Origin of the sequence: Serpentinimonas raichei (assembly GCF_000828895.1) — a bacterium.
Taxonomy (GTDB): domain Bacteria; phylum Pseudomonadota; class Gammaproteobacteria; order Burkholderiales; family Burkholderiaceae_C; genus Serpentinimonas; species Serpentinimonas raichei.
Window position 1 is genome coordinate 167382 of record NZ_AP014568.1, and the last position, 57122, is coordinate 224503.

A 57122-nucleotide genomic window follows, 5' to 3' on the forward strand; every position below is an offset into this window, starting at 1 on the left:
CCACGCTCTGGCTGGCGCTGCCGGTGCTGCTGCTGCTGGGCATCACCTTCAGTTGCCTGGCGCTGATCTTCAACGCGCTGGCGCATGGCTACGACTTTTTCACCTACTATTTCACGCTCTTTCTCACGCCCATGATGTTTTTGAGCGGGGTGTTTTTCCCGCGCGAGCAACTGCCTGCCCTGGTGTACGCCGTCTCCGAGCTGCTGCCGCTCACGCACGGGGTGGCGCTGGTGCGGCCCTTGTTCCTCAACCAGTGGCCCGCCGACGCCGCGCTGCACCTGGCGGTGCTGGCCGGCTACGCCGTGGTCGCGTTCTGGATCGCGCTGGCGCTCACGCGCAAGCGCTTTGCGCGCTAAAAAGCCGCTTGAGCAAGCCCCCATGCTGATCGCCCAGTTCTCCGACCTGCACCTGCGCGCCACGCCGCCTGCGGGGGCACGGGTGGACACCACCGCCCTGCTGCGCGCCTGCGTGCAAGACCTGTGCGCGCGCGACCCCGCCCCCGACCTGCTGCTGCTCACGGGCGACTTGAGCGACAGCGGCAGCGCCGCCGACTACGCCTTGCTGCGCCAACTGGTGCTGCCGCTGCAGGCGCTGGGCCTGCCGATCTTGCCGCTGCCCGGCAACCACGACCGGCGCGCCGCGCTGCGCCACGCCTGTGCCGACTGGCTGCAAGCCTGCCAAGGTCTGCACCCCACCTTTGTGCAGTATGTGTGGGAGTGCCCGACGCTGCGCCTGCTGGCGCTCGACACCGTGGCCGAGGGCTGCGCGCACGGCGAGCTGTGCCCCGAGCGGCTGCGCTGGCTGGAACAGGCGCTGGCAGCCAGCAACCAGCCCACCCTGCTGCTGCTGCACCACCCACCCTATGCCACCGGCTTGGCCGAGATGGACGGCATGGCGCTGCGCCAAGGTGCGGCCGAACTCGAAGCGCTGCTGTGGCAGCACCCGCAGGTGCAGGCCCTGCTGTGCGGGCATTTGCACCGGCACACGGTCACGCGGGTGGCGCACGCGCTGGCGCTCAGCGCCCCCTCGACCGCGCACCAGATCGCGCTCGATTTGCGCACCGAGCAACCGGCACGCTACCGGCTGGAGCCGCCCGGCTATTTGCTGCACCGCTGGCACGGCGGCCGCTTGCTCACGCACAGCGTGGTGGTGGGCGATTTTGGCGCGCCACAGGATTTCGACCGCCTGTAAGGCAGTGCTGGTTTACTGCAGCGGCGGCTCGGCTGCCCGACCCTCGTCCTCCAGCCCCGGGTCTTCCAGCAGGCGCGAGCGCTGGCTCCAGCGCAAGGTCAGGCTGGCCAGGCACAGCGCCGACAGCGCCGCCAGCGAGACCGACAGCGGCACCCCCACCCAATGGGCCAGCTTGCCCCACGCCGCAGCGCCCAAGGCGGCCCCGCCCATGAGCGCCATTTGATAGACCGAGATGGCGCGCGCGCGCACCCAATCGGGCATGGCCAACTGGGCCGCCACGTTGAGCGTGTTGGCCACCGCAATCCACGCCATGCCGGCCACGAACATCGCCAGCAGCGCCGCCCACAGCCAAGGCGCCCATGTGACGACCAGCATCGTCAGCGCCTGCAACACCATGCCGGCCCAGACCATGAAGGCGCGGCTGTGCCCTTGGCGCAAACGCGGCAACCACAACGCCGACAGGATGGCACCGCTGCCCATGGCGGCCAGCAGCCAAGTAAAGGTGCTGGCGCTGGCGCCCTCGTAGCGCAGCGCCAGCAGCGGCAGCAGCCCGATCAGCGCGGCCGAGTGGAAAAAAAACAGCCCCACCTGCAGATAAGCCAGCCGCAAGCGGGCCGATTGGGCGACAAAGCGCACCCCCACCAACAGGGCGCTCCAAAAGGGCTCGCGCCGCAGCGGCTCCTCGCGCGGCGGGCTGCGCCAGCGCCAGATCAGGGCGACGCACCCCAGCGCCAACACCGCGTTGAGCACAAACACCCACTCGCTGCCCAGACTGGCGATGATCAATCCGGCCACCAGCGGCCCGACGATGCGCGAGACGTTCATCGACACCCCGTTGAGCGCCAGTGCAGCCGGCAACTGCGCGCGCGGCACCAGCTGCGGCATCAGCGCGGCATAGACCGGCCAGCGCAGCGCCAGCCCGATGCCGTTGGCAAACACCAGCGCCAGCAACAGCGCCGGGGTCAGGGCATCGAGCTTGACCACCAGCACCAGCGTCAGCGCCACCAGCGCCGCCCAGACTTGGGTGAGCAACAACAGCCGGCGCCGCTCCAAGGCATCGGCCAGCACCCCGCTGGGCAGCCCGAGCAGCAGCACCGGCAGCGTAGCGGCGGTCTGCACCAGCGCCACCCAAGCCGGCGAGGTGGTCAGCGTGGTCATGAGCCAGGCGGCGGCCACGTCGTTCATCCACAGGCTGATGTTGGCCGTCAGCCAAGTGATCCACAGCAAGGCAAAGGGGCGCTGCTGCAACGGGGCCAAGGCGGCCAAGCCTAAGGGGGGAGGTGCGCTGGGCGCAGTCGAATCGGGCATCGGGGGCATTGTCGCCGCACTGGCCTCGACCTGCCCAGAGCGGCGGCAATTTTCGCCTGGCAAGGCACCGTGCCACCGGCCAGCGATGCGCTACAGTTGAGGCCAAGCAATCAATGGAGCGCATCGCATGAAATGGCTGATCCCGGTGGATGGTTCGGAGTTGTCGATCGAGGCGGTGGCGTACGCCCTGCGCATGGCGCAGGCCGGGCTGGCGTGCGAGTTGGTGCTGGTCAATGTGCAAGAGCCGGCCACCTTTTACGAGCTGGTCACGCTGCACGACGCCGAGGCGATCGAGCGCCTGGCCCAGGCCGCTGGCCAAGATATGTTGGCTGCTGCGCTGGAGCGGGTGCAAGCAGCCGGGCTGCCCTGCAGCACCCACGTGCGCATGGGTGAGCCGGTGGCCCTGCTGCTCGAGGTGCTGGAAGAAGAGGGCTGCGAGGGCGTGATCATGGGCAGCCACGGCCGTGGCCTGATCGGGCGCACGCTGCTGGGCTCGGTGTCGCAGCAGATGTTGCAGCACGCGCCGGTGCCGGTGACCTTTGTCAAGCCCGCCCCAGCACCCGAAGCCGACTGACTACCGCCCCGCCCGCACGGGCACCCACCCTCACTGGAGACTTGCATGAGCGCGTTCCTTGATCTGAAAGCCGCCGACGGTTTCGTCTGCCCTGCTTACCTGGCCCAGCCCGAGGGCACCCCGCGCGGCGCCGTGGTGGTGCTGCAAGAGATTTTTGGCGTCAATTCGCACATCCGCGCGGTGGCCGACGGTTACGCGGCGGCCGGCTACGTGGCCTTGGCGCCCTCGACCTTTCACCGGGTGCAAGCCGGGGTGGATCTGGGCTATACCGACGCCGACATGCAGGCCGGCTTTGCCATCACGCTGCAAGTCGATGCCCTGCCGGCGCCGGGCGTGATGGCCGACATCCAAGCCGCCATCGACACCTTGGGTCTGGCGGCCGGGGTCAAGGTCGGGATCGTGGGCTATTGCTGGGGTGGGCTGCTGACGTGGCGCAGCGCCTGCCAGCTCCAGGGCCTATCGGCGGCGGTGCCCTACTACGGCGGCGGCATGACGGTAGGGGCCGACGCCGAGTTGCAGCCCCAATGCCCGGTGCTGGCCCATTTTGCCGAGCAAGACCACTGGATCCCGCTCGACACCGTGCGGGCCTTCCAGCAGCGGCATCCGCAGGTGCAGGTGCACACCTACGCGGCGCACCACGGCTTCAACTGCGACCAGCGCGGCGCGCACCATGGCCCGTCGGCCGAGTTGGCGCGCGAGCGCACGCTGGCCTTCTTGGCCCAGCATCTGGGCTGAACCCAAAAGGCAAGGGTAAACGCCTAAGCCTGGCCGCCCGTGGGGCGGCTTTTTTTGGCGACAATCTGTGGCAATCGGCAGCAAGCAGCGATCCTGTGAGCGGCCGCAGCGCACCCGCTGCCGCAGCGGGTGAACGGAAACTGGCGGCCTACCCGGCCCGCCTTGGCGACAGGAGACCACACCATGAACGCACCCTTGCCCGAAGCGGTTCGGCGCGCCCTTGCCAGCGTCAGTCTGGACGACAAATACACGCTCGACCACGGGCGCGCTTTCATGAGCGGGGTGCAGGCGCTGGTGCGCCTGCCCATGCTGCAGCGCCAGCGCGACTTGCGCCTGGGCCGCAACACCGCCGGCTTCATCAGCGGCTACCGCGGCTCGCCCTTGGGCGGCTACGACCAGGCGCTCTGGAAGGCCAAGGCGCACCTGGCGGCGCAGCAGATCGTGTTTCAGCCCGGCGTGAACGAGGAGCTGGCCGCCACCGCCATATGGGGCACGCAGCAGCTCGGCTTTGCGCCGCCGGGCAGCCAGCGCTTTGATGGCGTGTTTGGGCTCTGGTACGGCAAGGGGCCGGGTGTGGATCGCAGCGCCGACGTGTTCAAGCACGCCAACCTGGCTGGCACCACGCCCTGGGGCGGCGTGATCGCGGTCGCGGGCGACGACCACGTGGCCAAAAGCTCGACCGCCGCGCACCAGAGCGACCACATCTTCAAAGCCTGCGGGCTGCCGGTGTTCTTCCCGGCCAGCGTGCAGGAAATCCTCGATTTCGGGCTGCACGCCTGGGCCCTGAGCCGCTTTTCCGGCGTCTGGGCCGGCATGAAAACCATCCAGGAGATCGTGGAATCGAGCGCCGTGGCCGAGATCGACGCGGATCGGGTGCGCATCGTGGCACCCGAGTTCGAGCTGCCCCCCGGCGGCGTGCACATCCGCTGGCCCGACGCGGCGCTGGAGCAGGAAGCGCGCCTGATGGACACCAAGTGGTACGCCGCACTCGCCTACGTGCGCGCCAACCGCCTCAATCACAACGCGATCGAGAGCGCGCACGACCGCTACGGCCTCATTGCCAGCGGCAAGGCCTACAACGACACCCGCCAGGCGCTCAGCGACCTCGGGCTGGACGACGCCACCTGCCGCCACATCGGGCTGCGGCTGCACAAGGTGGGCGTGGTCTGGCCGCTGGAGGCGCAGACCACGCGCGAGTTCGCCACCGGACTGCGCGAGATTCTGGTGGTGGAAGAAAAGCGCCAGGTGATCGAATACCAGCTCAAGGAGGAGCTCTACAACTGGCGCGCCGACGTGCGCCCCGATGTGCTGGGCAAGTTCGACGAAGTCGGTGCCGACCACAGCGGCGGCGAGTGGTCGATGCCGAATCCGAGCGCGAACCAGTTGTTGCGCGCCAACGCCGACCTGACACCGGCGCTGATCGCGCAGGCGCTGGCGCAGCGGCTGGCGCGCCACGGCCTGTTGCCCGAGGGCAGCGAGGTGGCGGCGCGGGTGCAGTCGCACCTCGACCGTTTGCAGGGCCAAGCGCTCGCCTTGCAGGTGCTGCGCGCCGACACGCCGCTGGCCGAGCGCCAGCCCTGGTTTTGCTCGGGTTGCCCGCACAACACCAGCACCCGGGTGCCCGAAGGTTCGCGCGCCTTGGCCGGCATCGGCTGCCACTTCATGACGATCTGGATGGACCGCGCCACCGTGGGCTTTACCCAAATGGGCGGCGAAGGGGTGCCCTGGGTCGGGCAGCAGCCCTTTAGCCATGAAACGCACGTGTTTGCCAATCTGGGCGATGGCACCTACTTTCACAGCGGCCTGCTGGCGATCCGCCAGTGCATCGCTTCGGGGGTCAACATCACCTTCAAGCTGCTCTACAACGACGCCGTGGCCATGACCGGCGGCCAGCCGCTGGGCGAGCGCGCCGAAGGGCACCACGTGCTGCAAATCGCGCACAGCCTGCGCGCCGAAGGGGTGTCGCGCCTGACCGTGGTCACCGACGAGCCCGAAAAATACCGGGGCGCGCTGCACCAGACCGTGGGCGGCAGCACGCTGCGCCTGCCGGATGGGGTGTCGGTGGAGCACCGCGACCAGCTCGACCGCATCCAGCGCGAGTTTAGGCTGCTGCCGGGCACCACCGTGATTTTGTACGACCAGACCTGCGCCACCGAAAAGCGGCGCCGGCGCAAGCGCGGCACGCTGGTCGACCCGGCGCGGCGCGTGCTCATCAACCCCGCCGTGTGCGAGGGCTGCGGCGACTGTGGGGTGCAGAGCAACTGCCTGAGCGTAGAGCCGCTGCAGACCGAGTTCGGGCGCAAGCGCCAGATCAACCAGAGCAGTTGCAACAAAGATTTTTCCTGCCTCAAGGGTTTTTGCCCGAGCTTCGTCACCGTCGAAGGCGGGCGGCCGCGCAAGGCCAGCCTAGGCAGCGCCTTGCCCGCGCCCGAGTCGCTGGGCGACTTGCCCGAACCGAGCTTGCCCGGCTGCACCGACAGCCCCGGCGGCGTCTATGGCATCGTGGTGGCTGGCGTGGGTGGCACCGGGGTCATCACCATCGGCCAGCTGCTGGGGGTGGCGGCGCACCTAGAAGGCAAGGGCGTGGTGACGCAAGACGCCGCCGGGCTGGCGCAAAAGGGCGGCGCCACCTGGAGCCACGTACTGCTGGCTGAGCAGCAGGAGCGCATCTGCACCACCCGCGTCGGCACCGCAGCGGCCGATTTGATCTTGGGCTGCGACGCCATCGTGGCCGCCGGCAAGGAAAGCCTAGCCCGCCTGAGCCCGGGGCGCACGCGGGTGGCGCTCAATGGCCACGTGAGCCCGACAGCGGCCTTCGTGCACCAACCCGACTGGCACAACCCGGCGGCGCAGTGCCAGGCCACGCTGGAGCGCGTACTGGGCGGCACGGCGGTGGCGGCCTGCGACGCCGACGCGCTGGCCACGCGCTTGCTGGGCGATGCGCTCTACATCAACCCGCTGCTCTTGGGCTTTGCCTGGCAAAAGGGCTGGCTGCCGCTGCGGCGCGAGTCGCTGCGGCGGGCGATCGAGCTCAACGCGGTGGCGGTGGCAAAAAACCAGGCCGCGTTCGAGTGGGGCCGCTGGGCCGCGCACGATGGCGCCCGGCTGCAGGCGCTGCTGGCCCCGGCGCAAACCATCGCGCTGCAGCCGCGCACGGGCCTGGAGGCCCTGCTGCAGCGGCGCAGCGCCTTTTTGAGCGCCTACCAGAACCAGGCCTATGCGCAGCGCTACAGCGCCTTCGTGCGCCGGGTGCAGCAGGCCGAGGCCGCCGCGCTGGGGCCGAAGCAGAGCGCGCTGGCCGAGGCGGTGGCGCACAACCTGTTCAAGCTCATGGCCTACAAGGACGAGTACGAGGTGGCGCGGCTGCACAGCGAGCCCGAATTTTTGCGCCAGATCGGGGCCCAGTTTGAAGGCGATTTTGCGCTGCGCTTTCACCTCGCACCCCCGCTGTGGGCGCGCCACGACGAGCGCGGCGTGCCGATCAAGCAGTCTTTTGGCCCGTGGATGCTGACGGCCTTCAAATGGCTGGCCCGTCTCAAGGGCCTGCGCGGCAGCGCGCTGGATCCCTTTGGCCGCAGCGCCGAGCGGCGCAGCGAGCGCGCCCTGATAGTCGAGTACCAGGATTTGATCGAAGAACTGCTGCCGGGCCTGCACCCCGAACGCAAGGCGCTGGCGTTGCAACTGGCGGCGCTGCCCGAGGGCATCAAGGGCTTTGGCCATGTCAAGGCGCGCCATTTGCAGGCGGTGCGGCTGCGCTGGAGCGAGCTGCTGGGGCAGTGGCGGGCCGCAGCCCAGCCCGCAGCTCAAGCCGGCGCGCAAAACTCGACTGCAGACCGGGGCTGAGCCTAGCGCCCCCCTTACACTCGGTGCATTGATTCAACGGGGTGCCGTATGTGGCTAGGGGTGGGCTTTGCCTTGCTGGCAGGGATGTTGTGGGGCTTGGTGTTTCTGGTGCCGCTGCTGCTGCCCGAATACCCGGCCGCCTTGCTGGCGATGGCGCGCTACCTCGCCTTTGGGCTGCTGTGCCTGCCGCTGGCCTGGCTCGACTGGGGGGCCTTGCGCCGCCTCACCCGCTCCGACTGGCTCACCGCGCTCAAGCTGGCGGCGGTGGGCAACCTGGCCTACTACACCTTGCTGGCCAGTTCCATCCAAGGCACCGGCGGGCCACTGACCACGCTCATCATCGGCACCCTGCCGGTGCTGATCGCCATTGCCGCCAACCAGCGCAACGCCGAACGCGACGGCCTGCTGCCGTGGCGGCGCCTGATGCTGCCGCTGGGCATCATGCTGCTGGGCATCGGGCTGGTGAACCAGGCCGAGATGACGCGCTTGCTGCAGCAACCCGATGCCTCGCTCACCGCCTACGCGCTGGGCGCCCTGCTGGCGCTGGGGGCGTTGGCCTGCTGGACCTGGTACCCGCTGCGCAACGCCGACTGGCTGCGCCAGCACCCAGACCGCAACCCGCGCGTCTGGGCCACGGCGCAGGGGCTGGCTACCTTGCCCATGGCGCTGTGCGGCTTTGCGCTGGTGTGGGCCTGGATGGCGCTCAGCGGCAGCACCTTCCCCATGCCTTTCGGCCCAGACCCGCTGTTTTTCCTCTCGCTCATGCTGGCGCTGGGGCTGTTCGCCTCTTGGTGCGGCATCCTGTGCTGGAATCAGGCCAGCAAGCGCCTGCCCACGGCGCTGGCCGGGCAACTGATCGTGTTCGAGACCGTGGCCGCGCTGATCTACATTTTCTGGTGGCGCGGCGAGTGGCCACAGGGCCTGACCATCGCTGGCATGGCCTTGCTGCTGCTGGGGGTGTGGCTGGCGCTGCGCATCCGGCCGGTGGCGGCACCGCGCCCAGCGCAAGTTTGAGCCTAGGGTTTAGAATGCGCGATTGACATGGGGCCCCAAGTGGCCCGCCCCCTCCAACGACCCTCTCACAGGAAAACTGCCGTGTTCATTTCCCCCGCCTACGCCCAGGCCGCCGCCGGCGACACCACCAGCACCTTGGTCAGCCTGCTGCCGCTGGTGCTGATGTTCGTGGTGCTGTACTTCATCATGATCCGGCCCCAAATGAAGCGCACCAAAGAGCACAAGCTGATGGTTGCCGCCTTGGCCAAGGGCGATGAGGTCGTCACCGCTGGCGGCATGCTGGGCCGCATCACCAAGCTGGGCGACGATTTCGTCACCCTGGAACTGACCAGTGGCGTCGAAATCCAAGTGCAGCGCAGCGCCGTGATGCAACTGATGCCCAAGGGCACCTTCCAGTAAGCGACATCGTCGTGGTCTTTTCTCGATAGGCCGGGTCCTCACGCCCGGCCGTTTGGCTTTAATGGAGCCGCCCGCTCATGAACCGATATCCGCTGTGGAAGTACGCCACCATCTTGGTGGCGCTGCTCATCGCCATCCTGTACTCTCTGCCCAACCTGTATGGTGAAGCGCCGGGGGTGCAGGTCTCTTCCGGCCAGCATGCGGTGCGCATCGACGCCGGCACCCTGACGCGCATCGAGCAAGCGCTGGCGGAGCGCGAGATCACGCCCACCTCGGTGGTGCTGGAACAGCAGAACATCCAAGCCCTGTTTGACAGCGCCGAAAACCAGCTCCAAGGGCGCGATGCCATCGACCGCGCCCTCAACCCCGACCCCGCCGACCCCGGACACGTGGTGGCGCTCAACCTGGTGCCGCGCACCCCGGTCTGGCTGCAAAGCATCAACGCCATGCCTATGTACCTCGGGCTCGATTTGCGCGGCGGTGTGCACTTCCTGATGCAGGTCGATATGCCCGGGGCGCTCGACCAGCGCGCCGAGGGCAAGGCGCGCGACATCCGCACCACCTTGCGCGAGCAAAACATCCGCCACGCTGGCATCACGCGCGAGGGCCAGGCGGTGGCGGTGCGTTTTCGTGACGAGGCCACGCTGGAAGCGGCGTTGACGCTGCTGCGCCCGCAGTACACCGACCTGAGCTTCGAGCGCCAACTGGTGGGCGAGCAGCTCAAGCTCATCGGCAGCCTGAGCCCGGAGGCGCAGCGCCGCATCCAAGAGCAGGCGATCAAGCAAAACATCCTCACGCTGCGCAACCGCATCAACGAACTCGGGGTGGCCGAGCCAGTGATCCAGCAACAAGGGGCCGACCGTATCGTGGTGCAACTGCCTGGCGTGCTCGACACCGCGCGCGCCAAAGACATTCTGGGCCGCACCGCCACGCTGCAAGTGCGCATGGTCGATGAAAGCCCGGCTGGGCGCGCCGCCGAGCGCGGCGAAGGGCCGGTGCCGCTGGGCTCCGAGCGCCACCTGGACCGCGAAGGGCGCACCGTGATCACCCTGCGCGAGGTGGTGCTCACGGGTGAAAACCTCACCGACGCCCAGGCTGGCTTCGACGGTCAGACGCAGGAGCCGGCGGTGCACCTGTCGCTGGACGCGGCCGGATCGCGCATTTTCCGCGATGTCACGCGCCAAAACGTGGGCAACCGAATGGCGATTTTGCTGTTCGAGCGCGGCCGCGGCGAGGTGGTGACGGCACCCGTGATCCGCACCGAGATTGGCGGCGGCCGGGTGCAGATTTCGGGCCAGATGAACACCACCGAGGCGCACAACATCGCGCTGCTGCTGCGCGCCGGCGCGCTGGCGGCCCCGATGGAGATCGTCGAAGAACGCACCGTCGGCCCGGGCCTAGGGGCCGAGAACATTCGCATGGGCTTTGAGAGCGTGCTCTATGGCTTCCTGGTGGTGTTGGTCTTCATGGTCGTCTACTACCGCCTGTTCGGGGTGTTTTCAAGCATCGCCCTGACCTTCAACCTGGTGTTGCTGGTCTCGGTGCTGTCGATGCTGCAAGCCACGCTCACGCTGCCCGGCATGGCCGCCATGGCGCTCGCGCTGGGGATGGCGATCGACTCCAACGTGCTCATCAACGAGCGCATCCGCGAGGAGTTGCGCCGCGGGGCCTCACCGCAGGTGGCCATCAACAGCGGCTACGACAGCGCCTGGGGCACCATCCTCGACTCCAACGTCACCTCGCTGCTGGCCGGGCTGGCGCTGCTGGCCTTTGGCTCCGGGCCGGTGCGCGGTTTCGCGGTGGTGCACTGCATTGGCATCTTGACCAGCATGTTCTCGGCCGTGTTTTTCTCGCGCGGGCTGGCCAATGCCTGGTACGGGCGGCAGAAAAAACTCAAATCCATCTCGATCGGTGTGATCTGGCAGCCGCCTGCGGCCGATGCAGCCAAGCCCGGCTCACCATCCGCCAATTGATTAGCAAGGGGTTGTAGCCATGGAATTTTTCCGCGTCAAAAAAGACATCCCGTTCATGCGCCATGCGGTGCTGCTGAACGCGATTTCACTCACTCTGTTTGCGCTGGCGGTGTTCTTCCTCGTCACGCGCGGGCTCAACCTATCGGTCGAGTTCACCGGCGGCACGGTGGTCGAGGTGACCTACCAGCAACCAGCCGACCTGGAGCAGGTGCGCAGCACCTTGGCCGGCATCGGCTACACCGAGGTGACGGTGCAATACTTCGGTACCACGCGCGACGTGCTGATGCGCCTGCCGCCGCTGCCCGGCGTGGGCTCGGGCGAGCAAAGCCAAGCGGTGCTGGAGGCGCTGCGCGCGCACGACCCGACGGTGGAGCTGCGCCGCACCGAATTCGTCGGGCCGCAGGTGGGGCAGGAGCTGGTCACCGACGGCATATTGGCGCTGCTGTTCGTGATCATCGGCATCACGGTGTACTTGGCTTTTCGCTTTGAATGGAAGTTCTCGATCGCCGCCATCGTCGCCAACTTGCACGATGTGGTCATCATCTTGGGCTTTTTTGCTTTCTTCCAGTGGGAGTTCTCGCTCGCCGTGCTGGCCGCCACGCTGGCGGTGCTGGGCTACTCGGTGAACGAATCGGTGGTGATTTTTGACCGCATCCGCGAGACCTTCAAGCGCCAGCGCAAGATGAGCACGCAGGAGGTGATCGACCACGCCATCACCTCGACCATGAGCCGCACCATCATCACGCACGGCACCACCGAGGCGATGGTGATCTCGATGCTGCTGTTTGGTGGCCCGGTGTTGCACTACTTCGCGCTGGCGTTGACCATCGGCATTCTGTTTGGCATCTACTCCTCGATCTTCGTCGCCACCGGGGTGGCGATGGCGCTGGGGATCAAGCGCGAGGATCTGATCAAGGCCACGCCGCAGATGGTGGAAAACCCGGACGACCCCAACGCTGGGGCGCAGATTTGAGGCCCTTTCAGCCCAGCGCCTGGCGCTGAAACAGGCCGCCGGGCAAGCGCCGCACGCTGCCGCACAGTTCGAGCTCCAGCAACTGCGCTTGCAGTTCGGCCGTGGGCAGGCCACAGCGCGCCTGCAGGGCATCGAGCCCGACCGGGTCGTGGCCCAGCGCTTGCAGCAGCGTGCCCTCAGCCTCGACGGGTGGCCGCCCCTGAACCCCCTGCCCCATGCGGGCACGGGCCGCTGGCTGCGCCGCAGCGCCGCGTTCGCCCAGCGCCAACTCACCCTGCACCGGCTGCGCTGCGCCGTGTTGCAGGCGCAGCTCGTCGAGCACGTCTTGCACCGACTCCACCAGCTTGGCCCCTTGGCGGATCAGGGCGTGGCAGCCGCGCGACTGCGCCGAGTGGATCGAGCCCGGAATGGCAAACACCTCGCGCCCGTATTGCGCCGCCAAATCGGCCGTGATGAGCGAGCCCGACTCCAGCGCCGCCTCCACCACCAGCGTGCCCAGGCTCAGGCCGGCGATGATTCGGTTGCGCTGCGGAAAATGCGGCGCCAGCGGCGGCGTACCGAGCGGGTATTCGCTCACCAATGCGCCGTGGCTGGCGATGCGTTGCGCCAGCTCATGGTGCTGCCTTGGGTAGACCCGATCCAGCCCGGTGCCGACCACCGCCACCGTGGGCGCACCCGCCTCCAGCGCACCCCGGTGCGCTGCGCCATCCACCCCCAGCGCCAGCCCAGACACGATGCAAAACCCTTGCTCACCCAGCGCCTTGGCAAAGGCATGGGCGTTTTCAGCCCCTTGCGGGCTGGGGTTGCGGCTGCCGACCATGGCCAGCGTGCGGGTCTGCGCCAGCGCGCTCAACTGGCCCTGCACATAAAGCAGCACCGGCGGATCGGGGGTTTGCAGCAGCGCAGCCGGGTAATGGGGGTGCCCCAAGGGCAGCCAATGCCGGTCCGGCGCAGCGGCCAACCAAGCCCCAGCGTGTTCCAACAGGCGGCCTCCTTGCACCGGAGCGCTGCGCAAGGCGGCCGCCAGCCGCTCGCCCACCAGCGCCTGCAGGGCCTGCGCGTCGGAGGCAAACACGGCTTGGGGTGATCCCAAAGCCGCCAGCAGCTTGCGCGCCGTGGCCGCACCCACTCCCGCGGTGTTGGTCAGGCGCAGCCAAGCGGCCAGCTCAGCCACATCGGCATCGATGCCAAGGCTCCTAGGGGGTGGCAAAGTGGTCGCCATTGCGCACCGCATCGGCCACATTCAAGACCAGCGCATACGAGACCCGATCAAAGGTGCGAAACACCATCATCAAGCCGTTGCGCTCAGCCGGCAGTTGCATCGTGGCGCGCGCGCTGTCGGTGCGGTCGGTGAGCACCGCAGCGCTGCGGTGCAGTGCCAGCACGTGGCCCGCTTCCAGCCCATCGCGGCTGCCCCGGTTGAGCACCACCACCTGGTACTGACCGGCCATGCGCTGCGCATGGCCGTGGGTGCGCACGATGCGACCCGCCAGCTGCATCTGCGGAGCGCGCGGCACGTAACTGGCCGGCTGGGGCGGCGCCGGCGTGGCCAGCAGCCGATCACCGATGCGAATTTCTTCGATCGCCGCGCTGATGTCGACGCTGGCGGGTTCTACCCGCTGCTCGGTCGTGCCATCCGCCCGCGTGTGCGAGCGCAGGGTTTCGCTGCCCACCAGCAGCGCGCTGCCGATCAGCTTGGCTTCGTAGCCCAGCTTTTCGCCGCTGCTGGGGTCGATCAAGGGCTCGGCGTTGCGGTAAATGCGCTGCGACTGGCTGTGCTCGGCGCTCAAGAGCGGGCGGCCTTCGAGTGCGTCGAGCGGACCGGACTGGCCCCGGGCATAGACCCGATCGCCCCGGCTGAACAAGGTGCGCCCCTCGGGGGCGGCCACGATGCGCGGCGCGCGGGCGTGGGTGTCTGCACTCAACACCTGCGAATCGGTCAGGAAGGGGGCGATCATGTGCGCGGGGATGGCGGGCAAGGCGGCATCGGCCAAGGTCTCGGAGCGTATGCGCGGCGACAAGCGCACCGTGGGCGGCGCCCCACCTGCTTCGAGCGCCAGAAAGGCGCGATCGCCCACGCGCGTCAACACCAGCACCTGACCCGGAAAAATCAGGTGCGGGTTGCGGATTTGTTCTAGGTTCATGCCCCACAGCTCGGGCCAGCGCCAAGGCTGGCGCAGAAAGATGGCCGAAATATCCCACAGCGTGTCGCCCCGGCGCACTGTGTGGCGCTCGGGCGCATTGGGGGCCAGCGCCGACAGCGGCACCCCGGCTTGGGCCACTTGCTGCGCGGTCTCGCGTTGCGCCGGGCTGATGGGCAGATTGGGAAAGGTTTGCGCGCCTGCCCATGCGCCCGTCAGCAGCAAGGTGAGCGCGGGCACGAGATGGCGCAAGCCGACGCGCTCGGCGACACGACGACCCGTCGGGTCGATGGCGCAGTGACAAGCGGCGGGTGCAGGAGTGGTTTGCATGTCTGAAGCCCCGTTGGCACACCCGCAGGCCACGCATGCTGGGCACGGTTGCTTTTGGGTGGAAATAATGGCAAAAAAAGCGCTTTGGGCCTGCTGTGCAGTCAAGCCCCAGCTCCAGCAATGATAATAGCCGCATGTCACGTGCAGCGACAGCCAAAGGTGACGAAAATATCTAAAATTCGTTGCTTAGTCTGTCGGCCTCGTTTTGATTTGACCATGAACCCTGCCGAACCTTTACCTATCCTCAAATACCCCGACCCGCGCCTGCTGCGCGTGGCGCGCCCGGTGGCGGCCGTGGATGCGCGCGTGCGGGCCCTGACCGAGCGCATGTTCGCCACCATGTACGGGGCCAAAGGCATCGGTCTGGCTGCCACCCAAGTGGATGTGCACGAGCGCGTCATCGTCATTGACGTGAGCGAGGAGCGCAACCAGCCGCTGGTGCTGATCAACCCCGTGCTCGAATGGGCCAGCCCCGAAACGCGCAAAGGCGATGAGGGTTGCCTGTCGGTGCCGGGCGTTTACGACGGCGTGGAGCGCGCGCTGGCGGTGCGCGTGCGCGCCCTCGATGCCCAAGGGCACAGCCGCCTGATCGAGGCCGAGGGGCTGCTGGCGGTGTGCATCCAGCACGAGATGGATCACCTGATGGGCAAGGTGTTTGTCGAATACCTCTCGCTGCTCAAGCGCAACCGCATCAAGTCCAAGCTGCTCAAGGCCGCGCGCGAGGACGAGCGTGACAGCGATGGCGAACGCAGCACGGAACGCCCCGGGCAGCGCTCGGCGCAGCCATTCTGAGCAGCGGCGGGCCCATGCGGATCGTGTTTGCCGGTACGCCGGAGTTTGCGGCGCTGGCGCTGCGTGCCCTGCTCGCTGCCGGGCACGAGGTGGCGCTGGTGCTCACGCAACCCGACCGCCCGGCCGGGCGCGGCCTGAAATTGCAACCCTCGGCAGTCAAACAGGTGGCGCTGGCGCATGGCCTGCCTTTGGCGCAGCCGCGCAGCCTGCGCCTCGATGGCAAATACCCCGACGACGCCGCGCAAGCGCGCGCGGCGCTGCAACAGGCCGGTGCCGAGGTGGCGGTGGTGGCCGCCTACGGCCTGCTGCTGCCGCCCTGGGTGCTGGCGCTGCCGCGCCTAGGCTGCCTGAACATTCACGCCTCGCTGCTGCCGCGCTGGCGCGGCGCCGCCCCGATCCAGCGCGCCCTCGAAGCCGGTGACTTGGAGAGCGGCATCACCCTCATGCAGATGGACGCCGGGCTCGACACCGGCCCCATGCTGCTGCGCCAAGCGCTGCCGATCGCGGCCCACGAAACCGCCGCCAGCCTGCACGATAAGCTGGCCGAGCTGGGCGCGCAGCTGATCGTGCAGGCGCTGCAGCAGGCCCAAGCGGGCGGTTCGGGCACCCTGCGGCCGCAGCCCCAACCCGAGCAGGGCGTGACCTACGCCGCCAAGATCGACAAAGTCGAGGCGCTGATCGACTGGCGCGCCAGCGCCATGCAAATCGAGCGCCGGGTGCGCGCCTTCGACCCGGTACCGGGGGCCTACACGCTGCAGCAGGGCGAACCGCTCAAGGTCTGGGCGGCGCGGGTGTTGCCGCAGCCGCCTGCGCAGCCGCAGCCGGCCCAGCCGCCCGGCACCGTGCTGGCCGCCGACGCCCACGGGGTGCAGGTGCAGACCGGCGACGGCGTGCTGCTGCTGACCGAACTGCAACGCCCCGGCGGCAAGCGCCTGCCCGCCGCCGCGCTCTTGGCCGGCCATGCGCTGCCGGTGGGCACGGTGCTGGGCAGCCCCGCTCACGGTAGCATCAACTGATGTTCTGGCGCGCCGACCTGCGCCGCTGGCCCGAGTTCACCGAGGGCATGCGCGAGCAAACCAGCGTCACCGCCGGGGTGGCGGCCTGGGGGCTGATGACCGGGGTGGCGATGGTCACGGCCGGCCTGAGCCAGCTCGAAGCGGTGCTGATGACGCTGCTGGTCTATGCCGGCAGCGCGCAACTGGCGGCGGTGCCCTTGATGAGCGCCGGCGCGCCGCTGTGGGTGGTGCTGGCGGCGGCGTTTTGCGTCAACCTGCGCTTTGTGGTGTTTTCGGCGCACCTGCGGCCCTACGTGATGCACCTGCCGCTGCGCCAGCGCCTGCTCACCGGCTACCTCACGGGCGACTTGAGCTACGTCTTTTTTGCCCGCCGCTACCATCAGGTGGGCCACAGCCTAGAAGAAAAACAGCGCCAGCAAGCCTATCTGGCCGGGCACTGCTGCGTCAACTACGCCAGTTGGATGGGCTCCAGCCTGCTCGGGGTGCTGCTGGCGCACACCATTCCGATCGAGTGGGGGCTGGGTTTTGCCGGCATTCTGGCGCTGATCGGGGTCGGGTGTTCGCTCGCCACCTCCAAGCTGCGCGTGGTTTCGGCCGGGGTGGCCGGAGCGGCGGCGGTGGCGGCCTGGGCGCTGCCGCTCAAGCTCAACATCGTGGTAGCCATTGCGGCGGCGGTGGCTTTTTGCCTGATCCTCGAAGCGCACGGCCCGCGCGGGCCGCGTGGGCCGGGCGGCTTGGGGCCCACACCGGAGCCGCCCCGTGTTTGAAATCGACTGGCGCACCCTGCTGGCCATCGTCGCGCTGGCGCTGGTGACGGTGCTCACGCGCGGCTTTTTCTTCCTCAGCGAGCGCGACTGGAAGCTGCCACATTGGGCCGAGCGCGGCCTGCAATACGCCCCCATCGCCGCCTTGGCCGCCGTGGTGGCCCCCGAGGTGGTGATGACTCAAGGCCAGTTGATCGACACCTGGAAGGATGCGCGCCTGTTTGCCGCTGCTGCCGGGGTGGCTTGGTTTTTCTGGCGCGGCGGCGTGCTGGGCACCATCGTCTGCGGCATGGCGGTGTTTTTGCCGCTGCGCTTGGGGCTGGGCTGGTAAGGCCGGCTAGGCTGCGGCGCGATTCACTCGGGCAGCCCTTGGCTGCGGCAAGCCAACAGGCGCGTCAGCGTGTGCTCCAGGGCCAGGCGCTGCAGCGGCTTGCTCAAAAACCCGTCCATGCCGGCCGCCAGCGCCTGTTCCTCCGCCCCATTCATGACGTCGGCCGAGACGGCGATGATGGGCACCAGTCCGCGCGCACCGGGCAACTGGCGGATGGCTTGCGTGCAGGCGAAACCGTCCATCTCGGGCATGTGGATGTCCATCAGCACCCAATCAAAATCGTGCCGCTGGGCCAGTTCGAGCGCTTGCCGCCCGTTTTCGGCAAAGGTGGGCTGCAAGCCCATGCGCTCCAGCAACAGGGCCACAAACTTGCGATTGACCGGGTGGTCTTCCGCCACCAACACGCGCCGGCCCCGGCCCGTGGCGGGCGTGCCGACACCGACTTCGGCTGGAGCTGGAACTGGAGCGGCAGCGCTGGCCTGCGCCGCCTCGCAAACCGGGGCCACCCAGTGAAAGCAAAACACCGAGCCCTGCCCGGGCGTGCTGTCGAGCGCGATGTCGCCCCCGAGCAGGCGCGCCAGCGTGCGCGAAATCTCCAGCCCCAAGCCATTGCCGCCTTGGGGCCGGGTGCTGCTGCGATCGACTTGGGCAAAGCGCTGAAAAATTTGCTCTTTCAGCGCGGGGTCGATGCCGATGCCGGTGTCGCGCACCACCAGACGCCAATGCGCCAGCGCGCCTTGGCGTTGGCACTCCAGCGCAAGCGCCACCGTTCCACTGGGGGTGAACTTGATCGCGTTGCTCAGCAAATTGAGCACCACCTGGCGCACCCGCGTCGGGTCGGTCAGCACCCACGGCGGCAAGTCGGGCCCCAAGCTCAGGGGCAGGTGCAGATGCTTGCCCTCCCCCATGGCCCGCAGCGAGCGGTGGCACTGCTGCACCAGCGCAGCCACATCGACCGGCTCGGGTTGCAGCTCGATCTGTCCGGCGTCCAGTGCCGACAAATCCAGCAAATCGTTCAAAATCGACAGCAAATGCGCGGACGACTGCTGCGCGGTGTGCAGCTGGTCGCGCTGCGCCGGCGGCAGCGGGCCATCGAGCAGCAAATCGAGCATGCCCAACACCCCATTCAGCGGCGTGCGCAATTCGTGGCTCATATTGGCCAAAAACAGGCTCTTGGCGCGGTCGGCCTGCTCGGCAGCGGCCTTGGCCAATTGCAATTCGGCGTTGAGGCGCTGGAGCTGCGCGCGCTCGCGCTGCTGGCGCCCATGCCGCACCCACAAACCCGCGGCAGCCAGCAACAGCAGCAGCACCTGAAACGTCATGAGTAGGTTGAGCCAGCGCTGCTGCTGCCGCACTTGCGCCAGCTTGTCTTGCATCAGGTGCGTCATGAGGCTGTCGGCCGCCAGGCTCAGGGCCTGCACCTCGGGCCCCAACACCTGCATTTTTAGCAGCACATGGTGCAGCTCGGCTTGGTGGCGCACGGGGTCGGCGAGCAAGGGGTCGGCGTAGTCCAAAAAGGCCTTGATCTGGGGCGCAATGGCGTCGAACTCGGGGCGCTGGCGCATCACCTCGACCGTCGCCCCGCCGTGCAGCAGCCCGACTCGACTGGCAAAAATCTCGTGCCGCAGCTGCAACTGCGACCAGTCGGCCTGTTCGGGCTGCGCCAGACTCAGATGGATCTGGTTGCGCAGCCGCAAAAACTCGCGTTCGAGTTGAAACGTGAGGGCGGTGATGGAGTCTGCCTGCAGGCGCGCGGTGTCTTCCACCGCCTGGGTTTGGCGCACAAAAAGCGCCATCATGACGGTCAGGCCGACCGCCATGACGAACGTGGTCAGGGCCAGCCAAAAAACGAAACGGCTGCCACCAACGGGCCTGTCCAAACCGGCCGCAACGCTCATTCGATCACTTCGATCGACCGCAATTGCCAGATCGAGCGCTCGTAAAAACGCGCATGTTGCAACTGCGGATCGGAATCGAAGGGGTAGATCACAAACAAGGGGCCGCGCGTGCGCACCGGCATCGGCTGCTCGTTCATGCGCGTGGCGATGATGACGTCAAAGTCGCGCGCATCTTGCAGCGGGAGGGTGATGCGGTAGTCGTTGAGGGCGGTGGCATGCAGCCGCTGGCCGCGCGCCTGCACCAGCGCCAGCACGTCGCGCAGCAACGGGCCGCTAAAGCGCACCACGCCCGGCTCCCACGGGGTGCGGGTGGCAAAGCGGTGCTGCGGCAGGGCTTCGAGCATGGCCATGTCGAACACCGCTGCCCCGCCTTGGTTGCTCACCCCAATCTGCCCGCTGATGGTCAGCACCACCCGATCGCGCGGTCGCTCCAAGGCCTGCACTTGGGCCGAAAAAACGGCAAGCAAGCCCAAACCCACACAAAATCGAAAGCAAAGCGTGATAAAAACTTTCATGGCGTATGCGGAAAATTGAGGATGGAAGTTATTTTAGTCAAGCTTCTTGCTTTTGCCATCGGTTGCAGCCCCTAGGGAGGCTAGGAAGGCGCCGGCGGCTTGGTGGCGCTGGCTGCCGCTTGGGCGCGCTGGGCAAACTCGGCCCGCAGCGCACGCAGCTTGGCGCGCGGGTCTTCGCGCACGCTGGCCGCGTCGAGCTGCATCTCGGCAATGAAGCGGCTGGGCTGCGCCGGCACCGTTTCGCGCCCCTTTTTGCGCCGCTTGAGCCAGCTCACCACCAGGGTGTGCTGGGCGCGCGTGATGCCCACGTACATCAGACGCCGTTCTTCCTCTAGGCGCAGCGCCAGCGCGGCGGCGTCGTCGTCTTCGGGGCGCATCGGCAGCAGCCCTTCGTTGACGCCCACCAACTGCACGTGCGGCCACTCCAGCCCCTTGGCGGCGTGCAGGGTCGAGAGCGTGACCACGTCCTGCTCCTGCTGGCGCTCTTGCAAGGTGGTGATGAGGGCCACGGTCTGCGCCACGTCGAGCAGGGTTTGCTGCGCGCGCTGCTTGGCACCCTTGGTGGCGCTGGCGGCGTTGGCCGTGGCCGCGTCCTCTGACACCGGGGTGGCGCAGCGCTGCGCCATCCAGTCGCAAAAATCGAGCACGTTGCTCCAGCGCGCGCTGCCTTGCTGCGGGCTGTCGGCGTGGTCGAGCAGGTGCTGCTGGTAGCCGATGCCTTGCAGCCAGTCGGCCAGCAGGGCCGCCGCCGCCTCTTGGCCGTGGCAGTGGCGGGCGCGGTATTGCAAATCCGACAGGCAGCGCCCGAATTCGTGCAGCGTGGCGATGGCGCGCGCGCCCACCGCCGCGCCCAGCGAGTGCGCAAACAGGGCTTCGTAGAGGCTGAGCTTGTATTGGCTGGCAAAGGCGCCGAGCTGTTGCAGCGTTTGGTGCCCGATGCCGCGCTTGGGGGCGGTGGCGGCGCGCAGAAAGGCCGGGTCGTCGTCCGGGTTGGCCAGCAGGCGCAGCCAGGCGCACAGGTCCTTGATTTCGGCGCGCTCAAAAAACCCGGTGCCGCCCGACACCTGATACGGAATCTGCGCCTTGCGCAAGGCGGTTTCGATCGGGCGCGACTGGTGGTTGGCGCGGTACAGCACGGCAAAGTCTTTGTAAGCCTTGTGTGCGCTGTCGGATGCCGGGCCGCGCAGGCTCTGGATGCGCGCCACCACGCGCTCGGCCTCGTGCTCCTCGTGGTCGCAGGCTTGCACCCGCACCGGCTCGCCCTCGCCCAGTTCGCTCCAGAGCCGCTTGGGGTAGAGCTTGGGGTTGGGGGCGATGACGTGGTTGGCGGCGCGCAAAATGGCGCCGGTGGAGCGGTAGTTCTGCTCCAGCTTGATCACTTGCAGCGCCGGAAAATCCTGCGGCAAGCGCTTGAGGTTGTCCAGCGTGGCGCCGCGCCAGCCGTAGATCGATTGGTCGTCGTCGCCCACGGCGGTGAAGTGTGCGCGCGCGCCCACCAGCAGCTTGAGCAGCTCGTACTGGGTGGCGTTGGTGTCTTGGTATTCGTCGATCAGCACGTGGCCGAGCTGCGCCTGCCAGCGCGCGCGCACCTCGGGCTGGCGTTGCAGCAGCAGCAGCGGCAGGCCGATCAAGTCATCGAAATCCACGCTCTGGTAGGCCGCCAGCCGCTCCTGGTACTTGGCCATGACGAGGGCGATCTGGCGCTGCGCTTCGTCCTTGGCTTGGGCCAACGCCTGCGCGGCATCGAGACCGGCGTTTTTCCAGCCGCTGATGGTCCACTGCCAGTGGCGCGCCGTGACCGAATCGGTGCTGGCGCCGCAGTCTTTGAGCAGCGAGGCCACGTCGTCGCTGTCGAGGATCGAGAACTGGGGCTTGAGGCCCAGCGCCGCGCCGTCCTGGCGCAGCAGCCGCACCCCGAGGGCGTGAAAGGTGCAGATCAGCACCTGCTGCGCGGCACGGCCAGCCAGCGCGCGGGCGCGTTCGCGCATTTCGGCGGCGGCTTTGTTGGTGAAGGTGATGGCGGCGATGCGCTCCGGGGCCAGCCCGTGCTGGATCAGGCGCGCGATCTTGTGCGTGATCACGCGCGTCTTGCCCGAGCCGGCCCCGGCCAGCACCAGGCACGGGCCGCCGAGGTGCGCGACGGCCTGGAGCTGGGCGGGGTTGAGGCCGGAGGACATGGGGTGGGTGGGGAATGCGGGGGTGTGCAGGCGGGGTAGAGCGGCGATCATATGCGGCCCCAGCATCAGCATCAGCATCAGCGCATCAAGCTGCTCTGCCCAACCCTTGATCCGTTCGCCCTGAGCTTATCGAAGGGCCGCCAAGCACCAAGCACCACGACTTGCAGCGACAATCAGCCGCGTGTTTGACATCCTGCTCGTCACCTTTCCCTTTTTTGCCCTGGTGCTGGCCGGTTACGCCGCCACGCGCCGGGGCTGGCTGGCCCTGAGCGCGATTCCGGGGCTCAATGCCTTCGTGCTCTACTTTGCCCTGCCGGCGCTGCTGTTTCGCTTTGGCTCCACCACGCCGATCGCGCAACTGCTGGACGCGGCGGTGTTTGGCATCTATCTGCTGGTGGCGCTGCTGCTGGTGGCGCTGGTGGTGTGGCTGTCGCGCCGGCGCGGCCTGAGCTGGAACGACGCCGCCTTTGGCGCGCTGGTGGTGGCCTTCCCCAACACCGGCTTCATGGGCGTGCCCTTGCTGGCGGCGCTGCTGGGGCCGCACAGCGTGGGCACGGTGATGGTGCTGATCGTGGTCGATATGGTGCTCACCAGCTCGCTGTGCATTGCCTTGTCGCGCCTGAGCGGGCAGGCCGGCGGGGCGCTGGCGGCGGCCGGGCAGGCGCTGCGCGGGGTGCTGGCCAACCCCATGCCGTGGGCGATCGTGCTCGGCGCGCTGGCCTCGGCCTACGGCTTGCAGCTGCCCGGGCCGTTGCAGCAAACGGTGTGGCTGCTGGCGGATGCGGCCACCCCGGTGGCGCTTTTTACCCTGGGCGCGGTGCTGGCGCGGGCCTATCTGCAAACTGCGGCGCTTGATCAGGCTCAGGCGCAGCCGACGCGGGTGCAGGCACTGGCCGAGCCGCTGCAACTGGCGCTGCTCAAGCTGCTGCTGCACCCGCTGCTGGTGTGGCTGGTGGGCACGGGGGCGATTGCGCTGGGCGTAGCGCTCGATCCCTTTGCCCTGACGGTGATGGTGCTGGTCGCCGCGCTGCCCAGCGCCAGCAACGTGGTGCTGCTGGCCGAGCGCTTCGGGGCCGACAGCGGGCGCATCGCGCGCATCATCCTGCTCTCGACCGCGCTCTCATTCCTCAGCTTTGCGGCGGCGGTGGCGTGGCTGGGGCCTTGAATGCGGATCTTGGATTTTGGGTTTTTTAGCCTGATTGCGTGATAATCTTGAACACGTATTCATTCGGAGCCTGTGCTGTGACCACTTCGATTCGACTAACCCCCGAAACCGAGCAAAGGCTCGATTACTTAGCCTCCCACACTGGGCGCAGCAAGGCTATGTGCCTGCGCCAGATCATTGAGCAGGGGCTCGATGAAATGGAGGATTACTACCTCGCCGCCGAAGTGCTGGAGCGGGTGCGCAAAGGCCAGGAGCCGGTGCACAGTGCCGCCGACTTAAGAAAAGACCTTGGTCTGGACACTTGAATACGCCGACAGCGCCAAGTCGGCTTTGCGCAAGCTCGACCCCCAAACGGCGCGGCGCATACTCGACTTCATGGACGAGCGCATAGTGGGCCAGCAAAACCCACGCCGCAGCGGCAAAGCCTTGAGCGGCCCGCTGGGGGCGTTCTGGTGTTATCGGGTGGGCGCTTGTCGGGTGATTTGCGACATCAAGACTCCAACCTGCGGGTGCTGGTGCTTCAGGTAGGCCACCGGCGCGAGGTCTATCGCTAAGGCGCGCACCGCACCGTGGCGCCGCTACAGGCTGACCGGGTCCACGTCGATGGCCCAGCGCAGCAGGCCGCGCCCGGCGGGCTGGCGGCGCAGCGCGTGCAGCAGCGGCTGCCAGGCATTCAGGAAGGCTTGCAGCGCCGGGCGTGAGGGGCTCTCCAGCAGCATCTGGGCGCGCTCGACCCCGGCCACGCGCTGCACCGTGAGCGGCAGCGGCGGGTAGAGCGTGAGCTGCGCCAAGCCCGGCAGACCAGCGGCTTGCGCGGCGGCATGGGCCGCTTGCAGCCACGCCTGCGCCGTGGCCTGGCTGCGGGCTTCGGCGCGCAGCAGCGCCTGGAAACTAAAGGGCGGCATTTGCGCGCTGGCGCGCTCGCGCAGTTGCTGCGCCGCAAAGGCCGGGTAGTCGTGGCGCGCCAGCGCCGCAAACAACGGATGCTGCGGGTACCAGGTTTGCACCCACAGTTCCACTGCGGCCTGCTGCGCGGCCACGAAAGCGGCGTCGCGCCCGGCGCGCCCGGCGGCTTGCAGCAGCAGCGCAAACAGGCGCTCGGGGGCGCGGTAGTCGCTAGAGAACAAGCCGCTGTCCACATTCAGGCCCGCCACCAGCGTGATGCGCCTAAAGTCGTGCCCCTTGGCCACCATCTGGGTGCCCACCAGCACATCCACCTCGCCCTCGTGCATTTGGCTCAGGCGCTGGTGCAGGCTGCCCTTGGCGCGTGTGCTGTCGGCGTCCAGCCGCGCCACCCGCACCGGGCCGCCATCGGGGCGGCGCGCCTCGGCCAGCAGCTCGCCCAGGTGTTCCTCCACTTGCTCGGTGCCGCGCCCGACCGGGGCGATGTCGAGGTTGCCGCATTCGGGGCAGGCGCGCGGCACCCGGCTGGCGTGGCCGCAGTGGTGGCAGCGCAGGCTGCGGTCGATCTTGTGAAACACGGCGTGTGCGCTGCAGTGCGGGCAGTCGCTTTTCCAGCCGCAGGCGTGGCAGGCCAGCACCGGGGCATAGCCGCGCCGGTTCAGCAGCACCAGGCTTTGCTCGCCGCGCGCGGCGCGCTCGGCCAGCGCCGCCAGCAGCGGTGGGGCAATCAGGCACTGTTTGGGCTGCTGGTTCAGGTCCAGCAGGCGCAACCGGGGCAGCACCGCCCCGGCGATGCGCCCCGGCATGTGCAGCCGCTGGTAGCGCCCTTGCTCGGCGGCGTGCCAGCTCTCCAGCGCCGGCGTGGCCGAGCCCAAGATGACCTGACAGCGCGCCGTGCGCGATTCGAGCTGCGCCCGGTACACCGCCAGATCGCGCGCCGAATAACGGGCGCCGTCTTGGCTTTTGTAGCTGGGGTCGTGCTCTTCATCGACCACGATCAGGCGCAAGCGCGGCAGGCTGGCAAAGATGGCCATGCGCGTGCCCAGCACGATGCGCGCCTGCCCGCTGTGCGCCGCCAGCCAGTGGCGCAGCCGCTGCGCCGGGGTCAGGCCGCTGTGCAAGGAGGCCACCGTGTGCGCGCCAAAGCGCTCACAAAAGCGCGCCTCCAGTTGCGGCGTCAGGTTGATCTCGGGCACCAGCACCAGCGCCTGCGCCTGCGGGTCGCGCTGCAGCAGCGTTTGCGCGGCGCGCAAATAGACCTCGGTCTTGCCGCTGCCGGTGGCTCCAAACAGCAGCACTGGTTGCGTGCCTTGCTCCAATGCGGCCAACACGGCGGCCTGCTCTGGGCTCAGGTCGGGCATGGGAGCGGCCCAAGACGGTGCCTCACCCTCCCCTGCGCCTGCGAAGGCCACACCCTCCAGCTTTTTCAAGCGCCGCTGCAAGGCGGAGGCGTCGAGCTCGCGCAACTGGGGCGGCAGCGCCGCCAGCGCCACTTCGCCCAGCGCGCGCTGGTAGTAACGGGCAGCAAACTCGAGCAGCGCGCGCCAGTTGGCCGACAAGGGCGGCAAGGCGGCAAAGGCTTCCAGCACAGGCCGCAGGGAGCCAGCCACCAAACCATCGGGGGGCTGCAAGCGCACCCGCCAAACAATCCCCAGCAGCTCGCGCGTCCCCAAGGGCACGCGCACCAAAGCCCCCTCCTGCAGCAGCTCAGGGCTCCAGTAGCTCAGGCTGTCGCCCAGCCCGCTGTGGGCTGGGGTGGCCAGCACCACCTCGACCCAACAAGCTGCAATTGGCGGCGAAAGTTCAGTCATGGCGTTGAAAACGAGGCCAAGTCTCTGATTCCCTTGAGGTTGCCACAGTTGCTCAGCGCTTCTGTGGATAACTTTGTGGATAGCCCTTGAATCGGGCCACCAAGAGCTTGAAAATCAAAGCCTTGACTGCGCTGCCCAGAAAACAGGCAGCCGGTCAAGGCCTAATCAGATCAATGGGTTGCACCATAAGACCGAGGCGTCTAAGGTTGTCCCGGGGGTTTGGGCCGGTTTCTGCGACGCCCCCAAAATTTGTGCATAAGGCACGCCACCGGCTTGTTTCAGGCTCCCTTTTTGTGTTAGCTCAAGCCCCTCTGGCAAGCGCTCCACTCAAGCGCGCAGGCGCATCTGGCGCGAGTGTCCATGCACCGCCTCAACCAGCGCCTGCACGCTCTCGGGCGGGGTGTGCTGGCTGATGCCGTGCCCGAGGTTGAAAATGTGGGTCGGGCCGGGGCGGCTGGTGTCGGTGTGCGGGGCGCCAAACTGCTCCAGCACCCGCACCGCCTCCGCCGCCACCTGCTCGGGCGTGGCAAAGAGCGCATTTGGGTCTAGGTTGCCTTGCAGCGCCTTACCCGGGCCACCCGCCACACCGCCCACCGCCGCGCGCGCCTTGCCCAAGTTGACGGTCCAGTCCAGCCCCAGCACCTCGCAGTCCAGCGCCGCCATTTCGGCCAGCCACAGCCCGCCGCCCTTGGTGAACACCAGGCGCGGGATGCGCTGCCCGGCGTGCTCACGCGGCAGTTGCGCCAGCACGCGCGCGGTGTAGGCCAGGCTAAAGCGCTGGAACGCGCCGTCGGCCAGCACCCCGCCCCAGCTGTCGAAAATCATCACCGCCTGCGCCCCGGCCTCGATCTGCGCGCGCAGGTACAGCGCCACCGCGTCGGCGTTGAGCTCCAGAATGCGCTGCATCAAGTCTGGGCGCCGGTAGAGCATGGATTTGACCAGCCGGTAGTCGTCGCTGCCGCCGCCCTCCACCATGTAGCAGGCCAGCGTCCAGGGGCTGCCGGAAAAGCCGATCAGCGGCACCCGGCCGGCCAGTGCGCGCCGGATCGAGGTCACGGCGTCGAACACATAGCGCAGCCGCTCCATGTCGGGCAGCGCCAGCGCCGCCACGTCGGCCTCGGTGCGCAGCGGGCGCTCGAATTTGGGCCCCTCGCCTTGGGCAAAGCTCAGGCCCAAGCCCATGGCGTCGGGCACGGTGAGGATGTCGGAAAACAAGATCGCCGCATCCAGCGCGTAGCGCTCCAGCGGCTGTAACGTGACTTCGGTGGCGTAATCCGGGTTGGTGGCCAAGCCCATGAAGCTGCCCGCGCGCGCCCTAGAAGCGCGGTACTCGGGCAGGTAGCGCCCGGCTTGGCGCATGAGCCAGATTGGGGTGTAGTCGGTGGCCTGGCGCAGGCAGGCGCGCAGGAAGGTGTCGTTTTGCAAGGGGGCGTAGGCGGTGTTCATGGGGTCGATTGTCGCGCAGCGCGCGGGGTGCCGAGCCAGTGTGTCCCACCGCCAAAACCAGCGTGGCGCTCGGCCCTAGGCGAAAACACCCTCACCATCGACCACTTGCAGCAGCGCCACCAGGGGCAGGCCACCTTTGGCCACTTCGTCGGGCGGCTGCGGCGCGGGCAATTTGAGCCGGTGCTGGCGCAAAACGCAGATTACGGCATCTGGCACGAGCTTGGGCCCCAGCCTTGATCCAGGTCAATGCCTCAGCAGCCTTGTCGCCTCGGCCAATCAAGCCGTGGTCAGCACAGCATCCGCGGTCTGCCCCCGGCTTCTCCGGTTTCTCCGGTTTCTCACCGGTCTCTCAGCCAGCGTTGCCCAAGGGGCGTCCTCCGGTAGCGCTGCTTGCTGCTGCGTGGTGTTTCGGGTCGGGTCATTTCCACCAGACCAGAATCGAGCGCCGGCAATAGGTAAGCTTGCCGAAAATGCTTTTCGTCCTTCAGTCCCAGGGCTTGCTGCAATCCTGTTCGTGACAACGCTTCCTGCAAGGCCAACACGACCCGCCCAACTTCGGGGGTGACTTCGGGGGTGACTTCGGGGGTGACTTCGGGGGTAACTTCGGGAGGTATCGTACGGACCAGGGGATGAACGGGCAATCGGATCACGAACGAAAGTCGATCCTCATCCGATTCAAACAGCGGCGCGGGCGAGCCATTTGCAGCCATCACCTTGAGGATTTTCGGGATGCCTGTCGAGCGGCCCTCGGTCAGATCAAGCTCCTTCAAGAATTCACCGATGCGCCGGTTGCGGTAGCGGCGGCTGACCGCACGCCCCGCCTGAAAGTCCTCGAGCCGGATCGACCGATCCGGTCCGGGGAAGCTCAAGATGACCAGTTCTTCGTTGCTTATGCGCACCTCGATGGGTTCGCGCTCTTCGTAGGATCGGTGATAGACCGCATTGACCAAGGCCTCCTTGAGGGCGGCATAAGGGAAGTTCCAGACGCGCGTGGCTTCGGCCCGGTCCGGGTGCTTGATAATCGTCTCGCGCAGGTAGTTGCGCTGGATATAGCTCAAGGCCTCGCGGGTCATCCGGGCCAGCGGACCCTTGAAAATCTTGGGTATACGGATTTAATGGTTGATGGGGCACCTTCACCCCATCAATCTGATACCACCCTCAGATGGTTGATAGATCGACTCCGTAGTTGAGTTCCTCTGCGAAGTCCGGCAGTCCGTAACCGATGGTTTTCTTGTAGAAAGGAGAGACCTTCGCAGTCGGTGCCTTCTTCTTGTGCTTCGTGGTGTAGAGCATTCGTGCCCGCATCACCTCGAAGGAGTAACCGCGCCCTTCACGGTTCTTGTCCTTGGCCAGTCGGTTGATGGACTCCGTGTAAGCGTTGGTGACGGGCATGTCCGTCTCGAAGTAGGTCATGGTCTCTTCGCGCCAGTTTCCCACTGCCCTGACCAGATCGCTCCAGACTTCCTTTTGGCCCTTCGGGATGGTGGCTATCCACTCGTCCAGGGCGGCTTCTGCCTGGAGCCGTGTGGTGGCGTCCCAGATGCCGTAGAAGCGCTCCTTGTGCTCGTAGGCGGCCAGCAGTTGCGGGAACGCGCCTGTCCAGGTCTCCATGATGAGGCGCTCCCGGTCTGAGACTTCGTGAGCGCGTTTCAGCAGGATTTTCCGGTCTCCCTTGAGTCCGGCTCTGGGACGGTTTCAGCTCCTTTCTGAGGCCCTTGCGCACTCTCTCTAGGGCATCGTTGGCCATGCGCACCACATGGAACTTATCGACCACGATACGGGCCTGGGGCAGCACAGCCTTGACCGCTGCCCGGTAGGGGTTCCACATGTCCATGCTGACGATCTCGACCTTCTGCCGGTCTTTCAGCTTCATTAGGTAGTTGGTCACCACGTCCTGGCGGCGGGTGGCCAGCAGGTCGAGCAGGGTTCGCTCCTCAATGTTGGTCAGAATGCAGCGGTAGCGCTTGTTCAGGTATAGCTCGTCAATGCCCAGGATGCGGGGCGTCTCGAAGCGGTGCCAGCGCCCCAGCAACTCGGCGCGGGCGTTGAAGATGTCGCGCACCGTCTTCTCGTCCAGGCCGGTCTGTGCCGCCACAAAGGTGTAGGGGTGGTTGAAGGATTCCTTCTCCACGTACTCATGCAGCCGCAGTGTCATACGGAATCCGTCCACCATCTCCGGTAGCTGGGGCCTGAATGTTGTCTTGCAGGCCCGGCAGGTGTATCGGCGGCGGACCACCCAGAGAGTGACCCGCTTGCCGTGGATGGGCAGATCACGATAGGGAACGTCACGCTTGCCGAACCGTACGAACTCACCCTGCACGCCGCATTCCTCGCAGGCGATGGGATCGGGCACGTCCACCTGGAAGTGCATTTCGTCGTCGGTTGATTTGCAGCCCAGTACTTGGTATTGCGGCAGGTGAAGGATGTTGTCGGGAAGTTCGGTCATGGTGTTGTATAGGCGTAGGTGTCAGTCAGATCCATCCGGCTCGGCATTGGTGTTTGCTTTTTTACCCAACAAGCTGCTGGAAACGAAAAGTAAGGCACCGAGGACAATTGCAATATCAGCCAGGTTGAAGGCCGGCCAATGCCAGTCTCGCCAATAGAAATCAAAGGAATCCACAACATAGCCGCGAAAGACCCGGTCAATCAGGTTGCCCATGGCGCCACCGAGGATAAGACTGTAAGCGATGGCTTCTCCTTTATGACGATTTTCAAGGATCAGCTTGATCAGAAAAATCGAGACCACTACCGCGATTCCGATAAAAAAGTAGCGCTGCCAGCCTCCACCATTCGCAAAAAGACTGAATGCGGCACCGGTATTCCATACGTGTACCCAGTTAAAGAATGAGGTCACTGAAATAGACTCGCCATATGCCATTGATTGTTGCACCAGCCATTTTACGGCCTGATCAGACGCTGCCAGCAGGCCCGATATGGACAATAGGGCATACGGCGAGAGCTTTTTGCCAATAATGAGCATTATTTAACCCTTCAACGCCAAAATGCGTCTAGCACCGTTAAGTACAATGACCCCCACGATGGTGCCGATAATCAGATCCGGATAATTGGACCCGGTCCACGCGACCAGAGCGCCGGCGGTGATGACCCCCAGGTTGATCACCACGTCGTTGGCCGAGAATATCCAGCTTGCCTTCATGTGCGCCCCGCCCTCCCGATGTTTGGATATGAGCAGCAGACAGGCGGTATTGGCAATCAATGAGACGAAGGCGATGGCTATCATCACCAGCCATTCAGGCTCACTACCGAAAACAAAGCGTCGCACCACCTCGACGAGTACGCCGATAGCCAAAATCAGTTGCAGTACCCCTGCCAGATGCGCGGCACGTACCTGCATTTTCGCACTGCGCCCTACGGCATAGAGAGCCAGGCCATAGACGGCTGCATCGGCAAACATATCCAGGGAATCAGCGATCAGGCCGGTAGACTGGGCGATCAGACCGGCAGTCATTCCCACCACGAACATGATCGCATTGATACCGAGCAACACGCGCAGAGTGCCTGACTCCTGCGTAGCAGAGACTGCCGAGCTCTCAGCGGCCTTGATCGTCTCTGGGTCGGCAATGACGGTTTCCTGAAGAGAGGCGCCTAGCCCCAAGGTCGCCAGTTTCGCGGTAATGGGCTCAGCCTCGCCGTCATGCACGACCTTCAACCGGCGGTTCGACAAGTCGAAGGACAGTGCCCGAATCTCCTCAAAGCCGTTCAGGGCTAGGCGAATCATTCGTTCTTCTGATGGACAGTCCATCTTCGGCACGGCATAAACACTGACCCATCTCCCTGGCGCCTCGGAGGAGGCCTGTATATCGGTATCCGCTGCGGACGTTGCATCACCGCCACAGGCGCCACCACAGGATTTGCTCATGATACGACTCCACTTGAACAATGTTGTGGTACCATTTTAAACTATAAAGCTACTATAAGGTCAATAGAGTAAAGAATCCGTTGGGGAGGAGGCTGATGCGCATTGGTCAGTTGGCGCAGTTGGTAGGGGTCGAAACACAGACGATCCGCTTCTATGAACAGCAGGGCTTGTTGCCGCCGCCTGGTCGGCAGGAGAACGGTTACCGTGTCTATACCGAGAAGCATGGTGAGGGGCTGGCCTTCATCCGTCGCTGCAGAATCCTGGGCCTGTCACTGGCTGAGATTCACGAACTACAGAGCTATCAGGACGACCCTCATCAGCCTTGTACCGCCGTCAACGCCTTGCTCGATGATCACATCTCTCATGTGCGGTCGCAGATAACCGCTCTGCAAGCGCTTGAGAAACAACTCGTTTCACTGAGAGCGAGTTGCAACGATGACCGGAAAGTTGAGGCGTGTGGGGTTCTTGCTGGAATTAGCGAAGGAAACATGCACCAGCAGTAGGTGAAGCATCAACCAGATAATCCGATGAGATGCCGGTCTGTCTCACTCTCATGCAAAGGTAAGATCAACCATTTAATCCGCTTACCCGCGGTCGTCAAACGGTACCTTGGCCGTCAGACTCAACAGCTCCTGCTCGGAGTCGCCCTTGGCCTCAACGGTACTGCTGTAGCGACGAATGTAATACCGCCAAACCTTGTGCTTGGCAGTCACCGACTCCGGTGCTTTGTAGGGCCGGGTCTGACCGCCCGGTGCCCATAGCACGATCAACTTGCGACCCTCAAGCTCCTCGATGCTCAGCACAGGAAAGTACGGCGGCTGTATCAACTGGCAGCGGGCCAGCAGTTCCCGCTGAATTTTGTCGAGCTGGTTATCGGCCAGCCCCGCCGGCGGGAACACCGGTTGGCCGTTGGCATCACAATCTTGGCCGATCACCACATAACCGCCGCCGAGGTTTTCGAAGTCGTTGGCGAAGGCGCACACGGTGCGGATGATCGGGTCCGGATTCCATCCGGCTTTGTACTCGATGCGCTCGCCCTCGACTGTGCGCTGACGCAGCAGGTCGGTGAGGCTGATGGGGAGTTTGCTCACGTTCATTTCGTGCGGTCTGCTGCGCCTTGGGCAAGGCCTACACATATTTCAGGGGATGCGTCGCGTCCGCAGGCAAGTTCGTTGCGGATTAACCCGACCCCAGCAGCCGCTGGTGCTCGATCTTGATGCAGCGCTCGCGCACCACCTGCAACCCGGCGGCGGCGGCGCGGGCCTCGGCCTCGGGGTGCGCCACGCCCAGTTGCAGCCACAGCGTGGCGGCCCCGAGCGCGATGGCAGACTCGGCCAGTGGCGGCACTTGGTCGCTTTGGCGAAACACATCCACGATGTCCAGCCGCAGCCCCTCGGCCGCCAAGGCGGCGGCGGCATGCTCTAGGCTGGCGTGGCAGGGCTGGCCCAGAATAGTCTGCCCAGCCGCGACCGGGTTCACCGGCAGCACCCGGTAACCCTGCTGCAACAGGTACTGCGCCACCTGATGGCTGGGCCGCTCCGGCTGCGGCGAAAGCCCCACCACGGCCACGGTGTGGCTGTGGCGCAGCAAGGCGCTCAGTTCGGTGTCGTTCATGGCCGCACCATCGGCCAGCCGCGCCGCGCCCAGGCGCTCATGCCACCTTCGACGAAGCGCACGTGCGTGAGGCCGGCGGCGTGCAGTTGCTCGGCCACGCGCGCCGAGCGGTTTTGGGTGTTGCAGATCAGCAGCAGCGGCTGGGCCGGGTCGCGTGGCAGCTCGTTGATGCGGCTGGCCAGTTGCGACATGGGCAGCAGCACCATGCCCGGGGCCACGCCGTGCGCGTGCTCCGAGGGCTCGCGGATATCGACCAGCACGGCGCGGCCGGATTCGAGCAGCGCACGGCCTTCGTCCAGGCTCACTTGCATGGCGGGGTTGGCGGAGGAGCAGGCGTTCAAGGTCATGATGCTGAGGGCCAGCAAGGCCGCTTTGAGGAAAGTTGAGATGGGCATGAGGGATTCAAAGTTGCGCCAGCGCGGCGCGCAGTTCTTCTACGGTCAGGATTTCCGACAGCAGCAGCGGCGCACGCCCCGGTGCATGCAGCACATAGACCGGGATGCTGTTGCGCCCCAGCCGCGCCAGCGAGGCGGTCACGGCCGGGTCGCGCAGCGTCCAGTCGGCGCGCAGCAGCACCACCTTGCGCGCCGCCACGTCTTGCAAAAAACGTTCGTCGGCCAGCGCGTTGTGCTTGTTGTAGAGGCAGCTCACGCACCAGGCGGCGGTGTAATCGATGAACACCGTGCGCCCTTGCGCCAGCAGCTCGGCCTCGCGCTGCGGGCTCCAAGCCTCCCAGTACAGCCCGGCGACGGCGGTCGGGGTGCCGCGCTCGGCACCGGCGCTGCTGGAGGTGTTGGAGGTGCTGGGTTGTGCGTGCAGCATGGGGCCCAGCAGCCACAGCCCGCCCAAGAGCGCCAGCAGCGCCAGCGGGGCCATCCAGCGCCGCATCAGGCCGCCCCGGCCCACGGCCCACAGCAGCCAGGCCAGCAGCAGCAGCAGCATGAGCAGGCCCGCAGCGGCGTCGATGCCCCCCTGATGGCCCAGCACCCACAGCAGCCAGACCACGGTCGCCAGCATGGGGAAGGCCAGCCACTGGCGCAGCGTTTCCATCCACGCCCCAGGGCGCGGCAGGGCGCGCACCAGCGCCGGCACCCAGGTGGCGGCCAGGTAGGGCAGCGCCATGCCCAAACCGAGCGCGGCAAACACCGCCAGCGCCTGCGCCGGGGCCAGCGTGACCGCCAGCCCGAGCGCCGCCCCCATGAAGGGCGCGGTGCAGGGCGAGGCCACGGCCGTGGCCAGCACCCCGGTGAGGAAGGAGTCGGCGTTGGGGTTGCGCACGCGCAGGCTGGCCAGCGCGCTGGGCAGCATCGGGCCAAACTGGAACAGACCGGCCAGATTCAGCCCGATCAGGGTAAAGAGGGCCGCCAGCGCCGCCACCACGGCCGGGTTTTGTAACTGAAAACCCCAGCCCAGTTGCTCGCCCGCCGCGCGCAGCCCCAGCAGCAGCGCGCCCAGCGCCAGAAACGAGAGCACCACACCGGCGGTGTAGGCCAGTCCGCCCAGGCGCAGGCGGCGCCGGTCTTGGGCGTGCTGCGAAAACGACAGCACCTTGAGCGCCAGCACCGGGAACACGCAGGGCATGAGGTTGAGGATCATGCCGCCGATCAAGGCCCCGAGCAGCGCCGCCCACAGCGTCAGGCCCGGAGCCGGGGCGGCCGCGCGCGCCGCCTCGGCGGCCAAGGCCGCAGCCAGCGCGTCCGAGACCCCGGTCGGGGCCGCCACGGCAGGCCAGCCGCCGGGTACCGGCAGCTCCATGCGCACCCCGGCCGCCCCCGGCGGCGGGTCGGCCAGCGCCAGCACCAGCGGCAGTTGCTCGGGTGAGGCGGAGCGAAAGGGGTTGAGCGGGATGCTGGCGTGCCAGACCCCGCCCTCCCAGCGCTGCTGCCAGGCGGCACCGGGCTGGATCAGGGCGCCGATTTCGGGGAAAAACTCCAGCGCCCGCCCCTGCCACGCCGCAGGCAAGCCGTGCAGCGTGGCTTGCAGCGCCTGCTCACCCACCACCAACTGGCTGGCCCCGGCCGGCAGCGCCACCGGGCGCGCGCCCCAGGCGGCCTCGAACGCCGCCGCGTGCGCCACCGTGGCCATTTGCGCCGGAATGCGCACCTGAAAGCGTGCCTCTTGCGGGATGCACTCCTCGCGGCAGATCAGCCAAGTGGCCAGCACCTCAAGCTCCAGCGCCGCCGCCGCAAAACCCGGCCGCACCTCGAGCGGGATCGGCAGCAGCACCGTGTCTTTGTAGCCGTAGTTGGCCAGCTCACCGAGCGGAAATTTGCGCGGCGTCGGCCATGCAATGGCCCCGGGCACCACGTGGCCCGGCAACTGCCACTCGAATTCGGTCGGCAAGCCAGAGTCGCCGGGGTTTTTCCAGTAGCTGTGCCAGCCCGGTGCGTGCTCGATCTGCAAACCCAGCCACAGCGGCTGCCCCGGCGCCACGCCCTGCGGCGCATGGACCAGCAGCGACGTGCGCGATTCCGGCGTGAGCACGGGGGCCGAAACCTGTGCGCCAGCCAACGGCACGCCCAGCCCGAGGCAGGCGCCCAGCAGAAAAACCCAGAAAATTTTGAACATGCGCAGCAGTGTAAACACCCACGGATAGTGAGCCGGCGCCCGGGGGTAAAGTTCCCGTACCCCCTGGGGCTTATCGCCAATGGCCGGCTGGGCGAACCGGGGCGCCAGCCGGCGCTACTCGACCTCGCGCTTGGGCTTGCTCAAATCCACCCCCAGTTGCTTGAGTTTGCGGTACAGGTGGGTGCGTTCGAGCCCGGTTTTTTCGGCCACGCGGGTCATGGAGCCGTTTTCTTGGCTCAGGTGAAATTCGAAATAGGCCTTTTCGAAGGCGTCGCGGGCCTCGCGCAAGGGCGCCTCAAACGTGAAGCGCTGCAGGCCCGGCGCCTCATCGGGCAATCGGCCGGCTGCCTGCGGGGGTGCTGCGGCTTCTGGGCTCGACACCGGCGCGCAGATGCCCCCCACCCCGGTCGCGCTGGTAGGCTTGCCCGGCGGCGCCGAGCGGGTCTGGGCCCGGCTCAGCCCCTTCTCCACCGTTTGCAGCAGTTTTTGCAGGGTGATGGGCTTTTCCAGGAAGGCCATGGCCCCGATGCGGGTCGCCTCCACCGCCGTCTCGATGGTGGCGTGACCGCTCATCATGATCACGGGCATGGTGAGCAAGCCAGTCGCGGCCCATTCCTTGAGCAGGGTCACGCCGTCGGTGTCGGGCATCCAGATGTCGAGCAACACCAAGTCCGGGCAGCCGGCTTGCCGCAATTCACGCGCCCGGCTGGCGTTTTCGGCCAGCTCCACCGCATGCCCCTCGTCGTTCAAAATTTCGAACAACAACTCGCGTATGCCGAGCTCGTCGTCAACCACCAAGATGTTTGCCATGCTGCCCCGCTAGTCTTCCCGTGCCATGCCCAATTTTGTTGCTAATTTGCAACCCGCAATGATAGCGAGACTTGCGCCCCACCCTGGCCGTCCCCATCTTCCCATTGGCCGATGTCGATGCGGCCGCCGTGTTCGTCGATGATTTTTTTCACCACCGCCAGCCCCAAGCCGGTGCCCTTGACCTTGGTCGTGACGTAAGGCTCGAAGGCGCGCTTGAGGATGGCCTCGGAAAAGCCCGGCCCGTGGTCCAGCACCTGCAGCCGCACCCAGCGCCCGCCTTCAGAGGCGCGGCTGCGCAGCAGCACCGCCGGCGCACCGGGCGGGGTGGCGTCCTGCGCGTTTTGCACCAGATTGTGGACCACCTGGCGCAGTTGCTGGGCGTCGGCCAGCACCGGCGGCAGGCCGGCCTGCAAGTCGAGCTGCACCGGCACCTCGGCGGCCTCGTAGAGCGCCACGATGTCGCGCACATGGGTGTTGAGGTCGAGCGGCTCCAGTTGCGCGGCCGGCAGGCGGGCGTAGTCGCGGAATTCGTTCACCAGCCGCTTCATGGCATCGACCTGATCGACGATGGTCTTGACCGATTTGTCGAGCAAGGCGCGCTCGCTGCCCTCGAGCTTGGGTTGCAGCTTCATGGCCAGCCGCTCGGCGGCGAGCTGGATCGGGGTGAGCGGGTTTTTGATCTCGTGCGCCAGCCGCCGCGCCACCTCGGCCCAGGCCTGGGCGCGCTGGGCCGAGATGATTTCCGAGACGTCATCGAACACCAGCAACTGCTCACCGCTGGGCAGCAAGGCGCCACGGGCGATCAGGGTCAGACCCGGGCGCTGGCTTTCAGAGGGGGCGGTGGCGCCCACGCCGGGGTGCAAATCCACCGATTGCTGCCAATGCTGGCCTTCTTGCTGCGCCGGATCGGCCAAGAAACGGTCGAACTGCTGCTGCACAAATTCGGCAAAGCCGTGCAGGCCGGGCACGGCCTGCATGCCCTGGCCGATGTATTCGGCCATCGGCGCGCGCAAGATGCGCGTGGCACCGGGGTTGGCGCTCACCAGGCGCTGCCGCGCATCCAACACCACCACCCCGGCGCTGAGGTTGTCGAGCAGGGTTTGCAAGTTGGCGCGTGCGGCATCGACTTGGCCGATGCTGCGCTGCACCGCCAGGCGCGCATCCAGCAGCTCTTGCGTCATGTGGGCAAAGGTGCGCGTCAGGCCGGCCAGCTCGTCTTTGGCGGGCAGGGCTTGCTTGGGCGTGAGGTCGCCGCGCGCCACGTCGCGCATGCCCTCGGCCAGCACCAGCAGCGGGCGCATCAGTTGCTGGCCCAGCAGCAGCGCCAGCAACACGGCGCCGAAGGTGGCCAAAAACAGCGCCAGCGTGAGGGTGCCGATGTACATGCTGCGCAAGCCGTCGCGCGCCAGCGCACGCTCCTGGTACTCGCGGTTGGCCAGTTGCACCGACAAGGCGTCGGCCACCAAGGCCGCTGGCAGGGCCGAAGTGACTTGCAAAAAACGCGGCTCCTGCCCGATGCCAAAACCGTGCGGCTCCACCAACACCAGCACGCGCACGCGGGGCAGTTGCGCGCGCGTCAGTCCCAGCACCTGCTGCGGGTCGGTCAGCGTTTCGAGCTCTTCCAGGCCCTCGATGCGGGTCAGCACGCGCTCGCTGCGAACCTGGCGCAGCAGGGCCGATGTGGGCGCAGGGGGCAGCAGATCAAAGCGCGATTCCCCCGCCGAGCCGATGGCGCGCCCGGCGGCGTTCCACAACACCACGTCATCGGCTTGCATCTGGGCCCGCAGGCCCTCAAGGCTGAGCGCGGCCATCACATCGCTTTGCTCGCCCAGCATCAGGGCGCCGCTGCGCGACTTGGACGCCAGATCGGCCGCCAGGGTGTCGAGCGTGGTGCGCCCCAAATTGAGCCCAGCGCTGAGCGCCGTTTCGACGCGCACGTCGAACCAGGTTTCGATCGAGCGCGATACGAACTGGTACGACACCACGTAGATCAGCAGACCGGGCAAAAAGCCGACCAGGGCAAAAATGGCCGCCAGCTTGACCTGCAAACGGCTGCCAAAGCGCTTGCGGCGCCAGCGGCTGGCGAGTTTGAAAGCCAGCCACAGCAGCAGCAAGCCCAGCAGGCTGGCCACGCCCACATTGAGCCAGACCAGATAGACGTAGCCCTCGGCCTCGAAGGCGCGGTGGTCGGTGGCCACGGTGAGCAAAAAAAACAGCACCAGCACCACCCCGCCGACGATCACCAGCAGCAGCGCCGCCAGCCAGCGCTGGGTGGCCGCGCTCAAGGGCCGGGCGGTGCCTGCATTCATGGGGCTCAATCGCTGCCCGCAGGCACACGCAGGGTTTGGCGGTACCACACCGACCAGCCATCGTTTTGTGGCGCCACGAGCTGGAACGGACGCGGCAACAGCCGGTCGTCGAGCCGGAATTCGAACTCGACCCGCAAGGCACTGCCGTGGGGCAGCTCGTCGGCGGCCAGCAAGCGCCAGCGCGAGACCGAGGTGGCCGCCGCCATGGCGTCGGCAAAGCTGTCAAGGTTCTGGTGCAGCGCGGTGCCCAGCGCCGCCTCGTTGACCGGCCCCGTGGTGACGCTGACACGCCAGCGCCGCGTCAGGGGCTGGTAGGCCACGCGCACCACGCGCTGCACCGACACCAGGTACTCAGCCGTCCAGTACCAGCGCGGGCGCCGCACCTCGGCCAGCCAGACAAAATGCACCGGCACCCCGCGCAGCAGCACGGATTCGAGGTCGGGCGGCAGCTCGGGGACCAGGCGTGCGCTCAGGCGCAAGCCCTCGGCGTCGCGCAGCAGCTCGACCGGGCCGCTGGCCCAACTGCCACCGGCCAAGCCCAGGCAGAGCAGGCCCAACAGCCACTGCAGCACGCTGGGCCAAGCCCGCGCCGCCTGCTTGCATGGCAGCGGCCGCCACGCCGCTGCGCACCTGGCGGGCTCAGGCGTGCTTGCGCCACAGCGCATAAAAAAATCCATCGGTTTCACGCGCCAGATTGTCACCGATCACCCCCTCACCTTCCGAGGTTTGCTGCGCGCCACTTGTGGCACCCACGCTACAGCCCGGCAGCAACTGCCCCGGGGCCGGCAGGCGCTCGGCATCGGCGTGGCGCTGCGCGAAGGCCTGCACCCCGCGCTCGCCCTCGTCCACAAACACCGAACAGGTGGCGTACAGCAAATGCCCGCCCGGGCGCAACAGCGGCCACAGGGCTTGCAGCAGGCGCTGCTGCTGCGCCACCAGTTGCGCCACGTCGGTGGGGCGGCGCAGCCAGCGCACGTCCGGGTGGCGGCGCACGATGCCACTGGCGCTGCACGGGGCGTCGAGCAAGATGGCGTCGAAGGGCTGGCCGTCCCACCACGCAGCGGGTTGGGCGGCGTCGGCGCAGCGCAGCTCGGCCTGCAAGCCTAGGCGCTGCAGGTTTTGCTCGATGCGTGGGCAGCGTTCGGGGTCGAGCTCGAGTGCCAGCAGCTCGGCGTCGGCGCATTCGAGCAGGTGCGCGGTCTTGCCGCCGGGGGCGGCGCAGGCGTCGAGGATGCGCGGTCGATAGGCTGCCGTTGCCGCCGTTGCCACCCCGCCCGCCGGCTGGACCAAGCCCAAGCCACCCAGCAGCAGCGGCGCCGCCAGTTGCGCCGCACCGTCTTGCACCGACACCCAGCCCTGCGCCCAGCCCGGCAACTGCTGCACCGGCAGCGCCTGCGCCAGCAGCACGCCGTCCACGCCCCAAGCCTGTGCCGCGTGGCCGGCCTGCTGCAGGTGCTGCAAATAGTCGGCACGGCGGCAGCGGCGCCGGTTCACGCGCAGCACCATCGGCGCGGCGCGCTGGTTGGCGCTCAGTATGCCTTGCCAGTGCCCGGGGTGGTCGCGCTGCAGGAGCTCGATCCACCACAGCGGGTGGTTCCAGCGCGCCACCGGGTCGCGCAGCGCCTGCTCGCGCAAGGCGGCGCGCTCGCGCAAAAAACGGCGCAGGCAGGCGTTCACAAAACCGCGCAGCGCGGCCGGCAGCTGCAGCGGGCGCAGCGCCGCCACCGCCTGATCGACCAGGGTGTGGGCGGGGTAGAGCGGCCGCAGCCCGTGCGGCAGCCGCACGCCCTCAGCCGCTGGCGTCAAAGCGGCAGCCTCGGCTGCCTCGGCCGCCGCATCCAGCAAGCCCAGCGCGAGCTCGAGCAAAGCCGCCACCAGCGGCGCTGGCTCCTGGCGGCACAGCAACCGCCGCAGCGCCATCGACAAACCCCAATGGCGCAGCGCATCAAAAACCAGCGCCTGCACCCCCGGCCGCAAGGCCGCCGGCAGCGCCGGCAAGGTCTCGCTCAGCGAACGCCCGGCCGCCACCCCCGCCAGCAGGCGCGCCGCACCAGCCAATTGCTCGGCCAGCGCAGGTTTCACTCGGCGCTGCTGTCGCCGCCCGCGTCGGCCAAGCTGGTGGCCAACGCCACTGCATCGGCCTCAGCGATGGCACGGCGCTCTTCGTCGTCCATGCGCTCTTTGGCGTGGCGCGCTTTGTGGAAGGCCATGCCGGTGCCGGCTGGAATCAGGCGCCCGACGATCACGTTCTCTTTCAGGCCGCGCAGCTCGTCGCGCTTGCCCATGATGGCGGCTTCGGTGAGCACGCGCGTGGTTTCTTGGAACGAAGCGGCCGAGATGAAGGAATCGGTCGACAGCGAGGCCTTGGTGATGCCCAGCAGCACGTTGTTGTAGCTGGCCGGGGTCTTGCCGGCTTTGAGCAAGTCGTCGTTGGTGTTGAGGATTTCGGAGCGCTCGACCTGCTCGCCACCGATGTAGCCCGAGTCGCCCGGGTTGCTCACCACCACGCGGCGCAGCATCTGGCGCACGATCACCTCGATGTGCTTGTCGTTGATCTTCACCCCTTGCAGGCGGTACACGTCTTGCACCTCATCGACGATGTAGCGCGACAACTCCTCGATGCCCAGCAGGCGCAGGATGTCTTGCGGATCGGCCGGGCCGTCGACCACCGACTCGCCCTTGTTCACCACCTGGCCTTCGTGCACCACGATGTTTTTCTCTTTGGGCACCAGGTCTTCCCAGACCTTGCCATCCGGGTCGGTGATCTGCAGCCGCACCTTGCCCTTGGTTTCCTTGCCAAAGCTCACGGTGCCGGTGATTTCGGCCAAGATGCCTTTGTCTTTGGGCGTGCGCGCCTCGAACAGCTCGGCCACCCGCGGCAAACCGCCGGTGATGTCGCGCGTTTTCTGGCCCTCGACCGGAATGCGCGCCAGCACCTCGCCGGGGCCCACGTCCTGGCCGTCGCGCACCTGGATCAGGGCGCCCACTTGGAAGCCGATTGTCACCGAGTGGTCGGTGCCGGGGATTTTGACTTCGTTGCCGGCCACATCGATCAGCTTGACCTGCGGCCGCACCACCTTGGTGACGCCGCGCCGTTTGGGGTCGATCACCACCAGGGTGGACAAGCCGGTCACGTCATCGACCTGCTTGGCCACCGTCATGCCCTCGTGCACGTTCTCGAACTTCACCGTACCGGCAAATTCGGTGATGATGGGGCGCGTCAGCGGGTCCCAGTTGGCCAAAATGGTGCCGGCCTTGATGGCCTGGTCGGGCCGGATCGCCAGAATGGCGCCGTAGGGCACTTTGTGGCGCTCGCGCTCGCGCCCTTGTTCGTCGTGGATGATGATTTCGCCCGAGCGCGCGATCACCACCAGCTCGCCCTTGGTGTTGGTGACGTAGCGCATGGTGGCGTTGAAGCCCACGCTGCCGCTGGACTTGGCCTCCACGCTGGAAGCCACCGCGGCGCGCGACGCCGCACCGCCGATGTGGAAGGTGCGCATGGTGAGCTGGGTGCCCGGCTCGCCGATCGACTGCGCCGCGATCACGCCCACCGCTTCGCCGATGTTGACCGGGCCGCCACGGCCCAGATCGCGCCCGTAGCACTTGGCGCACAGGCCAAAGCGGGTTTCGCAAGTAAGCGCGGTGCGCACGCGCACTTCGTCGATGCCCAGGGCGTCGATCAGGTCGCAGCCGTCTTCATCGACGATCTGGCCAGCCGCAATCACCACCTGCTGGGTTTCGGGGTTGAGCACGTCATCCACCGTGGTGCGGCCCAGAATGCGGTCGCGCAGCGACTCGATCACCTCGCCGCCTTCGACGATGGCGCGCATCAGGGTGCCGTTGGCGGTGCCGCAATCGTCTTCGGTCACCACCAGGTCTTGCGTCACATCGACCAGGCGGCGCGTCAGGTAGCCCGAGTTGGCGGTTTTGAGCGCCGTGTCGGCCAGCCCCTTGCGCGCGCCGTGGGTCGAGATGAAGTACTGCAGCACGTTCAGCCCCTCACGGAAGTTGGCCGTGATCGGGGTTTCGATGATCGAGCCGTCGGGCTTGGCCATCAGGCCGCGCATGCCGGCCAACTGGCGAATCTGCGCCGCCGAGCCGCGCGCGCCCGAGTCGGCCATCATGTAGATCGAGTTGAAGGACTCCTGCTCCACCTCGTTGCCGTGGCGGTCGATGGTTTTTTCCTTTTTCAGGCGCTCCATCATGACCTTGGAGATGTCGTCGCCGGCCTTGCCCCAGATGTCCACTACCTTGTTGTAGCGCTCGCCCGAGGTCACCAGACCGGAGGCGTACTGCTGCGCGATCTCTTTGACCTCGCCTTCGGCACGGGCGATGATGGTGTGCTTCTCGGTCGGCACCAGCATGTCGTCGATGGCGATCGAGATGCCGGCGCGGGTGGCCAGCCTAAAGCCGTTTTGCAGCAGCTTGTCGGCGAACACCACCGTCTCTTTGAGGCCGCACTTGCGAAACGACGCGTTGATGAGCTTGGAGATTTCCTTCTTCTTGAGCGCCTTGTTGATGAGCTCGAAGGGCAGGCCCTTGGGCAAAATCTCGCTCAGCAGGGCACGGCCGACGGTGGTCTGCACCAGCTTGGTAACGGGCGTGAACTGACCGTCTTCCTTGTTTTTCAGGTATTCGGTCAGGCGCACCGACACCTTGGCCGTCAGCTCGGCCACGCCGGCGTCGAGTGCGCGCTGCACCTCGAGAATGTCGGCAAACACCATGCCCTCGCCCTTGCCGTTGATGCGCTCGCGGGTGGTGTAGTACAGGCCCAGCACCACGTCCTGCGAGGGCACGATGGAGGGCTCGCCGTTGGCCGGGAACAGCACGTTGTTGGACGACAACATGAGCGTGCGCGCTTCCATCTGCGCCTCGACCGACAGCGGAATGTGCACCGCCATTTGGTCGCCGTCGAAGTCGGCGTTGAAGGCCGAACACACCAGCGGGTGCAACTGGATCGCCTTGCCCTCGATCAGCAGCGGCTCAAAGGCTTGGATGCCGAGGCGGTGCAGCGTCGGGGCGCGGTTGAGCAGCACCGGGTGCTCGCGGATCACCTCTTCGAGGATGTCCCAGACCACCGGCGTGCCGGCTTCGACTTCTTTTTTGGCCGCCTTGATGGTGGTGGCGATGCCCATCTGCTCGAGGCGCGCAAAGATGAAGGGCTTGAACAATTCGAGTGCCATCAGCTTGGGCAGGCCGCACTGGTGCAGCTTGAGCGTGGGGCCGACGGTGATGACCGAGCGGCCCGAGTAATCGACCCGCTTGCCGAGCAAGTTTTGGCGGAAGCGCCCGCCCTTGCCCTTGATCATGTCGGCCAGCGACTTGAGGGCGCGCTTGTTGGCGCCGGTCATGGCCTTGCCGCGGCGGCCGTTGTCGAGCAGGCTGTCCACTGCCTCTTGCAGCATGCGCTTTTCATTGCGCGCGATGATCTCGGGCGCTTTGAGCTCGAGCAGGCGCTTGAGGCGGCTGTTGCGGTTGATCACACGCCGGTACAGGTCGTTGAGGTCGGAGGTGGCAAAGCGGCCGCCGTCGAGGGGAACGAGCGGGCGCAGGTCGGGCGGCAGCACCGGCAGCACGTCGAGCACCATCCACTCGGGTTTGATGCCCGATTTTTTGAACGCTTCCAGCACCTTGAGGCGCTTGGCGTTTTTCTTGACCTTGAGCTCGGAGCCGGTGAGGTCGTTGCGCAGGCGCTCGATCTCGCTGTCGATCTCGATGCTGCGCAGCAGCTCCTGGATGCCCTCGGCACCCATCTTGGCCACGAACTCGTCGCCGTACTCGCGCTCTTTGGCGTCGAAGTCGTCTTCGCTCATGATGGCGAATTTTTTTAGCGGCGTCATGCCCGGGTCCACCACCACGTAGGCTTCGAAATACAGCACGCGCTCGATGTCGCGCAGCGTCATGTCGAGCACCATCCCGAGGCGGCTCGGCAGGCTCTTTAGGAACCAGATGTGGGCGCAGGGCGCGGCTAGGTCGATGTGGCCCATGCGCTCGCGCCGCACCTTGGTCTGCGTGACTTCAACGCCGCACTTCTCGCAGATCACGCCGCGGTGCTTGAGGCGCTTGTACTTGCCGCACAGGCATTCGTAGTCTTTGATGGGCCCGAAGATCTTGGCGCAAAACAAGCCGTCGCGCTCGGGCTTGAAGGTGCGGTAGTTGATGGTCTCGGGTTTTTTGACTTCACCGAAAGACCAAGAACGGATTTTCTCGGGCGAGGCCAGCCCGATCTTGATGGCATCGAAATGCTCGTCGGGGGTGATCTGCTTGAACAGGTCGAGGAATGATTTCATGGCTACTCCTAAGGGTTGCGCGCAATAGACGGTGCCGAGATGAGGGGATCAAAGGCGCGCCAGGGTAGGCGCCCGAAAGTGCCGCATAGCAGCGCTATGCAAGCTTGCGGGCAACACCCCCTGGCGTGGCTTTGGCCCCTCATCCCCGTTCGAGTTCGATATCGATGCCTAGGGATCGAATCTCTTTGACCAGCACGTTGAAGGACTCGGGCATGCCCGCTTCGATCGAGTGCTCGCCCTTGACGATCGACTCATAGACCTTGGTGCGGCCCTGCACGTCGTCCGACTTGACGGTGAGCATCTCTTGCAGCACGTAGCTGGCGCCGTAGGCTTCGAGCGCCCAGACCTCCATCTCGCCGAAGCGCTGGCCGCCGAACTGGGCCTTGCCGCCCAGCGGCTGCTGCGTAACGAGCGAGTACGGGCCGGTGGAGCGCGCGTGCATCTTGTCATCGACCAAGTGGTGCAGCTTGAGGTAGTGCATGTAGCCCACGGTGGTGACGCGCTCGAAGGCGTCGCCGGTGCGGCCGTCGTAGAGCTGGGCCTGGGTGCGCGTGGGCGTGAGCGCCTTGGCCTTGGCCACGTCGTCTGGGTAGGCCAGCCGGAGCATGTCGAAAATCTCGGCTTCGCTGGCGCCGTCGAACACCGGCGAGGCAAAGGGCACGCCCTTGCTCAGTTCGCCCGCCATGGCGCGCACTTCCTCGTCGTTCAGGTCGGCCAGATTTTCCTGGCGCCCGGTGCGGTTGTAGATTTGCTCCAGCAACTGGCGGACTTCGGTGGCGGCGGCCTGGCGCTGCAGCATGTCGCCAATGCGCTGCCCCAGCCCCTTGGCGGCCCAGCCCAAGTGGACTTCGAGCACCTGCCCGATGTTCATGCGCGAAGGCACGCCCAGCGGGTTCAGCACGATGTCGACCGGGGTGCCGTCGGCCAGGTAGGGCATGTCTTCCACCGGGGTGATCTTGGAGACCACGCCCTTGTTGCCGTGGCGGCCGGCCATTTTGTCGCCCGGTTGCAGGCGGCGCTTGACGGCCAGATAGACCTTGACCATTTTGAGCACGCCCGCCGGCAGCTCGTCGCCCTGGGTCAGCTTCTTGCGCTTTTCTTCAAAAGCCAAGTCGAAGCTGTGGCGCGTGGCTTCCAGCGCGTTCTTGATCGATTCGAGCTGCGCCGCCACCTGCTCGTCAGCCGGGCGGATGTCGAACCAGTGGTATTTGTCCACCTCGGCCAGGTAGGCGCGCTCGATCGTGCTGCCCTTGGTCAGACGTTTCGGGCCGCCGTTGGCGGTTTTGCCCAGCAGCAGCTTTTCGATCCGGTCGTAGGCGTCGGCCTCGACGATGCGCAACTGGTCGTTCAGGTCGAGCCGGAAGCGCTTGAGCTCGTCGTCGATGATCTGCTGCGCCCGCTTATCGCGCACAATGCCTTCGCGGGTGAACACCTGCACATCGATCACCGTGCCTTGCGAGCCCTGGTCCACGCGCAGCGAGGTGTCTTTCACGTCCGAGGCTTTTTCGCCAAAAATGGCGCGCAGCAGCTTTTCTTCGGGCGTGAGCGTGGTTTCGCCCTTGGGCGTGACCTTGCCCACCAGCACATCACCGGGCAGCACCTCGGCCCCGACGTAGATGATGCCCGACTCATCCAGCCGGTTGATCTGCTGCTCGGCCAGGTTGGGGATGTCGCGTGTGATGTCTTCGGCGCCCAGCTTGGTGTCGCGCGCCATCACCACCAGTTCTTCGATGTGGATGCTGGTGTAGCGGTCTTCGGCCACCACGCGCTCGCTGATAAGGATCGAGTCCTCGAAGTTGTAGCCGTTCCAGGGCATGAAGGCGATCAGCATGTTCTGCCCGATCGAAATCTCACCCAGGTCGGTGGAGGCGCCGTCGGCGATCACCGCACCGACGTGGATCAGGTCGCCCTTTTTGACGATCGGGCGCTGGTGGATGTTGGTGTTCTGGTTCGAGCGCTGGTACTTGATCAGGTTGTAGATGTCCACCCCCACCTCACCGGCCAGCGCCTCGGCGTCGTTGACGCGCACCACGATGCGCGCCGCATCCACGTAATCGACCCGCCCGCCGCGCTTGGCCACCACCACGGTGCCCGAGTCGATGGCTGCCACGCGCTCGATGCCAGTGCCGACCAGCGGTTTTTCGGGCCGCAGCACGGGCACCGCCTGGCGCGACATGTTGGCGCCCATGAGGGCGCGGTTGGCGTCGTCGTGCTCCAGGAACGGCACCAGCGAGGCCGCCACCGAAACGATCTGCGCCGGCGACACGTCCATGTACTGCACCGTTTCGGGCGGGGTCAGGATGGATTCTCCCTTTTCGCGCGCGCTCACCAGTTCGTCCGTCAGGCGCCCGCTGGCGTCCAGCGCGGCGTTGGCCTGCGCGATCACGTACTTGCCTTCTTCGATCGCCGACAGGTAGTCGATCTGCTTCGTGACCTTGCAGTCGCTCACGCGCCGGTACGGGGTTTCGATGAAGCCGTACTCGTTCAGGCGCGCATACAGCGCCAGCGAGTTGATCAGCCCGATGTTGGGGCCTTCCGGGGTTTCAATCGGGCACACGCGGCCGTAGTGCGTCACGTGTACGTCGCGCACCTCAAAGCCGGCGCGTTCGCGCGTCAGGCCGCCTGGGCCCAGCGCCGAGACGCGGCGCTTGTGCGTGATCTCGGCCAGCGGGTTGGTCTGGTCCATGAACTGCGACAACTGCGAGGCGCCAAAGAACTCTTTGAGCGCGGCCGAAATCGGCTTGGAGTTGATCAGGTCGTGCGGCATCAGCGGCTCTTGCTCGGCTTGGCCGAGGCGCTCTTTCACCGCTTTCTCGATCCGCGCCAGCCCGGTGCGGTACTGGTTTTCGGCCAGCTCGCCCACGCAGCGCACGCGCCGGTTGCCGAGGTGGTCGATGTCATCCACTTCGCCCTTGCCGTTGCGCAAGTCCACCAGGATTTTGACCACGTCCAGGATGTCTTCGTTCGACAACACCATGGCGCCGGTGCTGCCGCCGCGCCCGACGCGGGCGTTGAACTTCATGCGCCCCACGCGCGAGAGGTCGTAGGTGTCCGGGTTGTAGAACAGGCGGTGAAACAGCGCCTGCACCGCGTCTTCGGTGGGCGGCTCGCCAGGGCGCATCATGCGGTAGATGGCCACGCGGGCTGAAAATTCGTCGGCGGTTTCGTCGCTGCGCAGGGTCTGGCTGATGTAGGGGCCCTGGTCCAGCTCGTTGGTAAAAATGCAAGCCAGTTCGGCAATGCCGGCGCTGCGCAGCTTTTTGAGCAGCGTTTCGGTGAGCTCATCGTTGGCGCGCGCCAGCAGCTCGCCGCTGTCGGGGTCGATCACGTTGCGCGCCACCACGCGCCCAAGCAGAAAATCTTCGGGCACGCTGATGTGGCTGACCTTGGCCTGTTCCAGCTCGCGCGTGTGGCGGGCGGTGATGCGCTTGTCCTTGGCCACCACCACCTTGCCGCTCGGGTCGGTCAGGTCAAAACGCGCCACCTCGCCGCGCAGGCGCTCGGTTACCAGCGCCATCTGGGCGCCGCTGTCCATCAGGCGGAAGTGGTCGTTGACGTAGAAGTTGGCCAGAATCTGCTCGGGATTGAGGCCGATGGCCTTGAGCAAAATCGTGACCGGCATCTTGCGCCGCCGATCGACGCGGAAAAACAGCAGGTCTTTGGGGTCGAACTCGAAATCGAGCCACGAGCCACGGTAGGGGATGATGCGTGCCGAAAACAGCAGCTTGCCCGAACTGTGCGTCTTGCCCTTGTCGTGCTCAAAAAACACGCCCGGCGAGCGGTGCAACTGCGACACGATCACGCGCTCGGTGCCGTTGACGATGAAAGAGCCCTTGTCGGTCATGAGCGGCACTTCGCCCATGTAAACCTCTTGCTCCTTCACCTCTTTCACCACCTTGGACTGGCTGGTGGAGGATTCGCGGTCGTAGATGATGAGCTGCACCCGCGCCCGCACCGCCGAGGCGAAGGTCAGGCCGCGGGTTTGGCACTCGCGCACATCAAAGGCCGGTTTGGCCAGGTTGTACTCGACGAACTTCATCTCCACGTAGCCGTTGTGCGACACGATCGGGAAGGCCGACTCGAAGGCCGCCTGCAAACCCTCTGGGGTGCGCCGTCGTGGGGCCGCGTCGGCTTGCAAAAATGCCGTGTAGGCATCCTTCTGCATTTGCAGCAGATAGGGGATTTCCAGCACGTTTTCGCGGCTGCCGAAGCTTTTGCGGATGCGTTTGCGTTCGGTGAATGAGTACGTTTGAGCCATGAGATCTCCGGGCTTGAGAAGACACAGGCAAAACCGCTAGGGCTGCGGCCTTGGCTGTGTGCTCTGGTGCTGGCGCTGGCTGCGGATGGTAAAAAACCCGCCACATCCAGCGCCAAAAGGCTGGCACGCCCGGTAAGGGGCGCACCAGCCTTTGAGGCAGAGCGGTTTATTTGAGCTCGGCCTTGGCACCGGCGTCTTCGAGCTTTTTCTTGGCGGCTTCGGCGTCGGCCTTGGGCATGGCTTCTTTCACCGTTTTGGGCGCGCCATCGACCAGGTCTTTGGCTTCTTTCAGGCCCAAGCCGGTGATTTCGCGCACCGCCTTGATCACCGACACCTTGTTGGCGCCGGTTTCTTTGAGCACCACGTCGAAGTCGGTTTTCTCTTCCACCACGGCGGCAGCGGCCGCGCCACCACCGGCAGCGGGGGCCGACATGGCGGCGGCGCTCACGCCAAATTTCTCTTCGATGGCTTTCACCAGCTCGTTGAGCTCCATGACCGTCATGCTGTCGAGCGCGGTCAGAAATGCGTCTTTATCGAATGCCATTTTCAAATTTCCTAACAAACGGTTATTGGGCTGCGGGCTCGGCGGCACTCAGGCTGCCAGCGCCACGCTGCTCGGCCAAGGCGGCCAGCACGCGCGCAGTGCGCGAAATCGGGGATTGCATCAAGCCCAGCAACTGCGCCAGCAACACCTCTTTGGGAGGGATGTTGGCAAGCTGCTTCACGCCATTGATGTCCAGGGCCTTGCCCGCAAACACGCCGCCACGAATCACCAACTTGTCGTTGGTTTTGGCGAAATCGGCCATCACTTTGGCAGCGGCCACGGCGTCTTGGGAAAAGCCATAGATCAGCGGCCCGGACATCTGGTCGGCACCTGCCTCAAAGCCGGTGCCAGCCACTGCGCGGCGTGCCAGGGTGTTCTTGAGAACCCCCACAAACACGCCCGCGCCGCGGGCTTTGACACGCAACTGGGTCAGGTCGGCCACCTTGATGCCACGGTATTCCGCCATCACGAGCGTTTGAGCTTTTGCTGCGAGCGCCGACACCTCATCGATGACGGCCTGCTTCTCACTGCGGTTCAAACTCAAGGTCAACTCCTAAAAATGCATGGTTGCGGGCTGGGTGCCCTTGGCCATGCGCCTCGTTGCAGCGACCAACCGTTGCAGGAAAAAACTTTTCCGTTCGCGGCGGGATCGCCATCTGCGCTGGCTTCATGCAAAAATTAAGCGCTCCGGGCCAACCCGGCTGCGCACCAGCGGTCTTGGATGGCTCTGGCCACGCATTGCGCGCCGCCAGACCCACCACCCTCGGCCACCGCAACCCCATAGGGGCGCACAGCAGCCGGGAATTTGTTGCCGATATCAAGCCCCCGATCAAGACCGATTAGGCTGTGATCGAAGGCACCTCGACCCGCACCCCGAGCCCCATCGTTGACGACACGGCCACCTTGCGCAGGAACTGGCCCTTGGACGAAGCCGGTTTGGCCTTGTTCAGGGCTTCGAGCAGCGCTTGCAGGTTGCCCAGCAGCTTGGCGTCGTCGAAAGAACGGCGGCCGATGGTGCCGTGGATGATGCCGGCTTTGTCAACCCGGAACTGCACCTGCCCGGCCTTGGCGTTTTTCACCGCCGTGGCCACGTCGGGCGTGACGGTGCCCACCTTGGGGTTGGGCATCAGGCCGCGCGGGCCCAAGATTTGGCCCAACTGGCCGACCACGCGCATGGCGTCGGGCGAGGCGATCACCACGTCAAAGTCCAGCTTGCCGGCTTTCACGTCGGCGGCCAGGTCTTCGAAGCCCACCACGTCGGCCCCGGCGGCACGCGCCTCATCGGCCTTGGCGCCTTGGGCGAACACCGCCACGCGCTTGGTCTTGCCGGTGCCATTGGGCAGCACCACGGCGCCGCGCACCACCTGGTCGGATTTTTTGGCATCCACACCCAGTTGCACCGCCACGTCGATGGATTCATCGAACTTGGCCGTGGCATGCTGCTTGACCATGGCCAGCGCCGAGGCGATGGGGTAGAGCTTGGTCGAATCGACCACGCCTTGCAGGGCTTTTTGTTTTTTGCTCAAGCGTGCCATGTTACACACCCTCCACAATCACGCCCATCGAGCGCGCCGAGCCCGCGATGGTCTTGATGGCGGCATCGATGCTGGCCGCGTTCATGTCTTTGATCTTGGTTTTGGCGATCTCTTCGAGCTGCGCCCGGGTGATCTTGCCCACTTTTTGCTTGTTCGGCACCGGCGAGCCTTTGTCGAGCTTGATCGATTTTTTGATCAGCGTCGTGGCCGGCGGGGTTTTGATGATGAAGGTAAAGCTCTTGTCGGCAAACGCGGTGATGACCACCGGCAGCGGCAAGCCCGGCTCCATGCCCTGGGTTTGGGCATTGAAGGCCTTGCAGAACTCCATGATGTTGAGCCCGCGCTGACCCAGCGCCGGACCAATCGGGGGGGAGGGGTTGGCCTTGCAAGCTGGCACCTGCAGCTTGATAAAGCCGACGATTTTTTTCGCCATGTAAAATTACTCCATCGAGTTCAAACGGCCCAGCACCCCACACAGGGCACCCAGCCTCCTCGCAACCTAGCCCAACTTTAGGCAAGCGCGCCACATGGGCAAACGCCAACCTGCTGGCAACGGGCCGTAAGCGCCAGCAGCCAAAGCAGCACCGCCCGCAAGCAGCTGTTTTTGGCAAAGAGCGGCATCATAGCATAAAAATAGGCGGCTGGTGGTGTGTGAGTCTGGTCGTGTCCGCTACCCTTCTGCCGAATCCGAGGTACAATGTTCTGTACGCAAAATCAACCGGAGCCTTCCATGCAAGTTCTGAGCTACAGCGAAGCGCGGGCCAATTTTGCGCACCTGCTTGACAAGGTCAACAACGACCATGCGCCCATTCTCATCACCCGCCAAGGGGGCAAGCCCGCCGTGTTGGTCAGCCTAGACGACTTCAACGCATGGCAGGAAACGGCCTACCTGATGAACTCGCCCGCCAACCGCCGCATGCTGCGCCAGTCCATGGACGAACTGGACGTGGGTGGTGGCACCGATCAAACCTTGCTGGAGCCTTGAGCCCGGACGCATGCAGCCAAGCCTACGCTTTTCGTCCAGCGCTTGGGCGCATTACACATACTGGATGGTGCAGGACAAGGCCACCCTGCGCCGCATTAACACCCTGATCGCCGATGCCATGCGCAACCCCTACGAGGGCATCGGCAAACCCGAGCCGCTCAAACACGAGTTCAGCGGTTGGTGGTCGCGCCGCATCGATCAGGAGCACCGCATGGTTTATCGCTTGCGTGAGCAGACGCTGGAAATTGCGGCGCTGCGTTACCACTACGGCGAGTAAAGCCTCACAGCTCGGCCTTGGCTAGCGCTTATAATCCCCCTTGGCGCAAGCCCCTCAAACCCCACCCAGCGCGCTTGCCGATCGTGACACGGCATGGCGGTAGCGTGGGCGATCCTCGACCTTGGCCCAGCGGCCTTGCGTACACGCCGAGCACATCCCCCCATATGAACCCAAATGAGATGACCGGCCCAGCCGACGACGAAATCAGCCTGCTTGAACTGTGGCAGATTTTGGTTGGCCGCAAGTGGTTGATATTGATAAGTTTTGCAGCCTGCGTTGGCGCTGGTGCCGCGTACGCTTTCTTAAAAGCGCCGGTTTATGAAGCCAGCGTGTTGCTGCGGGTGGGTCAATTCAGTACAAATGCCGGGCAGCCTGTTCTGCTAGAGAGCATGAATGAGCTGTCGAGCCGAGTCACGATCGCACACGGCGCAAGCATCGCAGAAGGAGTCAAACGGCCGCGGCCGTTTATCACCGAAGCGGTGGTGCAAAGGGGTTCTACCACCACGCTGCAGCTCACCGCCGAGGCCGATACGCCAGAGCAGGCTGCACAGTTTCTGCAAGGGGTGGTAGCCGAGGTCAAGCGCGCACACGCCGCAGACTTTCAAGACAACGTCGCCCTAATCAACGAGCGCCTCCGCACCCTGGTTGAGCGTCGCAGTGCGCTGCAAAAGCAGTACGACGAGATCACCCAGCTCATCGAGCAGCTCAAGGAGCGCAACCCGGTGCAGGCTTCGCTGGTGATGATGGAGCGCGGCCCACTGAGCAACACCATCAACGAGCTCGACGCCGAACGCCTGCGCCTGTCGCAGCAGCTAGGGCCGCTGCAAAGCCGCCCCACTGTGCTCTTGGGCGAAATCGTGGCCCCTACTCAAGCCTCAGAGCCCAAAAAGGCACTGGTGCTGGCCATAGCGGCTCTGCTGGGGCTAATGGGCGGCGTCATGCTTGCCTTTGGGCTGGAGTTTGTGGCCAAGGCCAAGGCCAGCAAACCCAAGGCCTGAACCCCTGGTTTTCATGATCGTTCCTGGACAATTGGCCTCCCTGCGCGCGCTCTGGCGCGTGCTCACCCCAAGGCGGCGGCGCCAGTTTGCGCTGCTGCAAGATTTCACCTTCCAGCAGGCCATGTATAAACTCATGACCAAGCAGTACGAAATGGCCCGGGTTGATGAAGCGCGCGAAGCTGCCGTGCTTCTTTCAGGCACCAATCGGCTAAACCATAGCCCACTCACCCCGCCCTTCACCCGAAGGGAGGGTATCAACGGAGAAGATAGTGGAAGACGCTGAGAAAACTGAGCTGGATGAGTTTTTGGCACGCACCCAAGCGCTTCTTGCGGATTGCGAAGAATGGAGCGTTGGGCTGGGCCTGAGAGTGACGCACGGTGAGACGGCAATCAATGAAGAACGCCACGGCCCCTATCGAGCACCAACCTTGATACTCGACGACAGCCACGGCAAGCGCATGGCCCAAATCGTGCCCTTTGGTGCTTCCATATTGGGTGCCTGGGGGCGTGTTGATGTCGTTAGTGAATATAGCAAGCAAGAAAAAATCGTATATCTGAGTGCGGGCGGGCCGGTGATCGGCACCCGCATTCAGGCAGTAGAGAACGGCCCGGTCGAACAAAGCAGCCACACGATGTTGCGTGGGGTGGAGGGCGAAGGGTGGTATTGGGTCTCGCCTTTTCCCTTGCGCCGCGCCTATCCGTTGACACGCGAGGTATTCGTCGATTTGCTAGGGGCGGTAAGCGGTCATGACTTCCAGCTTTGATGAGCGAATGCGCTCGGTCTGGACGTGGCAACGCACTGCTGCGCGTGCGCTCGATTTGTTTGAGCGCGAGGTTAGCGAACAGCCAAATCGACACCTGGATACCCGCTGGGCTACGACAGAACAAGAGCTTTTGGGACAGATTGGGCACTGCCGCAGCGAACTTGAAAATTTTGCACTGCTGTCGCATTGGGCTATTTTCGAAGAGTTCGTCAATGATTGGTTGATTCGCCGCACGCATTGGGCAGGGGTCTCGTTAGAAAGCGACGACCGTGTTCGTAAAGGACTTTCCCGGCGCATTCAGCACTGGGGTTTTGAAGAAAAGCTCATAGCCCTAAAGCCGATATTGGGTGATAAATTGGCAATGGAGTTGAATGCACTGCGACGTTGGCGCGATTGGGTGGCGCACCGCAAGCAAGAATCTCGCCCCGAGTCGCTTGATTTTGATCAGGCGCAAAGTCTGATGATCGCTGCTTTAACTCGACTCGAATTGATGCCTGTAAATGCCGCCGAGGTTCTGCTGTGACACGTCTTTCAGCCCCAGCTCAATGTCTGGTTGCTCGATCAAGGGCAGTTCAGTCTCGAGTACCTGCTCGACTTGCAGCGCGTCATGGCGGCTCTGTTTCTCCTGAATCCGTGACCCCGCACCAAAAATACTGCTGATTCCCTATTGAAATCAACATTCTAGACCCCAAGTGGGCTTCACCCTGAAGGTGAAGCCCCCATGCCCGATTTTGTCATCAAACAACTGCCCTACGACTTGAGCCAGCACGCTGGCTTGGCCCTGATTGGCAAGTACCTCAAGCGCATCAATCTCAACGCCTTGGTCGACCCCGCTTACCCCGTGCGCAGCGGCATCGCCAATAGCGACATCCTCAAGAGCTACCTGGGCCTGCTGTGTCTGGGCAAGAACGATTTTGATGCCATCGAAGGCCAGCGCCAAGACACTTTCTTCACCCGCGCCTTGGGCTTGCGATCGGTGCCCTCGTCGCCCACCCTGCGCCAGCGCTTGGACACCCACGCGCCAGCTTGGTTTGACTTGATCGATGACATCAACACCGCGGTTTTGAGCCTCAAGCTCGAGGGCCAGCCCATCGACTTCGGGGCGCTGCCCTGTGCTTATGTGCCACTGGACATCGACACCTTCGCCATGGACCAAAGCGGCACGGCCAAGGAGCATGTGGGGCGCACCTATGCGGGAGTGGACGGCTACTGCCCGCTGGTGGCCTACTTGGGCACCCAAGGCTTTTGCCTGGAGTTTGCCCTGCGCCCGGGCACCCAGCACTCGGCCAGCGAGACCGAATACAACATCGAGCGGCTGCTGCCGCTGGCGGCCAAAGTCACGGCAGCGGCCCAGCCGCCCTTGCTGCTGCGGGCCGACTCGGGCTTTGATTCGGCCAAGCTGATGTGTGCCATCGCCCGACAAGCCAAAGCCCTGCAGCGCGAGGTCGCGTGGCTCATCAAGTGGAACCCGCGCAGCACGCCGGTAGAGACCATCGCCCAGGCACGGGTAGCCGATGCCAACACCGCTTGGACGGTATTGCGCCCCGGTAAACGCCAGTGCCTGTGGGAGCAAAGCGTGGCCATCAGAGACGGTAACGAGAGCCTCAAAGCACGCCGCGTGTACCGCCTGACCGAGCGCACCGTTGACAAACGGGGCCAGCAGATGCTGTTGCCCGAGTATGTGCTGGAAGGCTGGAGCACCACCTTGCCTGAGTCGTTCACGCCCGAGCAGGTCATTGCCTTGTACGCCGAGCACGGCACGCATGAGCAGTTTCACTCGGAGTTCAAAACCGACATGGATCTGACCCGGCTGCCCTCGGGCAAGTTCGACACCAACTACGTGGTGTGCGCGCTGGCGGCCGTGGCGATGAACCTGCTGCGCTTGGTTGGCCAGCACACGCTGCACGGGCCCGATGCACCGGTGCGCCACAGCGCGCAGCGCCGTCGCATCCGCACGGTGATACAGGAGTTGATGTTCAAGGCCGCCCGCATGGTGGACCATGCCCGCCAGTGGGTGTTGGGCTTGGGGGCCAACGACAGGGCCTTTGCGGTGTTTGAGCGCCACTGGCGCGCGCTTGACGCGCTGTAGCGGCCAAGCGCAAAGCCCCAGCCGCTGCCGACCAGCACCCGAAGAAAGATCAGCCAATTGGGAGGCTCCCAAGGATGGGGGCTGCGCGCTTGCAGGNAAAAACAGCCAATTGGGAGGCTCCCAAGGATGGGGGCTGCGCGCTTGCAGGCAAAAACACCCATACGGCCTTGTTCAACGCATCCGTTCCCATGCTTTGATAGCGCATGGGCGCGCAAACACGCTCGGCTTGGGCCAAATTTGAGAAATCCAGAGCGGAATTCATGTCTAAAAGCGGATTCGGCTTGGGTTAGAGTTTGGCTGCTAATGGGGTCACGGATTCAGGTTAGAGTTTGGCTGCTAATGGGGTCACGGATTCAGGTCGTGGTCACTTGGAACCCCTTGTTGGCTGAAGTTGCGGCCACACCAAAAGTCAGCATGCTGTTTGATTCCAGCAAGATCCCCGGCGAAATCATTGATTTGCTGGTGGTCAACAGCAAGACCCTAGTTGAGAACCCCGACTTCGGCAAGGCCTTGGTGGGCGCCTGGTACGAAGTGATGGCTATCATGAGCAGCAACACGCCGCAGGGTATCGCCGCTCGCACCCAAATGGCAGAAGCCTCGGGTACCGACCTGAAGGGTTTTGAAGCCCAGTTGGCCACAACCAAAATGTTTTACACCGCCAAAGACGCCAATGCATTTTCCGTCAACAAGGAACTGCCCGCCACCATGACTAAGGTGTCGCAGTTCAGTTTCAAGCATGGCCTGCTGGGCGAAGGTGCGCGCAGCGCCGAATCAATCGGAATGCAGTTTGCTAACACCCAGACGGGCAACGCCATGAACGTGAAGCTGCGCTTTGATCCCACCTTCATGAAGATGGCCGCAGACGGCCTGATCAAGCCAGCCTGAGTCCACCGATTTTCAAA

At 65.7% G+C, this 57122-nt stretch carries 50 protein-coding genes and 1 pseudogene (1 of these 51 only partly in view); 24 read left to right on the forward strand and 27 right to left on the reverse strand.

The genetic code is table 11. The features are described 5' to 3' along the window. Both SRAA_RS00790 and SRAA_RS00795 read left to right on the forward strand, forming a co-directional pair. Nucleotides 1-356, forward strand: the 3' portion of a protein-coding gene (locus SRAA_RS00790; protein WP_045530356.1) for an ABC transporter permease. The gene continues 475 nt to the left of window position 1, outside the view; the window shows 356 of its 831 coding nt (coding positions 476-831); its start codon lies beyond the left edge, outside the window; its stop codon occupies nucleotides 354-356. Between the two features lie 22 nt (nucleotides 357-378). After that, on the forward strand, nucleotides 379-1191 hold the full coding sequence (locus tag SRAA_RS00795) for a phosphodiesterase (protein ID WP_045530359.1): 813 nt from the start codon (nucleotides 379-381) through the stop codon (nucleotides 1189-1191). Nucleotides 1192-1203: 12 nt separating this feature from the next. Here the strand turns inward: SRAA_RS00795 and SRAA_RS00800 are convergent, their stop codons facing one another. Next, complete coding sequence (locus SRAA_RS00800; RefSeq protein WP_144318672.1) at nucleotides 1204-2499, reverse strand: MFS transporter; 1296 nt, start codon at nucleotides 2497-2499, stop codon at nucleotides 1204-1206. 127 nt (nucleotides 2500-2626) lie between these two features. Between SRAA_RS00800 and SRAA_RS00805 the strand changes: the two genes are divergently transcribed. From SRAA_RS00805 to secF, 7 genes are all read left to right on the forward strand, one after another. Next, complete coding sequence (locus tag SRAA_RS00805) at nucleotides 2627-3073, forward strand: universal stress protein (RefSeq protein WP_045530366.1); 447 nt, start codon at nucleotides 2627-2629, stop codon at nucleotides 3071-3073. A 45-nt stretch (nucleotides 3074-3118) separates the two neighbouring features. Further along, entirely contained in the window at nucleotides 3119-3808 is a 690-nt protein-coding gene (locus tag SRAA_RS00810; protein WP_045530375.1) for a dienelactone hydrolase family protein, read from the forward strand. A 183-nt stretch (nucleotides 3809-3991) separates the two neighbouring features. Continuing rightward, nucleotides 3992-7651: an indolepyruvate ferredoxin oxidoreductase family protein gene (locus SRAA_RS00815; RefSeq protein WP_045530386.1), complete on the forward strand. Its 3660-nt coding sequence runs from the start codon at nucleotides 3992-3994 to the stop codon at nucleotides 7649-7651. A 48-nt stretch (nucleotides 7652-7699) separates the two neighbouring features. Continuing rightward, a complete protein-coding gene (locus SRAA_RS00820) occupies nucleotides 7700-8665 on the forward strand; it encodes a DMT family transporter (protein WP_045530388.1) in 966 nt (321 codons plus the stop codon). An 81-nt stretch (nucleotides 8666-8746) separates the two neighbouring features. After that, nucleotides 8747-9064: a preprotein translocase subunit YajC gene (gene yajC, locus SRAA_RS00825; protein WP_029461887.1), complete on the forward strand. Its 318-nt coding sequence runs from the start codon at nucleotides 8747-8749 to the stop codon at nucleotides 9062-9064. A gap of 77 nt (nucleotides 9065-9141) precedes the next feature. Continuing rightward, nucleotides 9142-11037, forward strand: a complete 1896-nt coding sequence (secD, locus tag SRAA_RS00830) for a protein translocase subunit SecD (RefSeq protein WP_045530390.1) — start codon at nucleotides 9142-9144, stop codon at nucleotides 11035-11037. Between the two features lie 19 nt (nucleotides 11038-11056). Continuing rightward, the gene (gene secF, locus SRAA_RS00835; protein ID WP_045530392.1) at nucleotides 11057-12010 is read left to right on the forward strand and encodes a protein translocase subunit SecF; all 954 of its coding nucleotides are present in this window, start codon (nucleotides 11057-11059) and stop codon (nucleotides 12008-12010) included. Nucleotides 12011-12017: 7 nt separating this feature from the next. Here secF and dprA read toward each other — a convergent pair whose 3' ends face one another. After that, nucleotides 12018-13232 (reverse strand): DNA-processing protein DprA, encoded by a 1215-nt coding sequence (gene dprA / locus SRAA_RS00840; protein WP_045530394.1) that lies wholly within the window; start codon nucleotides 13230-13232, stop codon nucleotides 12018-12020. Continuing rightward, nucleotides 13207-14481 (reverse strand): LysM peptidoglycan-binding domain-containing protein, encoded by a 1275-nt coding sequence (locus SRAA_RS00845; protein ID WP_052467426.1) that lies wholly within the window; start codon nucleotides 14479-14481, stop codon nucleotides 13207-13209. Before SRAA_RS00845 ends, dprA begins: the two co-directional genes overlap by 26 nt. Before the next feature lie 216 nt (nucleotides 14482-14697). Between SRAA_RS00845 and def the strand changes: the two genes are divergently transcribed. From def to SRAA_RS00865, 4 genes are read left to right on the forward strand one after another with little or no spacing between them, the layout of a single operon-like run. Then, nucleotides 14698-15273 (forward strand): peptide deformylase, encoded by a 576-nt coding sequence (gene def / locus SRAA_RS00850; protein WP_045530398.1) that lies wholly within the window; start codon nucleotides 14698-14700, stop codon nucleotides 15271-15273. A 14-nt stretch (nucleotides 15274-15287) separates the two neighbouring features. Next, entirely contained in the window at nucleotides 15288-16289 is a 1002-nt protein-coding gene (gene fmt / locus SRAA_RS00855; protein WP_045530400.1) for a methionyl-tRNA formyltransferase, read from the forward strand. Further along, the gene (locus SRAA_RS00860; protein ID WP_045530402.1) at nucleotides 16289-17056 is read left to right on the forward strand and encodes an AzlC family ABC transporter permease; all 768 of its coding nucleotides are present in this window, start codon (nucleotides 16289-16291) and stop codon (nucleotides 17054-17056) included. Before fmt ends, SRAA_RS00860 begins: the two co-directional genes overlap by 1 nt. Further along, nucleotides 17049-17384 (forward strand): AzlD domain-containing protein, encoded by a 336-nt coding sequence (locus SRAA_RS00865; protein WP_045530404.1) that lies wholly within the window; start codon nucleotides 17049-17051, stop codon nucleotides 17382-17384. Before SRAA_RS00860 ends, SRAA_RS00865 begins: the two co-directional genes overlap by 8 nt. Before the next feature lie 23 nt (nucleotides 17385-17407). Here SRAA_RS00865 and SRAA_RS00870 read toward each other — a convergent pair whose 3' ends face one another. From SRAA_RS00870 to SRAA_RS00880, 3 genes are all read right to left on the reverse strand, one after another. Then, complete coding sequence (locus SRAA_RS00870; protein WP_052467427.1) at nucleotides 17408-19282, reverse strand: ATP-binding protein; 1875 nt, start codon at nucleotides 19280-19282, stop codon at nucleotides 17408-17410. Next, nucleotides 19279-19797 carry a putative pterin-binding protein gene (locus SRAA_RS00875; protein WP_082039827.1) on the reverse strand — a complete coding sequence of 173 codons (519 nt, stop codon included), beginning with the start codon at nucleotides 19795-19797 and terminating at the stop codon, nucleotides 19279-19281. Before SRAA_RS00875 ends, SRAA_RS00870 begins: the two co-directional genes overlap by 4 nt. Nucleotides 19798-19877: 80 nt before the next feature. Further along, a complete protein-coding gene (locus tag SRAA_RS00880; RefSeq protein WP_045533000.1) occupies nucleotides 19878-21974 on the reverse strand; it encodes an ATP-dependent helicase in 2097 nt (698 codons plus the stop codon). Nucleotides 21975-22155: 181 nt separating this feature from the next. On the opposite strand from SRAA_RS00880, the gene SRAA_RS00885 reads away from it, so the two are divergent. Then, nucleotides 22156-23139 carry an AEC family transporter gene (locus SRAA_RS00885; protein WP_045530406.1) on the forward strand — a complete coding sequence of 328 codons (984 nt, stop codon included), beginning with the start codon at nucleotides 22156-22158 and terminating at the stop codon, nucleotides 23137-23139. 77 nt (nucleotides 23140-23216) lie between these two features. Next, entirely contained in the window at nucleotides 23217-23444 is a 228-nt protein-coding gene (gene relB, locus SRAA_RS00890) for a type II toxin-antitoxin system RelB family antitoxin (protein WP_045533002.1), read from the forward strand. A gap of 273 nt (nucleotides 23445-23717) precedes the next feature. Here the strand turns inward: relB and priA are convergent, their stop codons facing one another. The 7 genes and pseudogenes from priA to SRAA_RS00920 form a co-directional block, all read right to left on the reverse strand. Further along, nucleotides 23718-25853: a replication restart helicase PriA gene (priA, locus tag SRAA_RS00895; protein ID WP_045530408.1), complete on the reverse strand. Its 2136-nt coding sequence runs from the start codon at nucleotides 25851-25853 to the stop codon at nucleotides 23718-23720. 327 nt (nucleotides 25854-26180) lie between these two features. Then, the gene (hemE, locus tag SRAA_RS00900) at nucleotides 26181-27299 is read right to left on the reverse strand and encodes a uroporphyrinogen decarboxylase (RefSeq protein WP_045530410.1); all 1119 of its coding nucleotides are present in this window, start codon (nucleotides 27297-27299) and stop codon (nucleotides 26181-26183) included. 75 nt (nucleotides 27300-27374) lie between these two features. Further along, nucleotides 27375-27515 (reverse strand): hypothetical protein, encoded by a 141-nt coding sequence (locus tag SRAA_RS12565; protein WP_171820205.1) that lies wholly within the window; start codon nucleotides 27513-27515, stop codon nucleotides 27375-27377. 122 nt (nucleotides 27516-27637) lie between these two features. Continuing rightward, the gene (locus SRAA_RS00905) at nucleotides 27638-28357 is read right to left on the reverse strand and encodes a Fic family protein (RefSeq protein ID WP_197538512.1); all 720 of its coding nucleotides are present in this window, start codon (nucleotides 28355-28357) and stop codon (nucleotides 27638-27640) included. A 100-nt stretch (nucleotides 28358-28457) separates the two neighbouring features. Continuing rightward, nucleotides 28458-29745, reverse strand: a pseudogene (locus SRAA_RS00910) (ISL3-like element ISPpu12 family transposase). A 21-nt stretch (nucleotides 29746-29766) separates the two neighbouring features. After that, nucleotides 29767-30279, reverse strand: coding sequence for a signal peptidase II (gene lspA / locus SRAA_RS00915; protein ID WP_016915550.1), 513 nt, complete (start codon nucleotides 30277-30279; stop codon nucleotides 29767-29769). Between the two features lie 3 nt (nucleotides 30280-30282). Next, nucleotides 30283-31179, reverse strand: a complete 897-nt coding sequence (locus SRAA_RS00920) for a cation efflux transmembrane domain-containing protein (RefSeq protein ID WP_045533006.1) — start codon at nucleotides 31177-31179, stop codon at nucleotides 30283-30285. A 95-nt stretch (nucleotides 31180-31274) separates the two neighbouring features. Between SRAA_RS00920 and cadR the strand changes: the two genes are divergently transcribed. Beyond that, nucleotides 31275-31682, forward strand: coding sequence for a Cd(II)/Pb(II)-responsive transcriptional regulator (gene cadR, locus SRAA_RS00925; protein ID WP_045530413.1), 408 nt, complete (start codon nucleotides 31275-31277; stop codon nucleotides 31680-31682). Nucleotides 31683-31763: 81 nt separating this feature from the next. Here cadR and SRAA_RS00930 read toward each other — a convergent pair whose 3' ends face one another. The 14 genes from SRAA_RS00930 to rplK all read right to left on the reverse strand — a co-directional run bounded on the left by SRAA_RS00930 (nucleotide 31764) and on the right by rplK (nucleotide 51540). Then, entirely contained in the window at nucleotides 31764-32276 is a 513-nt protein-coding gene (locus SRAA_RS00930; protein WP_045530415.1) for an AlbA family DNA-binding domain-containing protein, read from the reverse strand. 82 nt (nucleotides 32277-32358) lie between these two features. Then, nucleotides 32359-32793, reverse strand: a complete 435-nt coding sequence (locus tag SRAA_RS00935; protein ID WP_045530417.1) for a CoA-binding protein — start codon at nucleotides 32791-32793, stop codon at nucleotides 32359-32361. Next, a complete protein-coding gene (locus SRAA_RS00940) occupies nucleotides 32790-33188 on the reverse strand; it encodes a rhodanese-like domain-containing protein (protein WP_045530419.1) in 399 nt (132 codons plus the stop codon). The genes SRAA_RS00935 and SRAA_RS00940 overlap by 4 nt, the downstream gene beginning before the upstream one ends. Before the next feature lie 7 nt (nucleotides 33189-33195). After that, complete coding sequence (locus SRAA_RS00945) at nucleotides 33196-35361, reverse strand: protein-disulfide reductase DsbD family protein (RefSeq protein WP_045533007.1); 2166 nt, start codon at nucleotides 35359-35361, stop codon at nucleotides 33196-33198. A gap of 114 nt (nucleotides 35362-35475) precedes the next feature. Further along, nucleotides 35476-36171, reverse strand: coding sequence for a response regulator (locus tag SRAA_RS00950; protein ID WP_045530421.1), 696 nt, complete (start codon nucleotides 36169-36171; stop codon nucleotides 35476-35478). Between the two features lie 41 nt (nucleotides 36172-36212). Beyond that, nucleotides 36213-38480, reverse strand: a complete 2268-nt coding sequence (locus tag SRAA_RS00955) for a sensor histidine kinase (RefSeq protein ID WP_045530423.1) — start codon at nucleotides 38478-38480, stop codon at nucleotides 36213-36215. 5 nt (nucleotides 38481-38485) lie between these two features. Next, a complete protein-coding gene (locus tag SRAA_RS00960; protein WP_052467430.1) occupies nucleotides 38486-39052 on the reverse strand; it encodes a DUF4390 domain-containing protein in 567 nt (188 codons plus the stop codon). A gap of 67 nt (nucleotides 39053-39119) precedes the next feature. Further along, the gene (rsmB, locus tag SRAA_RS00965; protein ID WP_045530425.1) at nucleotides 39120-40562 is read right to left on the reverse strand and encodes a 16S rRNA (cytosine(967)-C(5))-methyltransferase RsmB; all 1443 of its coding nucleotides are present in this window, start codon (nucleotides 40560-40562) and stop codon (nucleotides 39120-39122) included. Then, a complete protein-coding gene (rpoC, locus tag SRAA_RS00970; protein WP_045530427.1) occupies nucleotides 40559-44770 on the reverse strand; it encodes a DNA-directed RNA polymerase subunit beta' in 4212 nt (1403 codons plus the stop codon). The genes rsmB and rpoC overlap by 4 nt, the downstream gene beginning before the upstream one ends. Nucleotides 44771-44909: 139 nt before the next feature. After that, nucleotides 44910-49028 (reverse strand): DNA-directed RNA polymerase subunit beta, encoded by a 4119-nt coding sequence (rpoB, locus tag SRAA_RS00975; protein WP_045530429.1) that lies wholly within the window; start codon nucleotides 49026-49028, stop codon nucleotides 44910-44912. A 166-nt stretch (nucleotides 49029-49194) separates the two neighbouring features. Beyond that, the gene (rplL, locus tag SRAA_RS00980) at nucleotides 49195-49572 is read right to left on the reverse strand and encodes a 50S ribosomal protein L7/L12 (protein WP_045530431.1); all 378 of its coding nucleotides are present in this window, start codon (nucleotides 49570-49572) and stop codon (nucleotides 49195-49197) included. A 22-nt stretch (nucleotides 49573-49594) separates the two neighbouring features. After that, on the reverse strand, nucleotides 49595-50116 hold the full coding sequence (gene rplJ / locus SRAA_RS00985; RefSeq protein WP_045533010.1) for a 50S ribosomal protein L10: 522 nt from the start codon (nucleotides 50114-50116) through the stop codon (nucleotides 49595-49597). Nucleotides 50117-50411: 295 nt separating this feature from the next. Beyond that, entirely contained in the window at nucleotides 50412-51107 is a 696-nt protein-coding gene (rplA, locus tag SRAA_RS00990; protein ID WP_045530433.1) for a 50S ribosomal protein L1, read from the reverse strand. 1 nt (nucleotide 51108) lies between these two features. Beyond that, on the reverse strand, nucleotides 51109-51540 hold the full coding sequence (gene rplK / locus SRAA_RS00995; protein ID WP_029461860.1) for a 50S ribosomal protein L11: 432 nt from the start codon (nucleotides 51538-51540) through the stop codon (nucleotides 51109-51111). Between the two features lie 297 nt (nucleotides 51541-51837). Between rplK and SRAA_RS01000 the strand changes: the two genes are divergently transcribed. From SRAA_RS01000 to SRAA_RS01030, 8 genes are all read left to right on the forward strand, one after another. Continuing rightward, a complete protein-coding gene (locus tag SRAA_RS01000; RefSeq protein WP_045530435.1) occupies nucleotides 51838-52092 on the forward strand; it encodes a type II toxin-antitoxin system Phd/YefM family antitoxin in 255 nt (84 codons plus the stop codon). A 10-nt stretch (nucleotides 52093-52102) separates the two neighbouring features. Further along, nucleotides 52103-52369 carry a Txe/YoeB family addiction module toxin gene (locus tag SRAA_RS01005; protein WP_045530439.1) on the forward strand — a complete coding sequence of 89 codons (267 nt, stop codon included), beginning with the start codon at nucleotides 52103-52105 and terminating at the stop codon, nucleotides 52367-52369. An 83-nt stretch (nucleotides 52370-52452) separates the two neighbouring features. Then, nucleotides 52453-53367, forward strand: coding sequence for a Wzz/FepE/Etk N-terminal domain-containing protein (locus tag SRAA_RS01010; RefSeq protein ID WP_231849372.1), 915 nt, complete (start codon nucleotides 52453-52455; stop codon nucleotides 53365-53367). Nucleotides 53368-53380: 13 nt separating this feature from the next. After that, complete coding sequence (locus tag SRAA_RS12375) at nucleotides 53381-53650, forward strand: hypothetical protein (RefSeq protein WP_144318674.1); 270 nt, start codon at nucleotides 53381-53383, stop codon at nucleotides 53648-53650. Beyond that, the gene (locus tag SRAA_RS12380; protein ID WP_144318675.1) at nucleotides 53637-54131 is read left to right on the forward strand and encodes a hypothetical protein; all 495 of its coding nucleotides are present in this window, start codon (nucleotides 53637-53639) and stop codon (nucleotides 54129-54131) included. The genes SRAA_RS12375 and SRAA_RS12380 overlap by 14 nt, the downstream gene beginning before the upstream one ends. Next, entirely contained in the window at nucleotides 54115-54654 is a 540-nt protein-coding gene (locus tag SRAA_RS11975; RefSeq protein ID WP_052467431.1) for a hypothetical protein, read from the forward strand. The genes SRAA_RS12380 and SRAA_RS11975 overlap by 17 nt, the downstream gene beginning before the upstream one ends. A gap of 198 nt (nucleotides 54655-54852) precedes the next feature. Continuing rightward, nucleotides 54853-56220, forward strand: a complete 1368-nt coding sequence (locus SRAA_RS01025) for an IS1380 family transposase (RefSeq protein WP_045530335.1) — start codon at nucleotides 54853-54855, stop codon at nucleotides 56218-56220. Between the two features lie 378 nt (nucleotides 56221-56598). Further along, nucleotides 56599-57105 (forward strand): type 2 periplasmic-binding domain-containing protein, encoded by a 507-nt coding sequence (locus SRAA_RS01030; RefSeq protein ID WP_144318676.1) that lies wholly within the window; start codon nucleotides 56599-56601, stop codon nucleotides 57103-57105. Nucleotides 57106-57122: the final 17 nt, after the last annotated feature.

Excerpts from the sequence above, each read along its gene's own strand:
- dprA (WP_045530394.1), bottom strand. The coding sequence starts at position 13,232 with ATGGCGACCACTTTGCCACCCCCTAGGAGCCTTGGCATCGATGCCGAT.
- fmt (WP_045530400.1), top strand. The coding sequence starts at position 15,288 with ATGCGGATCGTGTTTGCCGGTACGCCGGAGTTTGCGGCGCTGGCGCTG.
- secD (WP_045530390.1), top strand. The coding sequence starts at position 9,142 with ATGAACCGATATCCGCTGTGGAAGTACGCCACCATCTTGGTGGCGCTG.
- SRAA_RS00795 (WP_045530359.1), top strand. The coding sequence starts at position 379 with ATGCTGATCGCCCAGTTCTCCGACCTGCACCTGCGCGCCACGCCGCCT.
- SRAA_RS00800 (WP_144318672.1), bottom strand. The coding sequence starts at position 2,499 with ATGCCCGATTCGACTGCGCCCAGCGCACCTCCCCCCTTAGGCTTGGCC.
- SRAA_RS00950 (WP_045530421.1), bottom strand. The coding sequence starts at position 36,171 with ATGGCAAACATCTTGGTGGTTGACGACGAGCTCGGCATACGCGAGTTG.
- SRAA_RS00870 (WP_052467427.1), bottom strand. The coding sequence starts at position 19,282 with ATGAGCGTTGCGGCCGGTTTGGACAGGCCCGTTGGTGGCAGCCGTTTC.
- SRAA_RS00940 (WP_045530419.1), bottom strand. The coding sequence starts at position 33,188 with ATGCCCATCTCAACTTTCCTCAAAGCGGCCTTGCTGGCCCTCAGCATC.
- hemE (WP_045530410.1), bottom strand. The coding sequence starts at position 27,299 with ATGAACACCGCCTACGCCCCCTTGCAAAACGACACCTTCCTGCGCGCC.
- SRAA_RS01000 (WP_045530435.1), top strand. The coding sequence starts at position 51,838 with ATGCAAGTTCTGAGCTACAGCGAAGCGCGGGCCAATTTTGCGCACCTG.
- lspA (WP_016915550.1), bottom strand. The coding sequence starts at position 30,279 with ATGCTCATTATTGGCAAAAAGCTCTCGCCGTATGCCCTATTGTCCATA.
- SRAA_RS00920 (WP_045533006.1), bottom strand. The coding sequence starts at position 31,179 with ATGAGCAAATCCTGTGGTGGCGCCTGTGGCGGTGATGCAACGTCCGCA.
- SRAA_RS00860 (WP_045530402.1), top strand. The coding sequence starts at position 16,289 with ATGTTCTGGCGCGCCGACCTGCGCCGCTGGCCCGAGTTCACCGAGGGC.
- rpoC (WP_045530427.1), bottom strand. The coding sequence starts at position 44,770 with ATGAAATCATTCCTCGACCTGTTCAAGCAGATCACCCCCGACGAGCAT.
- SRAA_RS01025 (WP_045530335.1), top strand. The coding sequence starts at position 54,853 with ATGCCCGATTTTGTCATCAAACAACTGCCCTACGACTTGAGCCAGCAC.
- rplA (WP_045530433.1), bottom strand. The coding sequence starts at position 51,107 with ATGGCACGCTTGAGCAAAAAACAAAAAGCCCTGCAAGGCGTGGTCGAT.
- rpoB (WP_045530429.1), bottom strand. The coding sequence starts at position 49,028 with ATGGCTCAAACGTACTCATTCACCGAACGCAAACGCATCCGCAAAAGC.
- cadR (WP_045530413.1), top strand. The coding sequence starts at position 31,275 with ATGCGCATTGGTCAGTTGGCGCAGTTGGTAGGGGTCGAAACACAGACG.
- SRAA_RS12375 (WP_144318674.1), top strand. The coding sequence starts at position 53,381 with ATGATCGTTCCTGGACAATTGGCCTCCCTGCGCGCGCTCTGGCGCGTG.
- SRAA_RS01005 (WP_045530439.1), top strand. The coding sequence starts at position 52,103 with ATGCAGCCAAGCCTACGCTTTTCGTCCAGCGCTTGGGCGCATTACACA.
- SRAA_RS00880 (WP_045533000.1), bottom strand. The coding sequence starts at position 21,974 with ATGTCCTCCGGCCTCAACCCCGCCCAGCTCCAGGCCGTCGCGCACCTC.
- SRAA_RS00845 (WP_052467426.1), bottom strand. The coding sequence starts at position 14,481 with ATGCAAACCACTCCTGCACCCGCCGCTTGTCACTGCGCCATCGACCCG.
- SRAA_RS00945 (WP_045533007.1), bottom strand. The coding sequence starts at position 35,361 with ATGTTCAAAATTTTCTGGGTTTTTCTGCTGGGCGCCTGCCTCGGGCTG.
- secF (WP_045530392.1), top strand. The coding sequence starts at position 11,057 with ATGGAATTTTTCCGCGTCAAAAAAGACATCCCGTTCATGCGCCATGCG.
- SRAA_RS00930 (WP_045530415.1), bottom strand. The coding sequence starts at position 32,276 with ATGAACGTGAGCAAACTCCCCATCAGCCTCACCGACCTGCTGCGTCAG.
- SRAA_RS00805 (WP_045530366.1), top strand. The coding sequence starts at position 2,627 with ATGAAATGGCTGATCCCGGTGGATGGTTCGGAGTTGTCGATCGAGGCG.
- priA (WP_045530408.1), bottom strand. The coding sequence starts at position 25,853 with ATGACTGAACTTTCGCCGCCAATTGCAGCTTGTTGGGTCGAGGTGGTG.
- SRAA_RS00815 (WP_045530386.1), top strand. The coding sequence starts at position 3,992 with ATGAACGCACCCTTGCCCGAAGCGGTTCGGCGCGCCCTTGCCAGCGTC.
- SRAA_RS00875 (WP_082039827.1), bottom strand. The coding sequence starts at position 19,797 with ATGAAAGTTTTTATCACGCTTTGCTTTCGATTTTGTGTGGGTTTGGGC.
- SRAA_RS00820 (WP_045530388.1), top strand. The coding sequence starts at position 7,700 with ATGTGGCTAGGGGTGGGCTTTGCCTTGCTGGCAGGGATGTTGTGGGGC.
- rplL (WP_045530431.1), bottom strand. The coding sequence starts at position 49,572 with ATGGCATTCGATAAAGACGCATTTCTGACCGCGCTCGACAGCATGACG.
- SRAA_RS00810 (WP_045530375.1), top strand. The coding sequence starts at position 3,119 with ATGAGCGCGTTCCTTGATCTGAAAGCCGCCGACGGTTTCGTCTGCCCT.
- SRAA_RS11975 (WP_052467431.1), top strand. The coding sequence starts at position 54,115 with ATGACTTCCAGCTTTGATGAGCGAATGCGCTCGGTCTGGACGTGGCAA.
- SRAA_RS00955 (WP_045530423.1), bottom strand. The coding sequence starts at position 38,480 with ATGAATGCAGGCACCGCCCGGCCCTTGAGCGCGGCCACCCAGCGCTGG.
- SRAA_RS00935 (WP_045530417.1), bottom strand. The coding sequence starts at position 32,793 with ATGAACGACACCGAACTGAGCGCCTTGCTGCGCCACAGCCACACCGTG.
- rplK (WP_029461860.1), bottom strand. The coding sequence starts at position 51,540 with ATGGCGAAAAAAATCGTCGGCTTTATCAAGCTGCAGGTGCCAGCTTGC.
- def (WP_045530398.1), top strand. The coding sequence starts at position 14,698 with ATGAACCCTGCCGAACCTTTACCTATCCTCAAATACCCCGACCCGCGC.